The 57,671-nt window shown below is 53.6% G+C and carries 46 protein-coding genes and 2 pseudogenes; 17 read left to right on the plus strand and 31 right to left on the minus strand.

The genetic code is table 11. The features are described 5' to 3' along the window. Window positions 1-142: 142 nt before the first annotated feature. Window positions 143-1,231, minus strand: coding sequence for a polysaccharide lyase (locus MK323_09195; protein ID MCH2482335.1), 1,089 nt, complete (start codon window positions 1,229-1,231; stop codon window positions 143-145). A 241-nt stretch (window positions 1,232-1,472) separates the two neighbouring features. On the opposite strand from MK323_09195, the gene MK323_09200 reads away from it, so the two are divergent. Both MK323_09200 and MK323_09205 read left to right on the plus strand, forming a co-directional pair. Then, complete coding sequence (locus MK323_09200; GenBank protein MCH2482336.1) at window positions 1,473-2,246, plus strand: glutathione S-transferase N-terminal domain-containing protein; 774 nt, start codon at window positions 1,473-1,475, stop codon at window positions 2,244-2,246. 146 nt (window positions 2,247-2,392) lie between these two features. Further along, window positions 2,393-3,388 carry a pyridoxal-phosphate dependent enzyme gene (locus MK323_09205; protein MCH2482337.1) on the plus strand — a complete coding sequence of 332 codons (996 nt, stop codon included), beginning with the start codon at window positions 2,393-2,395 and terminating at the stop codon, window positions 3,386-3,388. Between the two features lie 108 nt (window positions 3,389-3,496). On the opposite strand, the gene MK323_09210 is transcribed toward MK323_09205, so the two are convergent. From MK323_09210 to MK323_09220, 3 genes are all read right to left on the minus strand, one after another. Further along, the gene (locus MK323_09210; protein ID MCH2482338.1) at window positions 3,497-4,108 is read right to left on the minus strand and encodes an aspartyl/asparaginyl beta-hydroxylase domain-containing protein; all 612 of its coding nucleotides are present in this window, start codon (window positions 4,106-4,108) and stop codon (window positions 3,497-3,499) included. Window positions 4,109-4,294: 186 nt separating this feature from the next. Next, a complete protein-coding gene (locus MK323_09215) occupies window positions 4,295-4,675 on the minus strand; it encodes a hypothetical protein (protein ID MCH2482339.1) in 381 nt (126 codons plus the stop codon). A gap of 216 nt (window positions 4,676-4,891) precedes the next feature. Then, window positions 4,892-5,737, minus strand: a complete 846-nt coding sequence (locus tag MK323_09220; protein MCH2482340.1) for a class A beta-lactamase-related serine hydrolase — start codon at window positions 5,735-5,737, stop codon at window positions 4,892-4,894. Window positions 5,738-5,824: 87 nt separating this feature from the next. Between MK323_09220 and MK323_09225 the strand changes: the two are divergent. Together MK323_09225 and MK323_09230 are read left to right on the plus strand one after the other, a co-directional pair. Next, window positions 5,825-6,643 (plus strand): annotated as a pseudogene (locus tag MK323_09225) (phytanoyl-CoA dioxygenase family protein). A 46-nt stretch (window positions 6,644-6,689) separates the two neighbouring features. Further along, window positions 6,690-7,475, plus strand: coding sequence for a methyltransferase domain-containing protein (locus tag MK323_09230; GenBank protein ID MCH2482341.1), 786 nt, complete (start codon window positions 6,690-6,692; stop codon window positions 7,473-7,475). A 78-nt stretch (window positions 7,476-7,553) separates the two neighbouring features. On the opposite strand, the gene MK323_09235 is transcribed toward MK323_09230, so the two are convergent. From MK323_09235 to MK323_09250, 4 genes are read right to left on the minus strand one after another with little or no spacing between them, the layout of a single operon-like run. Then, window positions 7,554-8,855, minus strand: coding sequence for an FAD-binding oxidoreductase (locus MK323_09235; GenBank protein MCH2482342.1), 1,302 nt, complete (start codon window positions 8,853-8,855; stop codon window positions 7,554-7,556). A 58-nt stretch (window positions 8,856-8,913) separates the two neighbouring features. Then, complete coding sequence (locus MK323_09240) at window positions 8,914-9,834, minus strand: phytanoyl-CoA dioxygenase family protein (GenBank protein MCH2482343.1); 921 nt, start codon at window positions 9,832-9,834, stop codon at window positions 8,914-8,916. A gap of 40 nt (window positions 9,835-9,874) precedes the next feature. Next, window positions 9,875-10,303: a cupin domain-containing protein gene (locus tag MK323_09245; protein MCH2482344.1), complete on the minus strand. Its 429-nt coding sequence runs from the start codon at window positions 10,301-10,303 to the stop codon at window positions 9,875-9,877. Window positions 10,304-10,319: 16 nt separating this feature from the next. Beyond that, the gene (locus MK323_09250; GenBank protein MCH2482345.1) at window positions 10,320-10,748 is read right to left on the minus strand and encodes a heme-binding protein; all 429 of its coding nucleotides are present in this window, start codon (window positions 10,746-10,748) and stop codon (window positions 10,320-10,322) included. A 136-nt stretch (window positions 10,749-10,884) separates the two neighbouring features. On the opposite strand from MK323_09250, the gene MK323_09255 reads away from it, so the two are divergent. Then, window positions 10,885-15,354 (plus strand): DEAD/DEAH box helicase, encoded by a 4,470-nt coding sequence (locus tag MK323_09255; GenBank protein ID MCH2482346.1) that lies wholly within the window; start codon window positions 10,885-10,887, stop codon window positions 15,352-15,354. Here MK323_09255 and MK323_09260 read toward each other — a convergent pair. The 7 genes from MK323_09260 to MK323_09290 all read right to left on the minus strand — a co-directional run bounded on the left by MK323_09260 (window position 15,351) and on the right by MK323_09290 (window position 24,121). Beyond that, window positions 15,351-15,917: a 2'-5' RNA ligase family protein gene (locus MK323_09260; GenBank protein MCH2482347.1), complete on the minus strand. Its 567-nt coding sequence runs from the start codon at window positions 15,915-15,917 to the stop codon at window positions 15,351-15,353. The two genes, MK323_09255 and MK323_09260, sit on opposite strands and share 4 nt — an antisense overlap. 90 nt (window positions 15,918-16,007) lie before the next feature. After that, window positions 16,008-17,900, minus strand: a complete 1,893-nt coding sequence (locus tag MK323_09265) for a hydantoinase B/oxoprolinase family protein (GenBank protein MCH2482348.1) — start codon at window positions 17,898-17,900, stop codon at window positions 16,008-16,010. Window positions 17,901-17,925: 25 nt separating this feature from the next. Next, window positions 17,926-20,310, minus strand: coding sequence for a hydantoinase/oxoprolinase family protein (locus MK323_09270; protein ID MCH2482349.1), 2,385 nt, complete (start codon window positions 20,308-20,310; stop codon window positions 17,926-17,928). A gap of 45 nt (window positions 20,311-20,355) precedes the next feature. Beyond that, on the minus strand, window positions 20,356-20,997 hold the full coding sequence (locus MK323_09275) for an isochorismatase family protein (GenBank protein ID MCH2482350.1): 642 nt from the start codon (window positions 20,995-20,997) through the stop codon (window positions 20,356-20,358). 50 nt (window positions 20,998-21,047) lie between these two features. Next, entirely contained in the window at window positions 21,048-22,004 is a 957-nt protein-coding gene (locus MK323_09280; GenBank protein ID MCH2482351.1) for a hydroxymethylglutaryl-CoA lyase, read from the minus strand. Next, on the minus strand, window positions 21,988-23,220 hold the full coding sequence (locus MK323_09285) for a CoA transferase (GenBank protein ID MCH2482352.1): 1,233 nt from the start codon (window positions 23,218-23,220) through the stop codon (window positions 21,988-21,990). The genes MK323_09280 and MK323_09285 overlap by 17 nt, the downstream gene beginning before the upstream one ends. Before the next feature lie 97 nt (window positions 23,221-23,317). After that, entirely contained in the window at window positions 23,318-24,121 is an 804-nt protein-coding gene (locus tag MK323_09290; GenBank protein MCH2482353.1) for an alpha/beta hydrolase, read from the minus strand. 232 nt (window positions 24,122-24,353) lie between these two features. On the opposite strand from MK323_09290, the gene MK323_09295 reads away from it, so the two are divergent. Beyond that, entirely contained in the window at window positions 24,354-25,751 is a 1,398-nt protein-coding gene (locus tag MK323_09295) for an amidase (protein ID MCH2482354.1), read from the plus strand. Between the two features lie 43 nt (window positions 25,752-25,794). On the opposite strand, the gene MK323_09300 is transcribed toward MK323_09295, so the two are convergent. The 4 genes from MK323_09300 to MK323_09315 form a co-directional block, all read right to left on the minus strand. Then, complete coding sequence (locus MK323_09300) at window positions 25,795-26,673, minus strand: redoxin family protein (protein MCH2482355.1); 879 nt, start codon at window positions 26,671-26,673, stop codon at window positions 25,795-25,797. A gap of 61 nt (window positions 26,674-26,734) precedes the next feature. Next, a complete protein-coding gene (locus MK323_09305) occupies window positions 26,735-27,181 on the minus strand; it encodes a hypothetical protein (GenBank protein ID MCH2482356.1) in 447 nt (148 codons plus the stop codon). Window positions 27,182-27,208: 27 nt separating this feature from the next. Then, window positions 27,209-27,928: an isochorismatase family protein gene (locus MK323_09310; protein MCH2482357.1), complete on the minus strand. Its 720-nt coding sequence runs from the start codon at window positions 27,926-27,928 to the stop codon at window positions 27,209-27,211. A gap of 37 nt (window positions 27,929-27,965) precedes the next feature. Continuing rightward, the gene (locus MK323_09315; protein ID MCH2482358.1) at window positions 27,966-28,478 is read right to left on the minus strand and encodes a hypothetical protein; all 513 of its coding nucleotides are present in this window, start codon (window positions 28,476-28,478) and stop codon (window positions 27,966-27,968) included. Window positions 28,479-28,792: 314 nt separating this feature from the next. On the opposite strand from MK323_09315, the gene MK323_09320 reads away from it, so the two are divergent. The 4 genes from MK323_09320 (at window position 28,793) to MK323_09335 (ending at window position 36,934) form a co-directional block, all read left to right on the plus strand. Next, window positions 28,793-30,859 carry a hydantoinase/oxoprolinase family protein gene (locus tag MK323_09320; protein MCH2482359.1) on the plus strand — a complete coding sequence of 689 codons (2,067 nt, stop codon included), beginning with the start codon at window positions 28,793-28,795 and terminating at the stop codon, window positions 30,857-30,859. Window positions 30,860-30,873: 14 nt separating this feature from the next. Beyond that, complete coding sequence (locus MK323_09325; GenBank protein ID MCH2482360.1) at window positions 30,874-33,174, plus strand: hydantoinase B/oxoprolinase family protein; 2,301 nt, start codon at window positions 30,874-30,876, stop codon at window positions 33,172-33,174. Between the two features lie 82 nt (window positions 33,175-33,256). Beyond that, window positions 33,257-35,821, plus strand: a complete 2,565-nt coding sequence (locus MK323_09330) for a hypothetical protein (GenBank protein MCH2482361.1) — start codon at window positions 33,257-33,259, stop codon at window positions 35,819-35,821. 24 nt (window positions 35,822-35,845) lie between these two features. Then, entirely contained in the window at window positions 35,846-36,934 is a 1,089-nt protein-coding gene (locus tag MK323_09335; GenBank protein ID MCH2482362.1) for an ABC transporter ATP-binding protein, read from the plus strand. Window positions 36,935-37,022: 88 nt separating this feature from the next. Here MK323_09335 and MK323_09340 read toward each other — a convergent pair whose 3' ends face one another. The 9 genes and pseudogenes from MK323_09340 to MK323_09380 all read right to left on the minus strand — a co-directional run bounded on the left by MK323_09340 (window position 37,023) and on the right by MK323_09380 (window position 48,541). After that, window positions 37,023-37,850, minus strand: coding sequence for an ABC transporter permease (locus tag MK323_09340; GenBank protein ID MCH2482363.1), 828 nt, complete (start codon window positions 37,848-37,850; stop codon window positions 37,023-37,025). Between the two features lie 2 nt (window positions 37,851-37,852). Further along, window positions 37,853-38,839 carry an ABC transporter permease gene (locus tag MK323_09345; GenBank protein ID MCH2482364.1) on the minus strand — a complete coding sequence of 329 codons (987 nt, stop codon included), beginning with the start codon at window positions 38,837-38,839 and terminating at the stop codon, window positions 37,853-37,855. A gap of 301 nt (window positions 38,840-39,140) precedes the next feature. Further along, the gene (locus MK323_09350; GenBank protein MCH2482365.1) at window positions 39,141-40,430 is read right to left on the minus strand and encodes an extracellular solute-binding protein; all 1,290 of its coding nucleotides are present in this window, start codon (window positions 40,428-40,430) and stop codon (window positions 39,141-39,143) included. Window positions 40,431-40,567: 137 nt separating this feature from the next. Then, window positions 40,568-41,029 (minus strand): hypothetical protein, encoded by a 462-nt coding sequence (locus MK323_09355; protein MCH2482366.1) that lies wholly within the window; start codon window positions 41,027-41,029, stop codon window positions 40,568-40,570. A 169-nt stretch (window positions 41,030-41,198) separates the two neighbouring features. Next, window positions 41,199-42,254: a hypothetical protein gene (locus MK323_09360; protein MCH2482367.1), complete on the minus strand. Its 1,056-nt coding sequence runs from the start codon at window positions 42,252-42,254 to the stop codon at window positions 41,199-41,201. A 453-nt stretch (window positions 42,255-42,707) separates the two neighbouring features. Beyond that, window positions 42,708-44,468, minus strand: a pseudogene (locus tag MK323_09365) (hydantoinase B/oxoprolinase family protein). Between the two features lie 24 nt (window positions 44,469-44,492). Continuing rightward, the gene (locus tag MK323_09370) at window positions 44,493-46,571 is read right to left on the minus strand and encodes a hydantoinase/oxoprolinase family protein (protein MCH2482368.1); all 2,079 of its coding nucleotides are present in this window, start codon (window positions 46,569-46,571) and stop codon (window positions 44,493-44,495) included. A 79-nt stretch (window positions 46,572-46,650) separates the two neighbouring features. Then, a complete protein-coding gene (locus MK323_09375; protein ID MCH2482369.1) occupies window positions 46,651-47,331 on the minus strand; it encodes an isochorismatase family protein in 681 nt (226 codons plus the stop codon). Window positions 47,332-47,560: 229 nt separating this feature from the next. Continuing rightward, window positions 47,561-48,541 (minus strand): TIGR03619 family F420-dependent LLM class oxidoreductase, encoded by a 981-nt coding sequence (locus tag MK323_09380; GenBank protein ID MCH2482370.1) that lies wholly within the window; start codon window positions 48,539-48,541, stop codon window positions 47,561-47,563. A 184-nt stretch (window positions 48,542-48,725) separates the two neighbouring features. Between MK323_09380 and MK323_09385 the strand changes: the two genes are divergently transcribed. Genes MK323_09385 through MK323_09405 form a run of 5 tightly spaced genes read left to right on the plus strand, consistent with a single transcriptional unit; the run spans window position 48,726 to window position 52,082 of the window. Beyond that, the gene (locus tag MK323_09385) at window positions 48,726-49,931 is read left to right on the plus strand and encodes an amidase (GenBank protein ID MCH2482371.1); all 1,206 of its coding nucleotides are present in this window, start codon (window positions 48,726-48,728) and stop codon (window positions 49,929-49,931) included. Next, window positions 49,924-50,331, plus strand: a complete 408-nt coding sequence (locus MK323_09390; protein ID MCH2482372.1) for a nuclear transport factor 2 family protein — start codon at window positions 49,924-49,926, stop codon at window positions 50,329-50,331. The genes MK323_09385 and MK323_09390 overlap by 8 nt, the downstream gene beginning before the upstream one ends. A 46-nt stretch (window positions 50,332-50,377) precedes the next feature. Further along, window positions 50,378-51,082, plus strand: a complete 705-nt coding sequence (locus MK323_09395) for a nitroreductase (GenBank protein ID MCH2482373.1) — start codon at window positions 50,378-50,380, stop codon at window positions 51,080-51,082. A gap of 26 nt (window positions 51,083-51,108) precedes the next feature. Then, entirely contained in the window at window positions 51,109-51,399 is a 291-nt protein-coding gene (locus tag MK323_09400; GenBank protein ID MCH2482374.1) for a cupin domain-containing protein, read from the plus strand. Window positions 51,400-51,431: 32 nt separating this feature from the next. Continuing rightward, window positions 51,432-52,082, plus strand: a complete 651-nt coding sequence (locus MK323_09405) for a pyridoxamine 5'-phosphate oxidase family protein (GenBank protein ID MCH2482375.1) — start codon at window positions 51,432-51,434, stop codon at window positions 52,080-52,082. Window positions 52,083-52,127: 45 nt separating this feature from the next. Here MK323_09405 and MK323_09410 read toward each other — a convergent pair whose 3' ends face one another. After that, window positions 52,128-52,574 carry an acyl-CoA thioesterase gene (locus tag MK323_09410; GenBank protein ID MCH2482376.1) on the minus strand — a complete coding sequence of 149 codons (447 nt, stop codon included), beginning with the start codon at window positions 52,572-52,574 and terminating at the stop codon, window positions 52,128-52,130. Between the two features lie 50 nt (window positions 52,575-52,624). Beyond that, window positions 52,625-53,587: a Gfo/Idh/MocA family oxidoreductase gene (locus MK323_09415; GenBank protein MCH2482377.1), complete on the minus strand. Its 963-nt coding sequence runs from the start codon at window positions 53,585-53,587 to the stop codon at window positions 52,625-52,627. Between the two features lie 246 nt (window positions 53,588-53,833). Here MK323_09415 and MK323_09420 point away from each other — a divergent pair, with 246 nt between their 5' ends. Further along, a complete protein-coding gene (locus MK323_09420) occupies window positions 53,834-54,622 on the plus strand; it encodes a phytanoyl-CoA dioxygenase family protein (protein MCH2482378.1) in 789 nt (262 codons plus the stop codon). A 110-nt stretch (window positions 54,623-54,732) separates the two neighbouring features. Further along, window positions 54,733-55,941 (plus strand): hydantoinase/carbamoylase family amidase, encoded by a 1,209-nt coding sequence (locus MK323_09425; protein ID MCH2482379.1) that lies wholly within the window; start codon window positions 54,733-54,735, stop codon window positions 55,939-55,941. On the opposite strand, the gene MK323_09430 is transcribed toward MK323_09425, so the two are convergent. Continuing rightward, a complete protein-coding gene (locus MK323_09430) occupies window positions 55,931-57,664 on the minus strand; it encodes an AMP-binding protein (GenBank protein ID MCH2482380.1) in 1,734 nt (577 codons plus the stop codon). The genes MK323_09425 and MK323_09430 overlap by 11 nt on opposite strands. Window positions 57,665-57,671: the final 7 nt, after the last annotated feature.

Genomic DNA, 57,671 nt, shown 5'->3' on the forward strand with positions numbered 1-57,671 from the left:
TTGAATACGGCAATCTTTGAGAATGCTCCAACGCCCTGGGTGATCTCAGCACTGAAGCGGTTACCCCGCCCCAGGACATCCTCAACCGAGACTTTGATCGTGGGTGAGGTGGTATTAAGCGTCGTGGCACACATCGATGACGTCAGTCAGAACTGGTACGGCCTTCACCGTGACCATAATCACAGTAATGCCGCTTACCCCAGGTGGCTTTCGACTGACCACCTGGATTGGCATTATAGGCCGCTAATAAATCACCGTATTTGTCAACATAGGTTTCTAGACTAGTATTTTCTGGGTCAGTTGCGCCCGGACCAGGACCTGTTGTTTGCGTACCATTTCCACTAGCACCGCCAGTGTATGGTTTTACACCATTGGTATTACCATCACACGCCATAAACTGACTGACGCTCTGACAACTATTACCGCGCATCAATTCATCGTAATAAACTACTTGAGTTGGCCTGCCAGCGCCTGCTCTATTTACCTGTGGTGCGTAGATACCAAAACGAAACATAACTGGATCGCTATTCACCATATTACGACCTCTGCGATCTACTTTAAGCACTCCGTTTACCCAAATACGAAATATGCCATCAGCACCCGTACTCCATTTGGCATAGACGCGAATGTCATTCCATTTATTTGAAATTTGACTTTTTGGAATAATAACTTTTGAACCGCGCCAGCCTTCAAACTCATCAAAGTTGACTACCATACCTCGATTTGCATCCATATTAAAAAACGCAAGTTGGTGGCCATCATTCCAAGTTTTAAACTGGCCATGGACAGGCGCAACGGATCCGCCTAACCATTGATAGTTCTGATGATACACACTCCATGCGTACCACCGGCTATTACCGGGGCGATCACCTACTTCAGACCCTAACTCGACACGCTCGCTATTCCAGGCGCAATCAGCACCACCGCAATATCCTGTCCTTCTTTCGAACCGAATACTTTGTGCACCTGCCCTACGAGGATGACCGCCACCTACTACTCCAACATGCCATGGAGTCCTTGGATTATTGGAATGTGTCCAAAACTCCCCCCAAGAACCTGATCCATTATCTTCTGACCATCGTGGTGAGTGGGTTTCCCAATCCGATTCCCACCAGTTTCCTGCCTGCGAGGTATTCACTGCTGCCAGAATAATCAGACCGACCAGCGCCGCTATCGCGACTCGTCCGGTGGTTCTGAACAGGCGTCGTGTTGTCCTGGTTGCGTCCGGCATTCCTAAGCCCTGGCCTTAAAATCCATGAAGTCTGTGCACTTGTCAGATTATTTCTGAGTTTCAACGGCCCGTCCAGAGATTGCCATTGCCTCAGTGAATAATGGCTTATTTGCTCGTAATTTGGGTGCTCTGACTCGCAACACACTGCCACTGATCGCGCCTAAGATATTCCACAACCAAGCTGCCTATAATTATCGACAACAGGACAACCCTTTAAACAAACAGCCAGATTGGGACCACCATGCCAGTACAGAAGCCATTGCAATTGATCTATCACCCGGCCAGCAGTGCCTCGATGCGGGTGACGCTGTACCTACGGTGCCGCGGCATAGCACCCGGTACGGTTGAACTTGTCAGTACCGGACTCAAAACGGATCACCGCGGAATACTCGTGTTTACGCTGCCCGATAACCATCCGGAAACACTGCGGCTGGGCACCAACGACCTTATCGCCTTAAACCCTGAAGGTCGGGTGCCCATCTTGCTGCTGCCAGGCGGACGCAAGATGACACAGTCCGGGCCGATTATCGACCTGATCGAGTCAACTCTCGCACCTGATGACGACATGGCTTTGCTGCCGACCGATCCCTGGCTTCGCGCAGAGGTCCAGCGCATCATGTGGATCATCGCTGCCGACACACAGCCCTATCAGAACATTCCGTTTATCATCCAGGCCATGGGTGAATGGGGAATGGTCAAGGCGGACCCCACCCGCCACCCATTGCGACTGCATTTCATCCGCCGCGAGTTCGGTGCGATCGAGAATCTCCTGACGCGGTGTGCCGGCAAGTTTGCGGTAGGCGATTCAGTTACACTGGCTGACTGCTTCCTGGTGCCTCAGATACGAAATGCCCTGCTGGCTGAAATCGATCTCCCTTCTGAATTTCCGATTCTCTCAACTGTCTGGAACAATCTGCTCGACGTCCCCGAGGTACAGGCAGTACTAGACGATGCTGGCGGCATTGTTCAACCCCTGGTTTATGACGCTGAACAATTCGAGGTGTACAACGCATGAAAACCATTGATTGGTTTAAAACATCATTTCTGTTTTCCGATAAATACCGTGCGGCGTGGACCTGGGCGGGCTGCATTCTTCTGGCCAGCTGCCTTGCACTGACAATCTATTTTTCGTTCTAAGCGAGAAGACAGCTTTTCTGCCCGATGAATCCCCATGCACCCCTGACGCTGGAAGAATTCCAGCACGCTCAGAACAATATTCGCGGTGCCGCGGTACGCACACCGTTGGTTCAGTTGAATGTCGACCTTGCGGATACCAAGATCTATCTCAAGCTTGAGAATCTGCAGCCGATCGGTTCATTCAAACTGCGCGGTGCAATCAACGCGATGCGCAGCACTGACCCTGAAAGGCTTAAAGCGGGTGTGTGGACTGCAAGCATGGGCAACATGGCTCAAGGTGTCGCCTGGGCAGCACGTGAGATGGGCATCAAAGCAACTGTGGTCGTGCCCGAAGATGCGACCAGATCAAAACTTGCCGCAATGGAAGAACTGGGCGCATCCATCCGGACAATTCCCCGGGACGCCTGGTTCGACCTGATCTTACACAGTCACGACTACCCTGGCATGGTAGGGCTTTTCATTCACCCAGCGAGTAACCGTGATGTCATGGCGGGCCAGGGCACCATCGGTCTTGAAATCCTGGAAGATCTTCCAGACGTCAATGCTGTCATTACTCCGTTTGGGGGCGGTGGGCTCACCGCCGGCGTCGCCTCGGCGATCCAACTGCTTAAACCGTCCACCCGGCGCTATGCGTGTGAACTGGACACCGGGGCACCCCTGGCGCCATCACTCGCGGCTGGCGAACCCGTAACCATCACCCCCAAACCCGCACCACGCTATGCCTCGGGCTTCAGCGGCGCACCGTCTGTTGCGGAAGAAATGTGGCCCATCCTGAGTAGCGTCGTCGACGGTTCACTATTGATGTCGGTTAACGAACTGGCCACCACCATCAAACTGCTGGTTGAACGCAATCACATCGTCGCCGAGGGCGCGGGGGCAGCAGCGGTTGCCACCGCCCTGGCTGGCCGTGCCGGTACCGGCAAGATCGCCTGCGTGGTCTCAGGCGGGCACATCGATCTTGATGAACTCAACCAGATTCTGAGTCCCTTTGACCTTACGTCACCTCAGACCTGTTACTAAAACAAAAAATATCAAAGGGATGTATCTCCTAACTCAGTGGGAATCTAGCTCGAGTCGATGGCCCTAGCCAGTACACCACACATTACTTGCAGTTGCACACCCTCGTGCTCAACACACCAGTGTGGTGCCATCTGCGTCGATAATTTTCTCGCCTGCCAGTACATAGTCAACAATCAGGTGGATACGATCCTCGCTGCCGCCATTGACAACGCCGTGTTCCCGTCGATTGTTGATCTCCCAGAGTTCACCAGGTTTCATATGCACCTCGGTATCACCCACTGAAAACAGGTTCTGTTCATTGGTAATGATCGGCAGATGCATGCGGTGTGATTTTGATAGCGTCTCACCCTGGTCAACATGGTGCGGTATGCTGCCATTGGTTAGAAGTTTGACCAGGATCATACGGATGAAATAACCCCGACCATGCTTCTTCCGCAGGCGCTTGGCTTTTAGGGACTGCTCGAACTGTCGCCGGATGAAGGTTTCAATTGGCTCCAGCAGCTCTTTGTAGGTCTGATATGACGAATGGTAGGTGGGATCACGATGACGGCCGTCTTCGTCCATGATCAGCCGAATGGTTTGCGTCTGCTTGTGCACCTCATAAGTTTTCTGGCGAAAGGCATCAGCGGTCCAATCCGCGTCGGTAATTTTCGCCGCGTGCTGTGCAAACCGAGTGACGTCTATGTCTCCGATTTTCCTCAGATCGCCGTCAAAGTTCATCGCTTCCCCTCACAACAACCAATTACTTCATTCTACGAAACCCAACGATCAGCCTACCGACAGATATCTTAAAACTCCACAATCGTTTCAAGTAGCAGTATACCTGGTTCGTTCATTTTGATTACCCACTGTGCGCTGATTACAACGCGTAACTTGATGACGGGGGATATTTCTGATTAGAAGAACCTAAAGCGCACTCTCCCATTTCCCTTCCGTATAAGTACCCGCCACGGTCCCCCACTGGCTATAAACCGTGCCAGTCCACTTTCGGTTGTTCTGCCAAGCACCCTCAAAGCGAAGTCCGCCAGCCCACGTATAGACACCGTGCCCGTGGAACTTGCCACCCCTGAACTCGCCCTCGTAGCGCTCTCCACTGGCAAACTTAAATACCCCCTGGCCATGGTATTTTCCCTCGTGAAACGCCCCTTCATATTCATTGCCGTTTGAAAAGAAGTACGCACCCTGTCCATGGAACTGGCCATTCTGAATCTCTCCCACATAACGATCCGCATTGGCAAAGGTCTGTGTAATCGTCTCAGCAGCGGCTATCGGTTTAAGGGCACTCAATAACACACATCCTACGCATAGGCTAAGGAATACAATCGATTGAATGCTCCGGATGGCCATACTGCTATTGTTTATCGGTTGTCGCAATTGTCAATTCTGTTGGCCTGTCATCGCTAAGGCGAAACGCCTTTATCGCTGTACTCGACAAACATCTCCGCCAAACCTGTTGGATCGATCAACATCGGCTTGCATGTTCCTCATTAATCCATTTTGTGCTTACAACAAAAATTCATCCCAACACAGACGCGACAACCGGGCTGTCAGATCATAAGCCACGGTATGGCCCGGCTCGCCGGTCGGTAGTTCAGCGGGTACGTTGTCGGTATAGGCGCTGATCAGAAACAGCGGCCTATCCCCGGCATAGACAATACCGGCATCGTTATAATTCTTAGCTGTAGTTCCGGTCTTATGCGCCACCTTGGTTCCTAAAGGCAAGCGGGCGGGTATCCGGTTACGCAGTCGCTGCCAGCTCAGAATATCGATTGCCAACTGGCATAAGTCCGGTGTACATCCCAGTCGACCAGCGCTGGCCTCATCAACTACACCCTGCAATATGATTTCGAGCAGGAGAGCGACATCTGCCGGTGTGGTCGAATTGGTCTTGTCGGCCGGTAGATAGCCGGCCATACCGGCAGGCGGTATACCGTATCGATGTACCGTATCCACCATACCGATAGACTGGCACAACACATTGATCAATTCGAGACCTACCAGGTCCGCAACTGCGCCGGTGCATGTGTTGTCACTCACGATGATCATCATCACCAGAGCGTCCTGAAGCTGAATCACAAAATCACTCTGTAAATGTTGAAAACACCCGGAATCGTTGTTCTTAAATCGAGATGCCATGGTCACCGGCTGGGACAGCGAGAGCTCGCCCTCATTCACCGCCTTGAGCGCTGCCATCATGATCGCAATCTTGCGGGTACTGGCCGATGGCACCACAGCGTTACCATGACGTTCCAGTACAGCACCTGTTCGCAGGTTCTTGACGTACCAACCCGTGTGAAACGGCTGTTCATCACATAACTGGTTAAGTTCATTTTCTAGGGTGACTGACATGAATTCCAAACCTCTTGTTCTTTATCTGATCTATGACCTCAGTTATCCTAACCCAAACCATAAGCAAAATAACTTAGGTAGTCGAGAATGACTGCATCACAACAATCAGCGCAAACGCCCCTGCGCCGCCTGACCGAAGCCCAGGTCGAGCAGTATCAACGGTGCGGCTATATAAAGAATCTGTCGGTTATTGATGCTTCTAAGATTTCGACGCTCCAGGCGTCATTTGAGGAACTGGCCGCACGACTACCCGATAGCACCGATATCAATCAGGTCAATTTGTGGCACAAGTACAGCCGCACGTTCTACGATCTTTCCCGCCACCCAGCCATTCTGGATTATGTTGAAGACCTGATCGGGCCAGATTTTTTCCAGTGGGCCGGTCAGTTTTTCGTGAAGTACCCGGGAGATGGATCCGAAGTGCCCTGGCATCAGGATGCACAGTACTGGCCACTTTCCCCGCAGCAGACAGTTTCGGTCTGGCTCGCGGTTTACGATACGGACACCAACAATGCAGCCATGCAGGTGGTATCCGGCAGTCACCGCCGAGGACAGTTTGCCCACCATACAAACAATAACCCCCATCTTGTGCTGAATCGGGGAGCCGATATCTCAAATTGACAACCCGAAGACATCGTTACTATCGACCTCAAAGCCGGAGAAATTTCGCTCCATGATTCTGGTCTTTTGCATGGTTCAGGTCCAAACCAGTCGCAGCATATGCGCTGTGGTATGACGATGCGATTCTCCCCGACCCGCGTGCAGGCTGATCTTTCTGAATGGCCGACGTTCGAGGCCTATATGGCACGCGGCGTCGACCGCCTGCACTTGAATCCGCGGGGGCCCGTCCCGACGGGCGAAGATTATCCAGTGCGAAAATTTCAACACTCATCAGAGTTTGGGTAAGACTCACCTGGCCACTGCCGACAACACGGTAAGTCATAAATCCACGATGGGCAGTTCAGTTAACCGTTATGACCCTAGAAATATCGAGACCATGGAACTGGTCTATGGCAAGGGATACATGTCGGCCGGCGGTGACGCTGAGGTCGCACGAATAGTGACGGGCATCAAAATTCGTAACCGCCAACTGCTGGACATCGGCTGCGGACTGGGCGGCGCTGCTATCTCGCTGGTCAAAGACCATCATGCGCGTCATGTGGATGCCCTGGATATCGATGACGATATCATCAGACGCGCAGGTGAACTGATTGAAGCAACAGACATGGACGATCGTATCACCCTGACACGGTTTGACGGCGGTGCACTGCCTTATCATTCTGACCAATTCGACGTGATCTATCTCACAGCGACCAGCTGTCATCTAGAGGATTTGTACGGCTTTTTTTCCGAGATCCACAGGGTATTACGCTGCGGGGGCTGGGTGGTCGGCGGCGAATGGTTCAAGGCAGCAGACAATTCTGCTTACAGAGATTGGGACTCCCTGCTAAGGGAAAGAGGCCTTAACTTCTATTTTGTCTGCCGGTCGCATTTCGAAACAACCCTGTCGAAGAGTGGCTTTGGGTCAGTGTCTGTCGTCGACCGAACCCAGGCAACTACAGACCTTGCCCGAGGCTACCTGGACCGTGTGAAAACAGAACTCAAAGACACGCTACGGGCAAAACTTGGGAACAAGGACCTTGAGGCTTTTCTCAACTGGACCCGCGGGCGTTACGAATGCTTTGCCAATGGTGGTATGGCTTACGGACATTTTCGAGCGTTCAAAGTTGAAACCTGACCTGGGGTTCGGGTATACCGGTGCACTTCAGCACCAGCCACTAGAGAAACGTTCCCTTAAGCGTGGTGGCAAAAGCGGTTACGAATAGGCTGCATCCTGCCGGTCGTACCAACGCATCGCGAGCGGGACAAACCACGGATTTCCCGTGTACAGAGGGTGACTGCGAAACGTACGATCCGCAAATACAGTTGAAGCTTCTTGCAAACCCAGTACCTGTTTCGCTGCCTTGTCACCGAGGTAAGTGCCCATCGGCAGTCCGGCAAAACAGTACCCCAGCGCATAGTGCAGCCCATTGTGCATGCCCACATGCGGCCACAAATCAAATGTACCCGCACATTGTCCACTCCAGATACGCGAGAGTTTTACGTCACTCAATTCGGGGAAGATAACATCCAGACGGCTCTTCAGTTTTTCGGCTTTCGTGGATAATCGGTCAACCGGGCCACCGGTATAAGCGCCCATGAGCAGACGAGGTTGATCCGGCGCCTGGCGTATATACACCAGGTTGTTGTTGTAATCATGAAAAGTTCGGTTGTTGGGCAGAATCTGGGTAATCACATCTTCGGACAGAACATCGGTCGCGATCATATAACCGTGAAAAGGGATGACCCGGCGCCGCAACCAGGGTACGGCACTGTCGGTATACCCATTGGTGGCAACAATCACATCTCTAGCCATCAAAACACCCCGTGGCGTATCAACTTGAAAACCGGTCCCATCAGGACGAACAGCAGTCACCGGTGTATGACCGATTATCTGCACACTGGCCGACCGTGCAGTGTTCAGCAACCCCAGATGGTAGAGCCCGGGATGAATACTCCCGAGGTCTGGAATCAGCGCTCCCCCGACATAACGACCGGCCCCAATCTCTTCACTTTGCTCAGATTCAGAGATCATCTGAAACGGGTGACCGAGATGTTTGCGTCGCAACTCGAGTTCATCGGTCATCAATACCCGCTGCTCGGCATTCAGGGCGCCCATGAACCGGCCACAGCGCGTCAGGTAACAGTGTATGTTCTCCCGCGCTACCAGTTCGAACACAAAATAAAACGCGGCATCGAGTTCCCGGTACACCTGCACTGCGTAGCCAAGACCATAGGCTTGTAGCAGCGAACCAAAACTGTGCTTGAGCGTTCGCCCGACAAAGCCCGCATTGCGGGAACTCGCACCATGACCCAGTGCTTTTGCTTCCAACACCACGACGTCGCGTCCTGCCCGGGCGAGTGTCAGCGCGGCAGACAGGCCGGTAAACCCGGAACCCACCACGACGACATCGGCCCTGTCCGGAAAATTGTCCATCGTGGACTGCGCTGGCCGCGGTGCAGCATGCCACCACCATGGTTCCTCTATATAGTCGTCCGCTAAGAGATGATCATCCATCACAACTCAGTCTTCAGCGTCTACGCCAGAACGTAAACAAACACCGAAACCTACCACACTAATCGGTATCCACGTCGTAGTAGCTCGGAGGCCCCTTTGCACTATGACTCACATGAAAACGGGATAACGCCGCAACCTGTTTGACCAGTTCCGGAGGACCGAGATCACTTTGCGCCGGATCACGAACCCCATGCAGATAGTCCTTGGGATCCATATGGTCCACAACGCCCAGACTGCTCGAACCCAACGAATAACCGATCAGTTCCTGAATCTGGTCCGGCAACTGCCGAGCCAGTTCCGGCGGCACAGCCATATACTGGTTCTCTTCCTGCCGCAACCAACCCAGGTTGTAATGCAAGGCTACACCGCTACGCGGACTCTCCGCGCGGTTCGCACCGCCGCCATGAATCGTATTTCCAGTGTAAATCAGTACTGAACCCGCAGGCATTTCAGTGGCCACGACCTCCTCAGGTTCTGGCACCCGGTCGTTGGACCAACGATGGGACCCCGGGACCAGGCGCGTGCCACCATTCTCCCGGGTGAAATCACTGAGCGCCCACATCGTCGCCACGGTCAACGGAGGACACGGACTCGCAATCGGGTAGACCCCAATATCACGATGCAACACCTGCCGGGTTTCGCCCGGCTCAAGGTGCATCACGCCGGTATAGTGCACACGATAGCGGACACAATGAGGCAACAAGGCGTCGTCCGCGACCGCCAGTATCGTGGGGTGAACCAACAGAGTCTGAACCGCAGTCGACTTCGCAAGCAGCGCCCCAAACCGCTTGGTGAGCTTGCCATAAAACTCTTCGTGCCCGTCATGCGCTTGCGCAAAATAGGGTGCCAGATCGGCTTTTACGGCAGCAACCGTATCGGCATCGACCGCATCACGCACGACAGCATACCCATCCTCAGCAACCGCCGCAGCAACCGTTTCCGGCCGCGCATCTCCTGCAAAAGTGTTCTTCAGTTCCATCGCAGTCGTTCCTTTTAGAGGTGTCTTTTTAAACAGCTTACTAGTCCACCGATCCGACGGGGGGCAATTTTTTCCCACCGGCCAATATATCGAGTATCCAATGTGTCGCTGGCGAATACACATCGATAAACACAGCCGTTTCATCACCGATGATTTGACCGCCGTGGGGCACATTGCCGGCTGCATACCAGCCGTCGCCAGGGCCGATTTCCCGGGTCTCATCGCCCACCGTCAAAAGAATCCGTCCGGTCAGCAGCAGGCTGAACTGCTCATGCGGATGGGAATGCATGGGGTAGATCGATCCAGGCTCATAAACCGCGCGGATCAGATGCATATGTTCACCGCTGATGATCTGACATTCACTGCCATCCTCATCAAACTGGTAGCGATCGATATCCTCCCAGCTGAAAATTTGCCCGGCAAAGATTTCAGCACCATACGAGTTTGTTCGATTTATCTCGTTGTTCATTTCCAAAAGCCTTCGGCTAACCCGTGTCGCTGACCAGATCCGCTGCGGCAATACCGTAGACAGCGGCTGCTTCGTCGTTATCCGACGTATCACCCGAGATACCCACCGCGCCCAAGAGGGCTCCAGCCTCGTCGTGGATCAGCACCCCACCGGGTACGGGCACAAAATTACCCTCAGCCAGGCCGTTGATCGCCTGAATAAAGTAGGCCTGCTGTTCGGCGCGCGCCATCAGCGCCCGCGTGCCCATACCCATCGCAATGGCCGCATTGGCTTTCCCCTGGGCAATCCGGGCCCGCAACGTACTGACACCATCTTCAGACAACACCACAACCAGGGTGGCTCTTGGATCCAACACCACCACACTGACGGGTTTTAAAGCCAACTCCCTCGCTTTGGCCAGACTGGCCGTAGCAATGGTCTGGGCCTGTTCAAGCGATACGGACATCCTCAACCCCTCAATTTTGATTTAGTTCGGCACGATGATAACCGAATCTATCGTGCCCCAAGAACCGGGTGTTCCGCACTCTACGCGGCAGTTTGAATACTCATCCAGTGAGCCTCATAGGCACTACAATGCCTTGATGCCTCTTTCCCATTTTCATCCGGCCGTTGCACGCTGGTTCAACAGCCAGTTTGATCAGCCCACCGAAGTACAGGCACAGGCCTGGCCCGCCATCCAGAGTGGTTCACACACTTTGATGGCCGCGCCCACTGGATCCGGCAAGACCCTGGCTGCCTTTCTCGCTGTCATTGACGAACTGGTGCGCGACGGTGAACTGTTCGGCCTGCCCGATGAAACCCGCATTTTGTATGTGTCTCCACTCAAAGCCCTGTCTAACGATATCAATCGAAACCTTGAAGCGCCACTGCTAGGTATCACACAGGAATTGCCCTTACCCAGTCCACTGTCGATCCGATCGGCCGTACGCACCGGCGATACACCTCAGGCTGAACGCGCCAAGATGCGCCGGCAACCACCGCACATCCTGGTCACGACCCCGGAATCGCTCTTTATTTTTCTGACCTCCGAGTCCGGTCGTCGGATACTGCAGACAGTGCGCACTGTCATTATTGACGAACTGCACGCGGTGGCTGGTAACAAGCGCGGAGCGCACCTGTCTCTATCGCTGGAACGCCTGGACGCCCTGTGTGTCAAACCTCCTGTTCGTATCGGGGTCTCCGCGACCCAGAAGCCGATCGACCACATGGCGGCTTTCCTGGTCGGCAACCGTCCCGGCAATGATGAGTGTCGGATCATCGACACCGGTTTCGTGCGTGACCGGGACCTTGCCATTGAACTGCCGCCATCACCCCTTCAGCCTGTCATGCCTGCCGAAGTCTGGGGCGAGATCTACGACCGCCTGGCTGATCTCATTGCCGAACACCACTCCACCTTGATTTTTGTCAACACCCGCCGCCTGGCGGAACGGGTCTCCCGGCACCTGGCGGAACGCATGCAGGAACGCGGACTCCCTGCCAGTGGCGTCACGGCACACCATGGCAGTCTTGCCCGAGACCACCGTCTTGATGCCGAGCGGCGTCTTAAGAATGGTGAACTGAATGCACTGGTAGCCACAGCTTCACTCGAACTCGGCATCGATATCGGCGCTATTGACCTGACCTGTCTGCTCGGCTCGCCCCGGGGCATTGCCACCTTCCTTCAGCGCGTAGGTCGCTCTGGCCATGGCGTTAAGGCCCTCCCCAAAGGTCGCCTGTTTCCACTATCGCGCGATGATCTAATGGAATGTACCGCCCTGCTGGATGCTGTGCAACGCCAGGAACTCGATGCTATTCAACCGGTTAGACCCGCCTGGGATGTTCTCGCCCAGCAGATTGTCGCCGAGGTCGCAGCCGAGGAATGGCATGTCGATGAGTTGTATACCGTACTGTGCCGTGCCTGGCCCTACCGGGAAACAACCCGCGAGCGGTTTAACGAAATTATCCAGATGCTGGCCGACGGGTATACCACCCGACGGGGTCGGCGTGGGGCTCACCTGCATCTGGACGCGGTTAACGGCCGCGTGCGCGGCAGGCGCGGTGCGCGTCTCACTGCCATAACGAACGGCGGCGCAATACCCGACCAGTTCGATTATGACGTTGTACTGCTGCCCGAGGAGTTCCCCGTTGGGTCGCTGAATGAGGATTTTGCATTCGAGAGCCTCCCCGGTGATATCTTCCAACTGGGCAACACGGCATACCGCATCATCCGAATCGAACTGGGTAAGGTCTATGTCGAAGATGCGAAAGGACAGTCCCCCAGCATTCCATTCTGGTTCGGCGAAGCCCCGGGCCGCAGTGATGAATTGTCGCTTGCGGTGTCGAGACTTCGAGCACAGCTGGATCACCAGCTCAGCGCAACGAAAGACGGCATAGACCGAACTAGAGATTGGCTGCAGCGCACGATCGGCCTGACTGCGAGCGCTGCAGAACAGCTCGCGGAATATGCTGCCCTGGCCAAAGCCGCACTGGGCTCCCTGCCGACTCAGCGGCACATCGTTCTTGAACGATTCTTTGATGAGATCGGTGATACGCATCTTGTCATTCATTCGCCGTTTGGTTCTCGGCTGAATCGTGCCTGGGGTCTTGCGATCCGGAAAAAATTCTGCCAACGATTCAACTTTGAACTGCAGGCCGCAGCATTGGAAGACAGCATCATCCTTTCACTGGGTCCGACCCACAGTTTTCCGCTGATTGAAGTGGTTGACTATCTGCGGCCACACAGCGTACGAGAGGTGCTGATTCAGGCTTTGCTCAATGCGCCCATGTTCCCAGCCCGCTGGCGCTGGGTCGCGACCACAGCACTTGCAGTCCGTCGGAATCGAAACGGCAAGAAAGTGCCTCCACAGTTCCAGCGCAGCGATGCTGAGGATTTACTGGCTGTGGTCTTTCCAGACCAACTCGCCTGTGCCGAAAACATCACCGGCCAACGCGAGATTCCTGATCATCCGCTGGTGGCCCAAGTGCTGTCCGACTGCCTGACCGAACTGATGGATGTCGACGGCCTGGAACGACTCATAGGTCAGCTCACTGATAAAGACGATTCCACTGACCCGATAGAAATAACCGTCCGTGAACTCGCCAGCCCATCACCACTGGCGGAAGAAGTGATCACTGCCCGGCCTTATGCCTTCCTCGATGATGCACCGGCCGAGGAACGCCGGACACAGGCGATACGCAACCGCCACCTGTTTAATATTGAAGACGCTGCCCAGCTCGCCGAGCTCGATCCAGTTGCAATTGAGGCTGTACGTACTGAGGCCTGGCCCGATCCAAGAAACGCCGATGAACTCCACGATGCACTGGTGCTATCCGGGTTTCTTGAAACGGGCGAGATCCGTGAGTCACTGCCTGACTGGTCCAAGTTTTTCCTGCAACTGGTACTCGACAAACGGGCAACCGCAGTGTTGCTCGAGTCGGGAACCGTACTCTGGGTCAGTGCAGAACGCCTGTCACAGCTGACCCGGTGTTTGACCGGAGGCTACTCGCTGCAACCTGTAATCACGCCTGTGGGCACCGGGACTGAACAGCAGGAAGATCCGGAGACTGCTGCGGCACAGGGACTGGTTGAAATTATCAGAAGCCGGCTCGAAACGTTGGGGCCCGTTACCGCCACAGCACTGGCCAAACCCCTGGATATAGATAAAGGACTTGTCAGTCGAGCGCTGCTGACGCTTGAGATCGAAGGATTCGCCATGCGAGGACTGTTTCGCGTCAACTCCATCAGTGCCTGTGAAACCCGCTTTGGCGACAGCGAAGAATGGTGTGAACGTCGTCTGCTGGCACGCATCGGCCGCTACACCATCAGAACCCTACGCAAGGAGATCGAGCCGGTATCCCCTGCCGCGTTCATGCGCTTTGTACTGCATTGGCAGGGTCTTTCCGGTGAACGACAACGCGGGCCTGAGGCACTGCGCGACGCACTCTATCGATTACAAGGTTTTGCGGCCCCGGCCGTGGCCTGGGAATCATCCCTGTTGCCACACCGAATTTCGGCATACAGTCAGAACCAGCTTGATCAGTTGCTCACCGCCGGTGAGTTTATGTGGTTGCGCCCCTTTACACCGGTCAAAAGTACACGCCGTGTTGGACCGGTGCGTAATACGCCGATCATGTTTTTCGAGCGCAGTCAGATCCAGAACTGGTTGCCCTGGATCACACACCCTGACCTGACGGCCGGCAAGCTGACGGATTGGGCCTCGCTGTCGAGTCAGGCCAACTGCCTGCGGGATGTGCTGTTGTCAAACGGTGCATCATTTTTTGTCGATTTGATGTCGATGACCGGCCTGTTAAGAAGTCAGCTTGAAGAGGCCCTGGCGGAACTTGTCGCCTGGGGCATCGTCACGTCGGACAGCTTTGCCGGTCTGCGCGTACTGATTACACCCTCGTCTAAACGGCCCGGAGCCGGGCGCGGCCGTCGAAACCGCAGCAGAACGGTCGAAACGGCCGGCCGCTGGTCTCTGGTTGAACTGACACTCTCCCATCAGACCGCACTCCCCGACGGATCCCAGGATAGCGACCCAATAGCACCTGTTCAGAATGTCGCCATCGAACCCGAACAGATCGCCGTGGCTTTGCTCGACCGTTACGGGGTCGTGTTCCGGGCACTGCTGATTCGTGAACACCGATCACTGCCGCACTGGCGGGAATTGACCCGTGTCTTCCGCCGGCTCGAAGCCAGAGGTGAGGTTCGCGGCGGTCGTTTCGTCAACGGATTCAGCGGCGAACAGTTTGCGTGGCCGGAAGCAGTAGAACGCTTGCGCGAGTTCCGGGATCCGAACAATCAAACTGGCACGGCACGGCCCGTGATCGTGTCTGCTGCAGACCCATTGAATCTTCATGGCATCACCACACCGGGAAACAGGATTGCCGCGGTGTCTGGCAATCGTCTGCTCTACAAAGAAGGTGTCAGTATCGCTCAGCTGGTTGCGGGTGAATTCCACTGGCAGTTGACACCCGATCCCCCGGCTGAATGGTCCGCCCGACAGTTGTTGATTCGAAACGACCCAACCACAGCGGTTGTCACCAACCTGCCTCGAACCGTTTCGAGTTAGGCGCGAACGTCGGCGTCTTCTTGCCTGAACGGAAAGTCGGTCTCTGCTGACCAGCCTTTCCCATTGTGCTGCAGTAAGGTAATACCGTCGGCTGTGAACTGGTCGGCAAAGGATTTGTGTTCAACCTCATCCCACAGCGACTTGAAGTGACACCGAATCAGATCGCGAAATGCGATGGTGACGTGCGGATGAAAAGTACGCAACGGCTGTTCGTCAGGGCCAACGATCTGATTTTGGATCAGTGTTCTGATCAGGTCATGTCGAACTGTGGACAGCATCTGGTTTTCAACAACACTGACAAATACCGCCCGGGGTAAAAAACAGCCAAAACCATTCAGTCCCACGGGGAAAGGCAGGTACACCGACGCAAACTCAGCCAGCACCTGCTTGAGATTCGCGACCTGATCCAGCGGCTGTCGAAACGGTGGCTGCAACGTGATGTGCGGCGGTGATCGGAGGGCTGCACGGCTATGGTAGGCCGTATGTGCCCTATGCTGCAGAGTCCTTACCGCATCCGCTACCGGCGATGGCAGTACCACAGCAATGTAGTAGAGCGCCTTCAAACCCGATACGACCAAGAATACCCTTTAGGCGGCAAGGTCAACACCAACTGCAGGGGATGACTCTTGACAACTGATAACCGTCCGTTAATTTTAGCCGGCAGCGTCACCTGCCGATCGCGTGACCCACTTCTGAAACACCGGTGTCCTGGGTGGCTCTAACGTGGTGTCCGCCTTGCAACGCGCTTTGAGTTCCTCAACGGTTCCGCCAAAATTGAATAAATCTACCTTGCCCCGTTCTGACGCCATCTGGCGGCGGAGATTCGCCGTCGCAGACTCATCCACAGACAGGTCGGACTGCAGCACCACGCCATAGCGTCGGCTACCTTCCACGCTCACCAGACCCCGTTGCACATCGAGGGAGACTTTTCCAGCGTCACGTTCAAGCGGATCACCCCATCCACCACCACCCCAAGTATTGAAATAAAGCGTATCACCTACCGATACCTTTATCCGATCACATTTGGATTTCATCCATTCGTTTTTGCCATCCGCCCGAACCATGAGCTTGTTGCTGCGCTGGCCCGGCAGACCGCCTTTCACACCCCAGGGATGGGTCAACCAGCGATCATCATGGATCGAGATTTCACCGGGTTCCAGGAACTGGTAACCCATCGATAAGCCATTGCCCCCGCGATGCAGTCCGGGACCGCCACTGTCGGGTATGGTTTCATAAGTGACGATCCGAAGCGGAAAGTACGCTTCCAGAAACTCATTGGGGACGTTGGTAAAGGCCGGCCAAAGCGAATGGCCATCGGGGCCGTCACCTGCCGGGCGGCCCGGTATGCCGCCGAAACCGATCTGATAAAGCTGGTACCACTCCCCATTACTGTCGTAGCCGGAATACATGAAATGTGGGCTATCCGAGAAACCAGCCGCACAGAGCGCATCCGGCGATCCCTGGCCCAGCAGGCCACTCATGATGTCAAAGATACGGCCCAGCATATGGGTGCGCGAACTCAGTGCCGCTGGACGAATGGGTTTAAGAATAGATCCGCGCGGTATTCGTACATCAACCAGATCATAAAACCCATCGTTGAACAGAATTTGTGGATCGAACAGATTGATAAAAAATGCACCCAGAAACATCTTGAACATTTCTTCATTGAGCAGAAAATTGACCGAGCTGATGGATTGCGGGTCGGTACCTTCGAAGTCGAAGATGACTTTTTCACCTTCCCGCCACATCGTACAGCTGACTTTATAAGGCCCCATCCCCATGCCGTCGTCATCGATGTAGTCCTCGAAATGCTGCTTTTTCTCGGGGATGACCATATTCAGGATCGCACCCATGGCTCGCTTGTTCCGGTCGAGCATTTCCACCATGGCAACCACCAACTCGTCGACCCCGAAGCGGTTCGCCATCTCGAGCACCCGGCGTTCAGCCAGTCTCAGTGCGGCTACAAGGGCATTGAAATCAGAACGGTTCCAATCAGGCAAGCGGCAGTTTCTAAGAATAAGTTCGAGTATCTCGGTATTCAACTCGCCATTTCGAATGATCTTGACCGGGGGTACCTGTATACCTTCCTCAAACACCTGTGCCGCATCTGTCGGCAGACTGCCCGGCACCTTGCCCCCGATATCGGTCATGTGGCCGAACATCGCTGCCCAAGCCACCAGGCGTCCGTCGATATAAATTGGCATCATCATCAACCAGTCATTGAGGTGACTGACCGCCCCATTACAGGAGTAGGGATCGTTGGTCAGGAAAACATCTCCCTCTTCGATAGTGCCGTCATAACCCTGCTGGAACCCCCAGAAAAACGAGCCAAACTGACCAACCACCATCTTGCCCTCATGATTGGCAATCATGGGGAACGCATCATGCTGTTCTCTAATACCGGGTGACATCGCGGTACGAAACAGCACAGCATCCATCTCACTGCGTGCGTTTCTGAGGGCGTTCTCGATAATATCGAGCGTGACCGGATCAACTGTTATGCTTTGAAACGGGGTCGTATTACTCTGTATGACTTGTGCAGGCATTAGTTGTTCTCTCAGGGCCCGAACATTAATCCGGCCGGATCAGCAGATTACCCACCGGGTCGACTTCGCCGGTACATCCCGGAAGTACCAATGTGGTTGAATCCATTTCGGTAACAATCGCAGGACCACGCACACGATCACCCGCTTTCAGAAGCGCCCGGTCGAAAATTGTTGCATCGTGGTGCTGGCCTTCGTAGTACACCTTAGACTGCGCGTACTTGGCCACGGACGGATCACCGTTACCGCTCACTAGCATCTGTGCTTCCGCTGCACTTTCACTACCTTGGACCAGGGCACGCAGAGTGTAGAGTTCGCGCTCAGCGTCGAGCGCAAATGTAAACAGCTGTTCGTGCATCGAATCGAACCGTTTCCCCAGTTCGTCAAGACCGCCGGACTCAAAATCCTCTGGCGAGATCTCGACTGTGAGCCGCATCCCCTGTCCCGAATAGCGGAGGTCAATCTGGTACACCGTTGACTGATCTGACCTGGCCACGCCCTCGGCGTCCAGGGTTGCCGCAGCAGAACCCGCGAGTTCCTGAAGAATGCCCAGTGTTTCGGCGTCACTCGTCTCTGAAAACCGTCGAACAAAGGTGCGCGATGCTTCATCACGGACGCGGGTTGTCGCATCACCGTAAGCGCAGAGCACACCGGGTCCTGGTGGGATGATCACTGGCCACGAATTCATCAGTTTTCCCAGTGCGTTGGCATGCAGTGGCCCAGCCCCGCCAAAGGCGACCAGCGCAAAATCCCGCGGATCAAAGCCCTGCTCGACAGATACGAGCCGCAAGGCACCAAACATGTTTTCGTTGACAATGTTAACGATACCTTCGGCAGAATCATGCAGCGACAAACCCATTGCCTTGCCAATGGTCTCAACGGCAGCCTCGGCCTTGCCAGCGTCCATATCCATTTCACCGCCGAGTTTCGCACTCTCAGGCAGATAGCCCAACACCACGTTGGCATCCGTAACAGTGGGTTCGGTACCCCCTTGACCATACGCTGCAGGACCGGGTTCCGCACCCGCACTCTGAGGACCAACACGCAGCGCTTTGGTGAGTTCCGGCACATAGGCAATCGATCCGCCCCCGGCGCCGACGCTGCGCACATCGATCGATGACGACCGCACCGTCACATCAGCCACCCGGGTTTCACGCCGGGCACTGGCAACACCGTTCTGGATCAGTGCAACATCCGTAGAAGTTCCCCCCATATCAAAACTTAAAAGGTCGGTGTATCCGGCCTGCCGGGCAATCCAGATCGCGCCCGAGACGCCGCCAGCCGGCCCGCTCATCAGAAGGTTCACTGGTGTTTCTTTCGCGGCTTGGGCGGATGCCAGACCACCGTCTGATCGAAGAATATGCAACTGCATGCCGCTCATCCTTCGATTGAGTTCTGCTTCGAGGTTCTCGATGTAGGTCGACACCACCGGTCTGATATAGGAGTTGACAACCGTGGTCTCGGTACGTTCGTATTCATACATCTCGGGCACAACTTCAGATGAAATAGAAATCGGAATGCCTGGAAATATGCCATCTGCGATCTGACGCACACGTTCTTCGTGCGCACCATTGGCATAAGAATTCATGAGCGAGATTGTCAGTGCTTCTATCCCTTGCTGTGAAAGAGCCGTTAACGACTGCTTGAGCGCTTCTTCGTCCAATGGCTGGACGATCTCGCCTTTGGCCCCGATTCGCTCGTTGGCCTCTATGGTCAGCTCGAGGGGCGCCAGTGGCTCGCTCTTGTTAAAGATCACCCAACCGCCCAAACCGCCCGGTACATATGAACGAGCAATCTGGAGGACTTGCTTGTAACCCTTGGTGGTGACCAGGCCGACACGCGCACCGCTGGCGGTCAGCACCGTATTCGTGGCCACCGTTGTACCGTGCATCACGTGACTGATGTCCGCTAAAGACACGCCGGCCTGATCACAGACCCGTTCTATACCGTTCAGCACACCGATTGAGGAATCCTTTGGCGTGGACGGTACTTTCGCGGTAAAACTGCGCCCACTGGCTTCTTCAATCAACAGGATATCCGTGAACGTACCACCGACATCTGCACCCAATCGATAACCCGACTGACCCGTGGCACGTGGACGCGAGACCTGTGAGCGCTCCGCTGCGACCGGTCTTTTCGATTCACGCGTACTCGGCTCGCCGCGGGCCGTAGTCGAATCCTGATGGCGGGCTTCCTCCGCCCGAGACGGGACAGCGGGAATGGTCTCCCGGGCTTGGGTCGTGTCTGTCTTCTTCGGAGACTCAAAGGACCTTGACTCTCTCTCAGTTGACTTCTTCGCTGGCTCACGTGAGCGTAAATCCTGTCTGCTCCGTGCCAGCTCAGCAAAATCATCTTTTGCTTTTCGCAACTGCGCATCAAACCACTCAGTGGACTTTCGGGAATCTTTACTCATGATCGGGTGGTGGTTAATGAATTGCTGTTCTTGTTGGCCACACAGTCACGCCTGGGAGGCGCTCCACGCTCTGATTCGATCGATTGCGTCGTCTGCTGTGGTCAGATCACAATAACGCCGTTCCACATCTCTCAGATTATCCCGGTGAGGACCTTCCGCCTGATCGCCAACACAATCTTCCGGTACCAGGGTTCTGAATCCCCACTGAAAACAGTCGACGATCGATGCCCGTACGCAACCGGACGTTGTGCATCCCACCACATACACCGTATCGACCGATTCTTTATTAAAAAACGCTGCGGCCGGTGTCTGAAAAAACATCGAAGCACCTGATTTCCGCATCGCCACGTCGTAATCAGGGACATAGGTTCGAGGATCAAGCTCTGTCGCTGCCCGCCCTTCGATCAGATCTTCCATCACTGCGGATATCTTCCAGTACGGCATATCTCGTTTCGAATTATAGCCCGTGTAACAGGTTGCAACGGGCACACCATTCTCGCGGGCAACAGCAAGTAATCGCGCTGAATTCTCCACAGCCCGCTGGACCAGTGGCGACCCACCGAGCGTATACGACGGGTCAGTAAATCCAAGCTGGAAATCAACCACAGCAATACCGGGTTTGCTACCGAAACCGATGGTCTCGCTGCCATAGGAGCGTTCGCTGTAGACATCCCGCTGATCAGTCATTCTACTTTACTTTTTCCTCAGATCGATTCAGATCAACACCAGCACATCGTTCAGGCTTGAACAGAAGAAGCCACCTGACGAGCGATCACGTCGTCCGGGAATAAACCGGCCTTCATGACCTGTCCCGGCAGTGGATCATCGAAGTAGCCTTCTACCCAAGTCGCCACATTGATCAGCTGCGGCAGATCAATACCCGTTTCATAACCCATGTTGCGTAGGATATAAACCAGATCTTCGGTCGAAATATTACCGGTCGCCCGGGGTGCGAACGGGCATCCACCGATACCGCCAACAGAAGCATCAAGAATACGCACGCCCGACTCCACTGCGGCGACCGCGTTTGCTATTCCTGTGTTGCGGGTGTTATGGAAATGACAGCCGACAGCGACGGAGTCGCCCAGCGCCGACTGCAGCGCCTCCACACGCTGTCGAACCTGACTGGGCACCGCACAACCGATCGTATCGGCCAGCAGAATCTCGTCTACACCCAGGGCCTGCAGGCGAATGCCGATATCAACCACCGCTGAAGTCGTGACCTCGCCTTCAAACGGACAGCCAAAGGATGCGCCAATTACTGCCGAAAACACTTTGCTGGATGCATTGACCCGGCCAGCGATCGACTCCAGGCCGGTCATCGTCTCAGCGATGCTTGCCCCCTGGTTTTTTTGGTTGAAAGTCTCACTGGCGACCACCACGTAGCGCACCTCGTCGACACCCGCATCGAGTGCCCGTTCTACACCTTTCATATTAAGTGCAAGCCCTGCAATCCGCACGTTCACCTTGCGCTCTATCTGCGCCATGACTTTTTCCGCATCCGCCATTTGCGGCACCCGCTTTGGATTGACAAAACTGACCGCCTCGATCCGCTGGATACCGGTATTCGCGAGACGATTGATAAGGTTAACTCGCTCAGCCACGCTCCAAATACGTTTTTCGCTCTGTAGCCCGTCACGCGCAGCGACATCACACACAGAAATACGGTTCTTACCGCTAGATGATGCCGTCATTTTTCAGCTCCTGTAATTCAGCCTGGGTCATACCCAGCAGGCCGCAGTAGATCGCTTCATTGTGGGCGCCGACTTCAGATGAACCCAGCCACGCGGTCTCGCTCTTGGTTTCGCTCAGCACCGGAACAAAACCTGGCACCGCAATATCGCCAAGCTCATCATCCTGGTAACGCTGGATCATATCGCGGGCCTGATAGTGCGGGTCATTGGCGATGTCTTCTATCGTATAAATCGGACCGGATACCACGCCATACTGATCCAGTCGTGTATCCAGTTCGGTCGCTGTCAGTTCACGTGTCCAGTCGGCAATCCGGGCATCGAGTTCATCACAGTTCTCTCCGCGCGCCTGATGCGTATTGTATCGAGGGTCATCCGCCAGCTCCGGCTGCTCCATCGCATCACACAATCGTTTGAACATCGTATCCAGATTTGCCGCGATAACCACCCATTTTTCATCTTTGGTCGGAAATATATTCGACGGTGAGACATTGGCAAGGCCGGTGCCACTGGGCTGCCGGATAAAACCGACCTTGTCGTACTCCAGCAGTGCACTTTCCATCATTGCAAAGCACGACTCGGTGATGGAGGCATCAACAACCTGACCCTTGCCCTGGCCAATGGTATCGCGCCAGTACAATGCCATTAGCACTCCCTGGGTCGCGAACAAGCCAGCCAGAGAATCACCCAGGGATATACCGGTTCGTGGGGGGGGTTGATTCGGAAACCCATTGATATATCGAAGTCCACCCATCGCTTCACCGACACTGGCGAAGCCCGGTCGGTTCGAATAGGGACCTGTCTGCCCGAAACCGGATACACGCGCAATTACGAGCCCGGGGTTGATGGCATGCAGCGCCTCAGGCGCGAATCCCCACTTTTCCAGCGTTCCCGGCTTGAAATTCTCGACCAGCACATCTGCTGTTTCTATCAGCCGGCGCACCAGATCCTGACCCCGTTTTTCCCGAAGATTAGCCGAGACGGTTTTCTTGTTCCGCGCAAGAATTGGCCACCAGAGACTTCGACCCTTGTAACGATGATGGCCCCAGTGCCGCATGGCATCACCCCGACCCGGGCTCTCGACTTTGATCACCTCGGCACCAAAATCGGCCATACGAGATCCGACGAAAGGCCCGGCCACAAGCTGTCCCATTTCGATCACCCGGACGCCGGATAGTGGCCCCTTCAACCGGTCATCAGCAGACGTGTGTTCAGCCATCAGCGCATCCTTACAGCGTGTCGTGGATCGTGTGATTGTATAGAAAGCAGCGGTTCTATTCCCATTGCATTGTTTCCGACCGTTACTGCCATCCTGCTCAATGCTTTTCGAGAAAAGAAAACAGAATATTGCAAAACTCAATCTTCTGGGCTTTGCCCGCAACCACATGTGCCGTGTTTTCCATCGTCACACCTTCAGCGCCAGAAATACCCTGTTCAATCGGCAACGTGGTTCGTGGGCTGGTGACCATGTCCTTCGCTGCATGGATCACCAGCGTCGGTGTAGTGATATCTTTAAGTCTATTGGTCGTATCGTGTGTAAGGCAGGCATCAACCAACCGTTCGTGGGTCACATAGTTGTCTCTCAGTTCGCCCCACTCGCCGTCCGGACCAAGCAACCGATGCTTGTTCTGGTTGTAGAACTCCGGCAGAAAGGAGTAGATACAGACGAACTGCTGAAAAGCATAGAAACCGACTTCCCGATGCACTGTTCTGAACAGTTTCAGCTGATCACGAAGGTAGTCATCAACCGACGACCATGCCCCCATATTCACCATGCTTCTCACCAGTTCAGGTCGACTCAGTGCAACCTCCTGTGCCACACCACAACCCATACCGACCAGGCCGATGAGATGTACCTGTTGCCAACCCAGTTGATCAAGCAGACCGATAAGATCAGCCGCGTAAAGTTTCATCGAGGCGGGAATATGCAGATCATCTCTGGATTGAGCGATACCGCGATAATCAAAAACCAGTACTTGATATCTGTCGGTCAGTCCCCGGGCCAGGCCGCGACCATCTTTGTGACAATAAGTCCCCCAGCCTCCCATACAGACTGCGGGTTCACCTTCACCGTGTATCTCGTAGTACACCTGAATGTTATTGACTGTGGCAATAGGCAACTTAATTCTACTTTTGTTTTCTGTATCGCCTCTGTAGAGTTGGCATCGCCAGCCATCGCGTCCGTAGCGCGCATCGGGCCCTGAATGCCAAATCCAACCGACAGCTCGGCATCTTAAAAGGTAAGGGTCACCCAATTCAACCAAAGAGGTACGGCAACGCACTTGGCACGGGGCCACCTGTGTTATGGTGACTGACTCTGGCTGAATACTACAAACGTCGAGGTCTAGCGGCGTGGATACCTCTGTCTTTTCTCGGACCATCCAGGAACAACGAAAAGCCCTGGTTGAGGATCGCCTGTCGTCTGTCGAATTGGTGGCGCTCTATCTGGCCCGTATAGATCGATTTAACACCAAGTTAAATGCTTTTGCGGCAGTTTTTGCCGAAGAAGCGCTGCGAGCAGCGGCAGAAGCGGACGAAGCCAGGGCACTTGGTAAATCGACTGGCGTATTGGAGGGGATACCCTTTGGTCTTAAAGACATCATTGAATACCAAGACCACCCTGCGAGCTGGGGCAGCCGTGCGCTGGAGGGTCGGCGGTCACCCATGTCCGCCACAGTGGTGCAAAAGCTGCAGGACGCCGGTGCCATTATCATTGGCAAAACCCAGTCAGTTGAGTTTGCCTTGGGCGGCTGGGGCACCAATCAATATTTGGGTGCCCCCTGGAATCCATGGGATCTCGAAACCCATCGCGTGCCCGGTGGGTCCAGCAGTGGATCTGGGGTTGCCGTCGCGGCCGGATTGATCTCGGCTGCCCTGGGAACAGACACGGGCGGATCGGTACGACTGCCGTCCGCTTTCTGCGGTCTGGTTGGACTGAAACCCACTTTCGGACGAATCTCCAACCATGGTGTCATGCCGCTGTCACACACACTGGACACGGTCGGTCCGCTGGCACGCAGCGTGGCCGATGCGGCCCTGATTTATGACGTTCTCCAAGGTCCGGATCCCAACCACACCGATACCCTTTATCAACCGCCCGATAATTCGCCTCTTGAACTGAAAGAGGACCTTGCTGGTTTTTGTCTTGCCGCTTTGCCTGACGAGGAAAGGCGAGTCTGTTCCGATGATGTGAATCACGCTTACGATCGCACGTTGAAACACGCCGAAGATCTAGGTGCAACAATTATCATCCAGGGGCTACCCCACTCGTTTGAAACCTACCGCAATCTCTCTAATGTTGTGATCAGTGCGGAAGGCTATGCCCATGCCGCTGAACTGGTTGACCAGACTGACCTGCCGATTGGCGATGCAACACTTCAAAGGATCCTACCGGGAAAAACCTGTTCAGCCAGGGATTACCTGAATGCCATGATGCAGTTCCAGCACTGGCGGGCAGAATTCAAAGCGCAGATGGCAGGGATCGATGCCCTGCTGACACCAACCACCACCGGGCCTGCTATACCCGTCGTCGACGTCGATGAACAACTGCTGCCCGCTCACTACACACGGGCTACAAACGTTTTGGGACTGTGCGCTCTGGCCATTCCCAATGGCCTGTCGAAAGAAGGACTCCCTCTATCGCTGTGCGTACATGGTCATCCATATACGGAATCCACAATACTCAGAATCGGCTGGTCACTGGAACAACAGTTCAAGGCACTGGTACCGTCACCCCCTGGTCTGGGCTGAATCTATTTGACGAATCAACGACCGGACCGAGCCGGAAACAGCGCTAGAGCAACGCCAGCATATTAGCGGCACTGCTGCTGCCCACAATCGGGCCGGCCTCAACATTGAAATGCCTGATGACCCCATCATCCAGGATCATGGCATAACGCTTGGAACGCTTACCCAGACCAAAATCAGCGAGATCCAAGGCCAGACCCATTGCCCGAGTAAAGCTGCCGTCACCATCAGCCACCATACGGATGCGCCCCTTCACCTCATGCGCCTGTCCCCAAGCATCCATCACAAAGGGATCGTTGACTGCAATACAGACAACACTGTCTGCGCCCCGACTACGTAAGTCGGCGTAGTTGTTTAGGAACCCGGGCAGATGTTCAGCTGAACAGGTCGGTGTGTATGCCCCGGGCACGCCGAACAACACCACCTGCTGACTGGAGAAAAGTGTTTCGCTGCGTATGATTTCTGGCGCCTGTTCAACCAGCTCAAATACATTGGCATCGGGTACCTGATCACCGATCAAACGTCTTGAATCGAGATAGCTCAGCAGGTCTTCCAATTCAGTCTTCAGAGGCCGGCCAAGTGACCACTTCACCACCCTACCAGCTGGATTGATCAGACAGAACTCGGGTTTTCCTGTCCCAACCAGCTTAGGCTTAAGTTCAGCGATAAGTTGACCGTCTGGATCACTCAGCACGTCAAAGAACAATTCAAAACGATCTGCAAACTGTCGATTCGCAGCCGTGTTTTGCCGGGTTACGGTGATGATCTTAGTATTACGAGCTGTAAATTCGGTGTAGTCCTCGCCCAACCAGTTCCAGACCTCTGAATCACCTGGCGCAGGAAATCCATCCAACCATAGCACCAACACGTGATGCCCTGCGTTATCTGCAAGTGCCGTCGGTATTCCGTACTGATTTGTAGGCATATGTTTCGAGGCCGCTCGCATCGATGGAAACCAAACCTTCCGATGTCCTGGGAATTGATGCTCAGAGATACTCGATACACTGCCTCAAGGCATCGTCTACAGCAGACTCGTAGGCGGCGGACTCCGCCTCTCGCTCGTTTCGATATTCACCGTTCTCAGTCGTGGGAATCATCGCTGAACCGAACTGCGCTTTATGGATTTTATGGCTGAGCAGTTCGAGACGGCACAACACAATCACTTCGTTGTCCTGTCGACGACGATCTCGAATCTCATAACGCCAGGCATCGGGAAAATGCTGATTAAGCCACACGGCGGATTGCCCTTCGCCAATACTCTGTCTATCCAGACCTTCTGACCAGGTTGATTCTTCCTCAATCTCGGCCACCTGGTTGACCGACCGGGGCGGTGTTGCACCTGACTGGCCGTATAACTCATTCAGTTGCTGTCGGTTACCTTCGATCAGCGCATCGAATGAGTCGAGTAAATCGCGAGTTGAACCGGGGCTCACTGTTTTTCCTTTTCTAACTGGCTAACTTCAACTGCTGATAGACGTTGGCGGTGCAGCCTGCCACCAGCCGCGAAAATCATTATCCGCTTCTGCCGCGTCACCACCTTCTTCTACGAGTGAGCAAAGATACGACAACACGTCCTGTTCGGATTCAACATCGCAGTATTTGGCATCCATATCAAACAGGTTCGCGTGGTGGGGCCCATCGGCCCGATCACCAACGCCCTCACGCACGACAATAGTCTGAAATCCATATTGCAGAGAATCGACGGCTGATGCCCGAACACAGCCGCTGGTCGTACAGCCGGTAATGATCACGGTGTCCACACCCATTCCACGAAAATACACATCCAGCTCAGTCCCGAAAAACGAGCTGGCAAATTTCTTGACGATCACATGTTCACCTTCTTGCGGTGCAATTCGATCATCGATCTCAACCAGGTCTGACCCTTCCACCAGTATCGACAACGAGGGTACTTTTTTTATAAACACACCGGCATCACGGTAGTCCGGCTGATAGGCAACCGTCGTGTAGACGACAGGCAACCGGCCTCGGCGGAATTCAGTCAGTAGCCTGGCCGTCGTCGCCAACTGCTGGTCAAAGTTCCCACCCAGAGGGGACTTGGGGTCGGTGAATCCATTGCTGAAATCGATAATGAGCAGTGCCGGCTTGCTGCCATAACCAGACCGACCTGCAAGCCCTTTGCTCAAGTAGTCCTCACGAGTGCTGTCCTGCCAGTCGTTCATTACTGCTATCCAAGTTCCTCAGAAAATACGATCAGGCTTACCTTGAAGCCCTGGGTGGTGTCCATCGGTGACGCCAACCGAGTCTGAATGCCCTTACGACCCGATGCAATAGATAAAAGAGCACTGCCAAAACAACCAACAGGAAGATCGATAACAGGCGGCGGCCAAACTCCGCATCAATGACAGAACCGTCATTCATGAGGTGAACGCCCAGCATCTCCACCGCCTGAATAGTTGCACCTGCACACAGGATGACAGCCACCAGTACAGCGATCTGTAAAGTGTCAAAGACCAGATCCTGTGCATTCGATTCTGTTACACCTTGGAATATGCTCTTTCTGAAAGACTGCCAGTGAGACACCGCAAAACTGACTACCGCCACAAGAGAGGCAAACCAGAACAAAATATTCGAAAAGTGTATGCGGGGAATGTTGTCGAGCAGATACTGCTCGAATGGTCTATAAAAAAGCAGGAACATGATCAATATGACAATTACAACCAACCCGATCCACGAACGCGGCTCCTGCCACCGGCTTTTAGCTTCTTCCATCAGTGTACTGACCCCCTCGTTGTGAAATACCGGGATTGATGTCTGTCCAGGCCCAGCCTAGCTCATATGCCAGTCACCAATGATAATTCAAGGACAGAACAAAGCCAAATTCTTGCCCAAGCCTGGACCTGCGCTGAGTAAGCGCCCTGATCCAAGACCGATCAGAAAGATATCCCAGGCCCTTCTTTTCCTTGTTAGGCCTTCCAGCAAGTACCATTCTGTTGTAGATTTGTTTAGTTACAAACGGCAGTTAATAAATAACAGTAACTCGAAGGATGGGCCTCGGCCCGCACTTCAGGGAGACTTAATCCGGCATGTCTATTCGCCTGGGCATTGATGTTGGCGGTACGTTTACAGATTTACTTCTTTTCGACGAGGGGAAGGAAACGTTCCACCTGCATAAAACCCTGTCAACACCGGAAGACCAGTCTGTCGGCATTCTGGACGGTATACGCTCGCTTCTCGATCAGGCAAACCTCTCACCGGACGATATCCAATCCATACTGCACGGGACGACGGTGGCAACCAACATCGTGCTGGAAGAAAAAGGTGCCCGAGTTGGACTGCTGGTCACAGAAAACTTCGAGCAAGTCCTGCATCTGGCACGTTCGCAGACACCTGGGCCGTTGGCCGGCTGGATCACAATGGAAAAGCCACAGCCCCTGGCGGATCTAGAACTGACACGAGGCGTACCGGAACGGATCAACGCACAAGGTGAGATCCTGCAGCCACTCGATGAAAGTCGTGCGCGAGAGATGACAGATGAACTTGTCCGCAATGGTGCGGATTCAATCACGATCTCACTTCTTCATGCGTATGCGAACCCCGTTCACGAACTAAGGCTCAGAGACGTTGTTGCGAGCGCCTATCCGGACCTGCCTATTTCTCTGTCATCAGAAATACTGCCGGAATTTCGGGAGTATGAACGCACGCTGGTGACCGTCATGAACGCTTATGTCAGACCCGGCATGCGGCGTTATCTTGATAATTTTCGTCATAAACTTGAAAACGAACGATTCAATTCCCGACTCCACATCGTGAGATCCGACAGCGGTCTGATGGGTGTAGAACGAGCGATGGAATTGCCCGTCTACACCTTGCTTTCCGGCCCTGCCGGTGGCGTTGCCGGCGCCGCACATGTGTCGGGGCTCGCCGGATTCCCCAATGCTCTGGGGTTCGACATGGGTGGCACTTCTACCGATGTTTCTCTTATTCAGGACGGTGAGCCCACCTCGTCCCGTCAAACCTCACTGGGTAGATACCCCGTTAAGATTCCGTCGATCGAAGTACACAGTGTGGGTGCGGGTGGCGGCTCGATCGCACACGTACCGATGACCGGCGCTATTCGCGTTGGCCCCGAAAGTGCCGGCGCTTTCCCGGGGCCAGCCTGTTATGGCAAAGGTGGTACTGCCGCCACGGTGACTGACGCCAACGTCGTGTTAGGACGACTCCCCGAATCTCTGCTGGGTGGCCGTATGCCACTGGACACCAAGGCAGCCGAGGATGTAGTTGGCGCCTTAGGACACCCGCTCAATCTTGACCTGTACGAAACCGCTCAGGGCATTATCGATATCGTCAATGAAAATATGTTTGGCGCTTTGCGGCTGACCACTGTTCAGCGGGGGCTGGACCTGCGCAACTTCAGTCTCGTGCCATTCGGTGGCGCCGGCCCTCTGCATGCGAATGCGCTGGCAATGCTTGGTCAATGCTACCCTATCATTGTGCCGCTGACACCCGGTGTATTGTCGGCGCTTGGTTTTCTCAATTCGAGTATCCGCCATGAAGCGTCTCGGACGTTGATCCGGAATCTCGATGATATAGAGCCGAACCGTATTGAACAGATCACATCACAACTCGAAAACAAAGTCGGGCAGTGGCTGAAAGAGGAAGGCATCGCCCTTACTGATCAGGCCATCCGATATGAGATCGACCTGCGCTACCTGCCTCAGGGCCATGAACTGTCGCTCATGTTTCAGGTACACGATCTAGAGAACAACCTACAGACGCTCAGAAGTCGCTTTGATACCCGGCATCAGGAACTCTACGGCTTTCAGGTTGAAAGCCCCGTCGAAATTGTCAACCTGCGGGTGATTGGAATCGGCCAGGTCGCGGACATCAAACCACCCAAGATGGTGGAGGAAAGCCCTGACGCGTCAGCGGCAATGACCGATGAACGACCGGTCTATTTTGACAAAAAATCCCATACAACTGCGGTCTACGAGCGGAATATTCTGAAAGCCGGCAACGAAATAGCCGGTCCCGCGCTGATCAGTCAAACGGACTCGACGACGCTGGTCCATCCGGACCATCTGGCCAGAATCGATGAATACCTCAATCTTGTTATCAGTCCGATAACCGAGTCAACGCAGGCGACACATTAGAGAGAAGACTGCCCGTGAGCAATAAATCTTTATCCCTCGATGAACTGGTCAGAGCCAATAAGGACCAGTTTGATCGGATATTCAGTCACCAGATGCAGCAGACGAACCTTCAGAGCGGCTTCGAAGCGATACGCAGTGAAACCGGCGTAGCGGGAGAAACACGACCGGTCGTCGCATCGGCTTCTGACAGCAATATCGTCAACATTCTAAATCAGCAATATGGCGACGACTGGTCGCACGAACTGATCGAACACACCACAACCGGTAATGAACTACGGGTCGTTTGCAGACTGCAGGCCGGCGGAATAACTCAGACACAGAGCGGCACTGCCCAGGTCAGCGGCAATATTGGCATTGCCGTACAACGCGCTACGAACAACGCTCTCGCGCAGTGTTACGCCCAAATCGACACCGCGAGCAGTAGCACCGCAAAGAAACAAGAGCCCCGATCTCCGGTCGGTGATGCCGCACCAGTGCGCGCGGCCGTTCCCACAGCCGCGATGCCTCTGCAGACAGGTCGTCGGGCCAGACCTGGCCAACCAATCGACGCCGTAACCCTGGATCTCATTGAAAACGCACTGAGAAATGCACGACATGAAATGGATGCTGTTCTTTTTCGCTCGGCGATGTCGCCGGTGATACGCGAACAGCATGACGAATTTTCCATGATTACAGACCCAAAAGGTCGAATGATCGTGGGTCAATTCGGGTCGTACGTGGCAGAAATGCTGCGGGAAAATCGGTTCGACCTGGCGCCTGGCGATATTATCCTGCAGAGCGATCCCTACCAGTGCGGCGGTGCAGTCAGTCATATCAACGACTGGCTCGTCCTCATCCCGATCTTCCACAATGATACTTTGGTCGGCTTCAGTTCAATGTTTGGCCACATGATGGACGTCGGTGGCCCCGCTGCAGGCAGCATGCCGACCACCGCGCAATCTATTTTCGGCGAAGGTATACGCATTCCGCCAATCAAGATCTATGACAGAGGTCAGCTGAATCAGGCCGCACTTGATCTTGTGCTGAACAATACCCGTACGCCTGACATGAACTACAGCGATCTGATGGCAATCATTGCGGGAAGTCGTACCGGTGAAAAGCGTGTGATCGAGATCTGTCAACGCTTCGGCACTGAAACATATTTCCAGGCTTGCGAGGAACTGCTATTGCGCACCAATCGGGCGATGCGCCAGCTGATTGTCCAGAACCTGTCGACTGAACCGAAATCGTTTGAGGACTACGTCGATGATGATGGGTGTGGGAATGGTCCATTTAAGCTCAAACTGACAGTCTGGCGCGAAGGTGAAGACGCCTACTTTGACTGGACCGGTACGTCGGATCAGGCACCCGGTCCAATCAATTTCTACCTGCACGAGGGGATGTTCAAGATGTTCATTGGCGTTTACATGATCATGGCGTTCGATCCTCAAATCCTGCTTAACGACGGGTTCTATGACCTGATCCATGTCAAGATGCCCAAAGGATCGGTACTGCAGCCTGAGTTCCCGGCTGCCCTGGGATGCAGGACCCACGCCCTGGCGCGCCAGTTCGATGTCCTCGGTGGCGCGCTGAGCCATAACGCACCGGAGATGGCGACCGCGGCCGGCTGCGGCTCGAGCCCGCATTTTCTATACTCTGGCGTCGCCAGCGACGGCGCTCCATTCCAGTTGATGGAGATCCTGTACGGCGGTATTCCCGGACGTCCGCTCGGAGACGGTATCGATGGGCACTCGTGGTGGCCTCTGTTTGAAAACATTCCCACAGAATACCTCGAGACCTACTTCCCGCTTGTGATCGAAAGTTACACCAGCATCTGTGACTCTGGTGGTGCGGGGAAGCACCGGGGTGGCAATGGTGTGGAAAAAATATACCGTATTCTCGAGCCGGGCGAGATCTCAATCCACGATGACCGCCACCAAAGTCACCCCTGGGGGATTCTCGGTGGAAAACCGGGCGCCTGTTCAGCAAAATGGCTCGTACAAGGCGATGGCGGCCGTAAGCCGCTACCCTCAAAGGTCGACCATGTCGGGGTTTACCCAGGTGATAAGATCATCTTCCAGACAGCAGGCGCCGGTGGCTGGGGTGACCCTTTAGAGCGAGATAGTGAGGCCGTCCAGAAAGATGTCGTCCGCCGACTCGTCACTATTGAAGTGGCACGGGAGGCCTACGGTGTCGTACTCGACCCTGCAACGCTACAGACCGAAACGAAGGAGACCGAGGCTTTACGCCAGAGAATCCGAAGCACACGAGGAGTGCCGACTGTCTTTGACTTCGGAAAGCAGGTTAAAGGAGAATTGGGATCAATGACGTCCTGACCCGAACAGCAGGTTAACAACCTACCAAGGCGTGAGAAATCAAGCGTAAAACATTAATGAATTCAAACCGGTAATACGACCCATGACAATAGAAACATTCATTACTCTGGTGATCCTGGCCGTTATCGCGGTCGCGATCTTCTACATCATCTCGGTCTGGGTGTACAAACGTGCCCCTGCAAACATGGGATTTATCCGCACAGGCTTTGGTGGCACCAAAGTCTGCTTTGGTCAAGGCGCTATGGTGTTTCCAGTATTCCACGAGATCACCTGGGTGTCGCTTGAGACCATAAAACTCATTGTCAGCCGTTCACGGGATCAAGCCATACTTACCGCCGACAAGATCCGCGTGGATGTGGTCGCCGAACTCTACACCCACGTTGGACATAGCGAGGATGACCTGCTGACTGCGAGCCGAAGCCTGGGAGAGAAAACCTTCGACGCCGACAATATCCGAAACCTGCTTGAAGCCAAGATTATCAGCGCCTTACGCAGCTATGCTGCCACGAAAACACTGACCGAGCTACATGAAAACCGGGATGTGTTTGCCAGGGACATCAAAGGCTACGTGCTGGAGAGCTTCAAGGTTAACGGACTTACTCTAGAAGAAGTCACCATCGTGACCATGGAACAAACAGGAAAAGAATACTTCAAGACCGACAATGTGTTTGATGCAGAGGGTCTGAAAATCATCACCGCCATCACGTCCAAAGCCAAGCGGGAAATCCACGAGACGGAAAAGAAAGTAAGTGTGGCTATCCGCCAGAAAGAACTTGATACGCAACTCGAACTACTCGAAATTGAACGCCAGGAAGCGTTTGCACGGGCTAATCAGGACAAGGCCGTCTCCAATGAACAAGCGCTCCGGGTCGGTGAGAAACAACGTTATGTGCTTGAACAGAAAATAGCAGTCGAGGAAAAGGAGATTCATAACGAGCAGATACTCGAACAGCTGCGCACAGAGCGCGATATTGCCCTTATCGAGGAGGCCCGCAAACGTGAAGTGGCGGAAATCGATAAGACGCGTATCACGGAACAGGAACGTCGTGACCGGGAGATACACCTGATCGGAAAAGCCAAGCAGGAAGAACTGGCCAATATCCAGCGGAATTTAGACCTCGAAAAGGCAGAAAAAGACCGACAGATCGAACTGCACGAGAAAGCCAAGGAGGAAGAACTGGCACAGATTCAGCGTGACCGTGCGCTAAATAGCGCGCTCAAAGACAAGGAAATCCAGTCGATCTCTAACGAACGTGAACGAGAGCAGGCTGAGATACAGCGACAAACAGCCCTTGCAGCCGAGGAGGAAAAAGCACGAGAACAACGGAATCAAGCCGCCGAAGCCGCTGAAGTAGCCATTCAGAAACAGAAGCTTGAGAGCCGCCTGGCCCTGCTTGAAGTGGATAAAGACGATGCGTTCGCATCAGCAGCTCAGGAAAAGGCTGTTGCGGAAGAACAGGCTCGTGTCCTCACTGAAAAGCAGCTTTTTCTCCTGGAGCAGCGCTGGCAGGTCGAGAAGGAAGAGATCCAAAAGGAACTTTCTGTGGAACAGGCACAGATCGACAAAGAATCTCAAGTACTGCTCGATTCTCAGAAGAAGGAAACTGCCGAGGTCCAGCGCTCACTGGCCCGCCAGCGAGAAGAACATGACCGTGAGATCGCCCTGGCCGCGAAACAGATGGAGCTAGAACAGGCTGAAGCCAAACGACTTGAGGCCACCGCAACAAGACAACGGGCCGAACACGAAGCCGAATCAGTTCGCCACGTGGCTGATGCAGAACGTCAGCGAATCATCGACCTGATCGAAGCAGAGAACAATGCTCGAACACGTCGAGTTGAGGAAGAAAACAAAGCGCAGATTTCAAAAATGCACATGCTGGCCCAGGCCGAAGCCAGAAATGAGGCCGCTCAGCGGGAAGCCGATGCCACACTAACCCGGGCGCGAGCTTCGAGTGAAGCCCAGCAGATCAACGCTTTAGGCATAGAAAAAGAAGCAGCCGCAAAAGGACGCGCAGAAATGGAGGTCGAACAACTGCGAGTTCAAAATACCCAGCGTATGTTAGAAGCAGAGGCCAGCGGTATTGAAGCCAAAGCTGACGCATTAAAGAAATACAACGACGCTACCATGTTTCTCGAGTTATCTAAAATGCATATCGAAGCTGAACGGCATGTGCGCAGCGACCAAGCCAAGGCCATGGGCAATGCCTTGCAGGGCGCTCAGATCCGCATGTACGGTGGTAGCGATGATGGCACCATCGACAGCATCCGCAGCCTGTTCACCTCCGGCTTCGGCATCGGTGAGGCCCTTGAGGGTCTTGCTCAGTCAATGCCTGAGGGTTTGCGGCAGCGATTTGCAGAAAACGGTATCCGCGGGCTCTTCGGTGCCCCGAACGGCTCCGGACGTTTCCAGCACGCAGTGTCCGAAATTGGAGAACTACTGGCCCAGACACTAAAAACAAAGAAAAGCAGGGAGACTGCCGGCTTCAACGATGCCATGTCGCAACTCAAAGAGGCAGCCGGGTCCGACAAATCTAAAGCAGAGGCGGTTTCGTTGCTGTCCGATTTCAACCAGGCTGGTGTATTTGATGATGTACCGTTCGAGACCGTCTGGAGTTTGTTGTTGGCCACCTCAAAAAGCGTCGGCTAACCCGCCGAGCGCGGTTACGCCGTCATGCCCGAGTACGACGTCGCCCTGACCGACGTCTGTAAGACTTTTCCCGGGGACACCCGGGCCGTGATCAATTTCACTGCTGAAATAGAGCATGGTGAATTCGTGGCCCTGCTCGGCCCAAGCGGCTGCGGTAAGACAACAATCCTACGGATGATCGGCGGCATCGAAGAAGTCACCTCAGGCACGATTTATCTCTCTGGTACGGACGTTACGGATCTACCGCCGTCGCAGCGGGACACTGCAATGATGTTCCAGAGTTTCGCTTTATTTCCGCACCGTACCGTTTTCCAAAACGTTGAATTTAGTCTCAAAATGCGAGGGCAATCCTCATCCGAAAGAGTAAAACCGGTCTGGGACATTCTCGACATGATCGGTATGTCCGACCTTGGGACCCGCTTTCCCCGCGATCTCAGTGGTGGACAACAACAGCGTGTTGCATTGGCAAGAGCGCTGATCAGTCGGCCTACCGTCTTGCTTCTTGATGAGCCGCTTGGATCGCTCGATTTCAGCCTGCGTCAGGCCATGATGGTAGAACTCAAAAAGATCCAGCAAAACTTCGGGATGACATTTGTAATGGTTACGCACTCACAACAGGAAGCGTTATCGATGGCCGACAAAGTCATCGTCATGAGTGATGCCGTAATCCAGCAGATCGGAACGTCTCGGGATGTTTATGAAAGACCTAAGACAAAATTTGTCGCTGAGTTCATCGGTAACAACAATCTTTTTTCAGGGACGGTACGATCACGAAGTGGATCAGTTGTCATCCTACAGCGGGATGATCAATTGTTCTATATCGCCGAGCATGGTTTTACTACCGACATAAGGATCGGCTCCGAAGGATTTTTTTCTGTCCGTGCCGATAAGATGAATACCAGTCAACATAAAGACATGGCTAATCAGATCACCGGCAAATACATTGCAACCGAATATATTGGTTCACTTGAAACCGATGTATTCGAAGTTTCCAACAATCACTTCGTGCATGTGGAACAACACAGGGATGCGGTCAGACGGAACTATTCTTTGGGTCAGCAAGTTGAGATCTTCTGGGCGGCCGGCGATGGGGTTCTTCTGACTAATATGTAGTTAAAAAGCACAATACTAGTTATCAATGTGCAGAGGATTGTTAGTACTTTTAGTAGCAAGTAGCAGTGCGGCTGGCCCAATAATTAATTTAGTGGGTCCTGCGATAAAGAATACTGTAAATCACCAAGAATAATCCGATCATCAGCAACGAAAATATGGTCGAGGCTGTACCTAACGCGAATAGGGTCGGGCGAATTCTCTGCGTCATTGAAGCATTGATATCCAACGGCAGCGTGTTGAACTCTCCAGCCAGCAATGTTGTTCTTGCAAATTCATCATAGGACAGGGTGAAGCCAAACAACCCGGCAGCAACTATTCCAGGAAGGATTATTGGGAAAGTGATCTCCTTAAATACCGTCCATTCATCGGCACCCATGTCACGAGCTGCTTCTTCCAGGCTGACATCGAATCGATTGAACACAGCCATCATCACCAAGAACCCAAATGGCAGTGTCCATACAACATGAACACCAAGGCCTGAAGACCACCACGCTGCCGGTATGCCGACCTCTCGCAGTAAGGTCGCTAGGCCGAGACTTAAAAGAATACCTGGCACCATCAAGCCTGACATCACTGTATAGAAAAGAACATTAGATCCGAAAAACCGTTTACGAAATGCCATTGCCAACATGGTCGAGAAAAGTGCTGTAATGACCATGACTATCAAAGCGAGAATTAGCGAACGCAATAATGCACCCTGCATATCGCCCACTACTGATGGTTCGACCAATTTCTGCCACCAGTAGAAACTCGAACCTCTCATCGGAAAACTTGTACCACCACGTCGACCCTGAAATGACAATATAAACATGGCTATCATCGGCCCATATATAAAAATCAAAAACAGTCCGTAATAACCACTGAAAAGTGTGGTGCCCAATGCCTGTTTTCGTTTTTGCTTGCTCCAGCGTGCCATGATTACAATTCCTTTCGAATATTCACCAAGCGAAGAATAATTACTACGCCGAGCATCATTGCGAGCATCAACATAATTGCGTTTACAGCGGCAAAAGGGTAATTCGCTATCGCATAATAATTCAATATGACGGTACCTACAGTACTGGTCTTGCCACCAAAAACTACCACAGCTGTCGCAAATTCGCCCATAAGCATTACAAAAATAAAAATCATTCCGATGGCGACACCAGGAAGAGACAGCGGCAGAATGATCTCCCGGAATATTTGAAACGCCGTTGCACCCATATCACGCGCAGCCTCGATAATATCTGTATCAATCTTAGCCAATGAAAAGAAGATGGGGCCAACAGACAAAACCACATAGAGCTGAGTCAAAGCAGTGGTGTAACCAAATTCCGAGTAAAGAAGAAAATCCACTGGTTTATCAACAAGGCCGAGAGAGAGTAATAATGAGTTGAGTAAACCTCGTCTGCCAAGCATTGGCAACCAAGCAACCGCACGGATCAGATAGCTGGTCCAAAAAGGCACCATGCACACCATAAACAGTGCCATCTGCCACTTGAAACTAGTTACTCGCCGGGCGAGAAAGTAAGCAATTGGATAGCCAGTCAACAGGCACAGCACCATAACTTCCAAGGTATAAGCAAAGGTGCTACCCAGAGTGCGAATAAACACACTGAGTTTCAAAAAGTTTCGGTGTTCTGGATCAAAAAATCCCTCCGAAGAAAAATATTCACCATAATTTCCGATATTAAAACCAGGCTCTAGCCCATAACCCGTTGAAGTCCACAAACTGAAAACAAAAATACTGATAAGTGGTATCACCAAGAAAATCAATAACCAGAGAACACTCGGAGCGACCAACCATGACACTGGAAAACCTTCCACACGCTGGCGACGTGAACTAGCATTTGGCAATGCCTGCTCGGTTGGCTCAGGTTGAACTCCAACTAGACCTGGGTGGTTTGATGAAGTTACCTGACCCATGACTCACCTAGCTCTACTTTCACGAGTAAATTGATCGACAATAGAAATGACACGGAAACAAGATGCTTAAACCTGTTCTTCATTATCTCTCTTAATCATTCTGTGATACCACATTCCACATTATTTTGAAAAGTCCGGTAGAAAAAAAGCGGCGCCTCAACAGCCCAGCTGAACAGGCCAAATTGAGTCGCCGCTTGCAATTTATCTCCGCTTGCGGACGTTAGTCGCGTGTCACCTCAAAATCAGTGCTACTGACTGTGTATAAATCACTTCAAGCGTTCATTGGTGCGGAGGAACAACATCAAGCGGTCAGGAATTCAGTCCAGCGCTTAACCAAATAGTCGTTCTCTTTCATCAACGAATTCCAGACACCGATGTTAGAAAAGCGGTCCAAGTAAGACCCACCGTCGCGTACTTCCCCCTTTGGCACCAATGGATTACCAAACGGATCCATAAGCTCTTTCGCTGCCGCCTTACCCATGTACCAGTAGTCCCACTCTTCAGGCTCGAGGTACTTTTTAACATTCTCAGTTGGAGACATGTAGTATCCCTGACGGGCAACGAATGCCCCTGCCCATCCCTCCAGCCACCAATTGATGTACTCATAAGCTTGATCGAGCTTCTTGCCGGATACTTTGTTCGAGATCGAAAGCCCACCATGCCAACCTCGGTAACCTTCTTTGAGATCTGCATAGACACAGGGGACACCTTCAGCACGGATCGCCGTCACCGCTGGCGACCACAAACTCTGAACAACAACTTCGCCCGATACCATGAGGTTGACTGACTGTCCAAACGTTTCCCAGAAGGCCCTAAAATGGCCTTCGCGTTTCTTCTCAATGAGAAAATCCATCAAAATATCGATTTCCCCGCGTGTCATATCACCTTTGTCTCCAAACTTGACCAGACCTATGGCCTCCGCTCCCATCGCTGCATCCATCACTCCGATTTGCGGCACGTTCAGCAGTGCAACGCGACCCCGGAACTTCTCGTCAAAGAGCGATCCCCAGCTCTCCAGCTTTCCACCGGTCTCTTCCGGGTTGTAGCCCAGGGTGTCCGCATTGTGCCAAGTTGGAACAGCCGATACCCAGCGTGTCGGACCCTCAACCAAGTCACCACTTTCGTTAAGCCACAACTTACGGAAAGGTGCATCACCGTCACCTTCCTTAGAATCAGGCGTCAACTTACCGGTCTTGCTCAGATCAGAGATCGAATCCCATTCTTTGACCCGCGTCGTATCTGTTGGATGCCAAACTTTTGCGGGAATAAACACGTCGAAGTCATTGTAGTAACCTTCAGCGATATCGTATTGATCGTTCTGGTTCAACATCTTCCCGAACATAGCGCCATAACCAAGCGCCTGACCACGAATCTCAAACCCCAGATCCTTCGACGCCTGACTTTGAATCTCGTTGATGATGCTGACACCAAGTCCAATGGTGCGCAAAGGTTCATTTCCCGTTGATATGTACGGGAAACTGGCTGCCACGGTGCCCGCAGCCACAGCTTTTGCCGTCGTCCCCATAAACTGCCGGCGGGTTACTGCGGAACCGCTTTTAATTGCAGTCCGCTTTTTAATATTATCTACCATCTTCACTGTCCTCCATAGTTTACTGCGTTGAGTCTGTTACATCGGCAATCAGAACTCTGTTCCGTACCGACACCCCCATCCTGCCGTCTATCCTACATCTCTTTACATCCATTCTGCCCAGCCTGCCCCGGTACTGATCAGGCGTGAGCCGGTCGTATCAACTTCAACAACCAGAAAATAACACAGAAAATGCCCGTTATGGTCACCAAGGCAATGGTTGCGGCAATTCTTTTGCCAAAATTTGAATCGAACGCGTAGCCGTTCTGGAGTAAATACACGCACAAGTTTTGAACAGCCTGCAGAGTTGCTCCGCCACTCAGCAAAATAACGATAAATGTTGAACCACGAAGAGAAGTTAAAACCATTGATTCAACACTGCGCTGCTGAACGATATGAACTTTGTAAGCATGCCAGTGGAACGTGCAAAACCCGATGATGCCGATGATGAGGGCAACCCAGAATATCGCATTACTGTAACTGACCCCGGTTAACACCAAGGTGAACAGATCTTCAAACGGCTGGAAGAAATACAAAAAAATCAATACCAGTATGAGCAGGAGAAATCCTACTAACGTCCAGAACCACTGCCATCCTGCCATCGCCACCTCACCTGCACGTCTAACTCAGTCTAAAGCCTCAGCCTTACCTGAGACCTGCTCTATTCTTGATTCCCCCCACAATTATTTCCCCGCGAGGGCCTTAGTAATCTGACTCAAATTGGACCCGATTACAAGCGACAGGGCAGTGCTTTGCCGGCATCGCCATCCCTTAGGGTGCGGCACCCAATAACAGGATACCGTAAAGAACGATAAAAACTGTGTCGCGAACCGCACCACCACCCTGCCTTTGCGACCCCCGGGTGGCGATCAAAGCAATGATCTCAATGACCATGAATAGGATTGCCAGAATGGCGAACGGCCAAACCGAAGACCACCAGGGTAGGGTCTCAACTACATCCTCGACTGCATGAACCCATTGCCAAATGTAGAGCAGAACGGGTGTCAAAGCAAAATAGCCGTAGGCAACGAGAAAGCGGTATCGAGTAACCTTCCGATCCACCAGCCAGAACACAAAAAAGAAAAGAACCAGGTTCAAAAGATCCCAAAACAAAGCATTGTAGGACTCGGCTGCAGCGAACTGGATCAGATTTAGGAAGCCAAGAAACACAAGAAAAACTGCTGCATCACAAAATACCCATTCTCTGAACGGTTCACCTTTAGCCTTGATCGACCAGGCTCGTGTTGCTTTGTCGAACAACAGAACCAGTGCCACACCCAGAACAGCCGGATAGATCAGACTGGCCATCAATCGATACTGGCCGACCGTGTCCACATACACCCAGTTCAGGACCAGAAACGCCAACACCAAAACGAGTAAGCCAAGTAAACGAGTACCAGCCGGTGTCTGGACAGGATCAGGCGCCGACGAAGCCGAACCCGACTCGGTTGCAGCCACTGGTTTGTCCGTCCGACGACGAGCAAACATACCGATCACAAACGCGACCAATGCCCCCAGGCCGACGACCATCATCGCCACCAGAAAGATCATCGATCGGGTCCCTCCCCGCCAGGCAGTCTCGTGTGCTATTCCTGAGGGGTACAGAAAAACAATCACCACGATCACTGCAACAACCAGTGCAACCAGTGCCAAAACTGCGAGTAGGTATTCAAACCAGCGTTGACCTGAGGAAGGCCCGCTTCCAGAGGTGGTGTCGACAGATAGCCCTTCTTTATTGCGTACCACAAGATAAATGACGAATACAACCACGCCAATCAGGGCGAGAGCGGTCATCACCAGGACAAACGTCAGCGGTTGTGTTTCCAACAGCGTAACTCCGAATTAGTAACGCAGCATCAGTCCAACAGTATTGGGCACCCACTCAAAATAGAATTATCAGTCGTTTTGCAGAAGTTTTTGTGCACATTTAACAAAGCTCTGTTCAGCCGCAGTCTGTAGCCGCTTCCCAGCAGAATAACCCGCCCCGGCATGTTCATGTGTGCCGGTCTCGCTGGCATAGGCCCCGTTGGCCCGCAATTCGCCTCGCACCTCGGTCAGGCTACGATTTGACGTATGGTAGACAATGTCGAAGCTCCAGTTGTCCCCGAACGTACCACGCAACTGGGAGATCGTCGACGCCACAGTCTGATCGGCTTCAAGAGACTTTGCGGGCTGCACAGGCTCGGATACCCGGGCACCAACACGGTCGCGCTGGGCGGGTGTCTCCCTGGCTACTTGTTGCACCTTGCGCTCTGGCGCTGAAGTGGTCGCCAGCGGTTGGCTGCGCATCTGCGTCCGTAGCGATTCTGTCGCAGACTCGTCCACGGTTTCCGTGGTGAGATCTACGACCACGCCGTACGCTTTTCTCGCGTGTTCAACCGTGCAGAAATCATCCAGAACGTCTTCGAGTACCTGACTTGCCGGGCGTTCGAGCGGATCGCCATAACCACCGCCGCAGGGTGCATAAAACGCATGCACATCGCCAGCATTGATTTTGATGCCCGAAAACTTGGCTGGCATATCCTGGATATTATCGGGATCTGACACATTGTAGATCTCGACTTTGCCGGTTGCACCTGGCCCACCACCAAAAATACCCCAGGGGACATCGTGGTGCCTTTCGTTCTCGTGGGTAATAAATGCGTCAGTCAGAACGCGCTGCGACTTCACGACACCGATCCCACCCCGGTAACGGCCCGCACCGGGCAATACGTCGTCACGCAATTCGTACCGATCACAGATCATTGGCAGGTGAATGGCCAGGTCTTCGAGGGGATTATTCCGGGTATTGGCCATCAGGTTATCAATACTGTCCGGACCGTCAGATCGCGGGCGTCCACCGTAAGCCCCTTCGTTTACCTCCAGGAAAACCCAATAATCACCAGACGGCCGGATACCGGAGTACGACACAAATGACAATGATGCCGAACTGCCAGCGATAATCTCATCCGGCAGGACAGGTGCCAGTGCCTTATAGATCAGATCGATCATGCGATTGCACTGCGTAAATCTGGCCTCAGCTGCCGCAGGAAACTTTGGATTGAAGATTGAGCCCTTGGGCGCGATCACTTTGATCGGTCTGAAAGACCCTTCATTTGAGGGTACCTCGATCTCGGACGTATGCGCATCAAGCAGCAGGGAGCGAATTGCGCAAAAACACGCCACTTTCGTCGATCCGTCAAAAGGCACATTAAAACCCGTTTCCACCTGGTCGGCCGATCCTGTGAGATCAATTTCTATGCCATCGCCCTGGATCCGGACGCACACCTTGATTGGCAGCCGGACACCTCTGTTTTTGCCATCATCGTCAAGAAAGCCTTCGGCACGGTACTCACCGTCCGGTATTGTTTCAATCTTCTGCCGCAGTATTCGCTCGGTGTAATCCATCAGCTGCTGCGTTGCTGACAGTATCTGGTCTTTGCCGTAGCGTTCCATCAGTTCAACAAACCGTCGCACGCCCAACTTCGCCGAGGCGATCTGGGCTTCGATATCGCTCTGTAGCTGTTTCGCCGCCCGGCTGTTTCGACCCAGGAACTCCCACATGGCCTCATTGCGAACACCTTTCTCGTACAGCTTGGTACCGGCAAATAACATGCCTTCGGCAAACACATCTGGAATGTCGATAATCAGACCCGGAGTTGCCGCCCCGATATCCAGGTGATGAGCCGTGTTCGCCGCGAACCCGACCAACTCTCCCTTATAAAAGCAGGGAATAACGATCGCGAGGTCTGGCGAATGGCTGGCACCATAGTAAGGATGGTTATGGAGAACGACATCGCCTTCGTTCCAGGTGCCCCCCTGCAGGGTTTCCTGAATGCCATATAAGTATCCCGGTAGAGATCCTATATGCAGTGGTGTTGATTCGGATTCACACAGGGTATTGAAATCGGTATCGAAAAGACCTGCCCCAAGGTCTTGCGACTCACGAATGATCGATGAGAACGACATCCGGTACAGAATATGGCCCATCTCCTCGGCGATGGTATCCAGCGCCCCGCTGATAACCTGCAGAGTGATCGGATCGAGTTCGTCTGACGGCATAGTGTACTGTCTCGCTAGCGGACTTTAATTGCTGCGCTCGATTGTCAGGTTTCCGAATTCCCCAGTCTGTGCGACGTACCCGGGAGGAATCAGAATGGTCGAGTTGTGCTGAATAATGATGGCTGGCCCCGAGACCGCATGACCGGCCAGGAGTTTGTTTCGATCGTAACGCGGCGTCTGAAGAGTTTGCTTGTCGTCGAAAACGGTCTCCGCATGATAAAGCAGCGCATCCTCGGGCGTGTTCGCCGTACCGGCCTGATCCAGAGGCGATACCTCCAGCGGCGTCACCCGCTCCATGCCAATGACACGGATTGTGATCAGCTCGACTTCACCATCTTCAAAGGTATAACCATAATCCAGGTGATGTTGAGCATGAAAACCCTCGACAATTTTAGAAATGTTCTCTGGCACGATATCGATATCTGGAATTGGCGCGCGCAACTCAAAACCTTGTCCGTGATAACGACATTCCGCGATACGCTGAAACTCCTGACGAGCCGTAGGTACGCCGTCCTTCTCGAGGTCCCGACGGCATTCAGATACCAGTTCTTTGACTAGACTGTTAATTCGGTCACTCGTCTCAGTCGAGGTATTAGAAAGTGATGTAATCAGCGAGCGGGCGTGCTCGTACTGCATATCGGTCTGTAAAAGCCCCATGGCGGCGGTGATGCCCGGTGCCACAGGGATAATGACATTTTTTGCAAATACGGCCTCTGCAAGGGCCACACCGTGCAGCGGTCCGGCCCCACCGAACGGCAGCAGTGAAAACTCACGGGGGTCCACACCCCGGGCAACTGAATTAGACCGAATCGCCAGTGCCATATTTGAATTAATCACCTTGATGATCCCCAGTGCTGCGTCAGTCACTGAGATATTAAGTGGCCGGGCGATCTTGGTCTCAATCGCGCGCTGTGCCAGGTCTCTATCCAGAGGCAGATCCCCGCCCAGCATCTTGTCCGTATCAAGTCGCCCCAGAACCACCTGGGCATCGGTTACCGTGGGTTCCTCTCCACCGCTGCCATAGCATGCAGGACCCGGGTCGGCCCCGGCAGAGCGTGGCCCGACATGGAAGCCACCGGCGGAGTCGACGTAAGCGACCGAACCGCCACCTGCGCCGATCGTAACTAGATCAATCATCGGGACCAGTATCGGATGGCCACTAACATAGGAATCGCGGGCATTCATGATCTTGATCTGACCGTCAGGAATCGTGCTGATGTCTGCGGAGGTGCCGCCGATGTCTACCGTGATCATGTTGCGGCTGCCGCACCACAGCCCCTCCGATTTCCCCCCAATCACTCCCCCCGCGGGGCCCGACATCAACATGGTCACCGCACGTTGCGAACAGGCCTCTACCGTGGAGATGCTTCCATTGGACTGCATCACCCGGAGATTGGCTCGGTATCCCTGGCCAATGAGTTTTTCCCGAAGATTGTTTAGGTAATAAGTAGTACTCGGCCCTACGAACGCGTTCATCGCTGCAGTGGAAAATCGCTCGTACTCACGCAGTACATTGGCGACATCCGAGGAGGTGCAGACGAAGGCTCCAGGCATTTCCTGCTCGACAATCACCTTTGCCTGCCGTTCATGGACGTCGTTTAGAAATGAAAACAGGAAACCGATGACCACGGATTCGATACCACGCTTTTTGAACAACGCAATCGCTTCGAGCACTTCATTCTCATTCAGAGGTTCCTCGATCTCGCCTGTAGGCGGCAAGATGCGTTCCGTGACCGCTATACGGTTGCGCCGCTTGACCAATGGACGGCTCTGCCAAGGGACATCGAAATGAAGAGAAAAATTGTGTGGTCTCTTGTGCCGGCCAATATGAAGGATGTCTCTGAAATTTCGGGTAGTGATCATTCCCACCTCTGCCCCATTGTGTTCAAGGGTGACGTTGGTAGCGACCGTGGTTCCATGAACGATCAGATCAATCTGATCTGAGTTGACGCCAGCCTGCTCGCAAAGTTCGGACAATCCTTTCAACACACCTTCGGACTGGTCATGAGGAGTGCTGCTGACCTTGTGGAAATAAACCCCGTGATCGGCCTCCAAAACCAGATCTGTGTTGGTCCCGCCCACGTCAACGCCAACTCTAGCCATGACGCACTACCCGGAAGCTCACGGTTAATAAAATGAGGTGGCATTTACTGTTCATGACGTACCCGACAACAATTCTCCTTCAGCTCGATTTATCAAGGTTTCCCAGATAACGCAACACATTCTCCAACGGCTCTACATCACCGAACTTGGCATCAATATCAAACAGGTTCCATTCGGTCACGGCAGGTACCCGGTCTCCGACCGCTTCACGCACAATGATCGGTCGAAATCCTTCGGCGATGGCATCTTCTGTAGTGTGCCGTACACAACCCGCCATGGTCACGCCAGTAATAATCACCGTATCAACATCATGCGCACGTAGAAATCCGGCCAAATAGGTTCCATGAAATCCACTTGCCCGTTTTTTTACGATCACTAGTTCATCGCCCCGAGGCGCAATCCGCTCGTCGATGGCACAGGTCTCGGTCCCAGCCTGCAACAACTCTACCGGAATTTTTTTGTGCCAGAGTCCCATGTCGGAAGGATGTCCGCTCGTGACATCATACGCAGTGGTCGTATAGACAATTGGTATACCGGCTCCACGAGCTGCCTTGAGTAGTGCTTGTGTCGACGGGATGATCACATCCATGTTGTCGCAATAAAACACGTTACCCGGTCGTGTCCAGGCATTGGCCAAATCAATATTGAGCAGCGCGGGCCGCTCTCCATACCCAATTCGGCGCTGAAAGCCCCGCTCCTGGTATAGCGCAGAATCAATCGCAAATATTTTGTCTAATGCGTCCTGAATTTCGTCTGACATCTGTCACTCCCAGAGAATAAATCAACTGACAATCACGAGCCCCTGTACCACAGCGTCAGGTGACCTGGTCAGTCTAACGCCGCAGGCTCGCGGCAACCCATCCTCTGAACAAGCCGCGCAGTGCATGATCAGTATACAACAGCGGCTTGAATATTAAGTCCTTACGGACCTACCTGACATCGCCAACGCCAACACAGGTGGTTGCGATATCTACGCGGTACAAAAGTCGTTAGGGCATCATCTCCCCAATCAGGGGTAAAACTTCATCTGCAAACGCAGCCAGGTGGTCAAGTCGTTCCTCGTAGGGTCCTACAAGATCCAAGATGATATAACGAGCCCCCGCCTCGTAAAATTTCTGGAGGCTCTGTGCAATCTGCTCCGCAGTGCCCAACGCACAGTAACGCTCAGCGGCCCGACGAAAATCCATGTTGTAACGAACACTCAGGCTTTTGACCGCAGCATTCAGTGCGGTCTCGTAATCCTTATCCAGGCGTGCAAACAGCAGATGGGCCGACACAAACTGTTCAATCGACCGTCCTGATCGATCGTACTCCACCTGAATCTTGTCCAATGATTCGCGGTACGTGTCTGGCGTCACCACATAGCTCATCCATCCATCCGCCATCCGTGCCGCACGTCGCAACGCCGGATCCGATCGACCACCCAGCCATATTGGCGGACCACTGAGCTGACATGGTGCCGGTTCCATCTGGATATTCTCAAATTGAAAATGTCGGCCGGAATGACTTACCCTTTGTCCGCTCCAGAGCTTACGCATGACTTCAATTGATTCACTTAAACGACTGCCGCGTTCAACTATGGGTACGCCGGCAACGCTAAAGTCACTTTCAAACTCCCCACCTACACCCAAGCCGAATATAAACCGACCATTGGAAAGTAAATCCAACGTAGCAATCTGTTTGGCTGTCGGTCCTGGATGCCGCAAGGGTTGAAGAAATACCGCAGTCCCGATCTTGAGACGGGTGCTGAAAACCGCGGCCTGTGCCAGTTGCACCACCGGATCGAGTATAGGCACAGCAAACGCCAGGTGATCTCCAACCCATATTGAGTCAAATCCTAGCTGGTCGACCAACTCAACGACGTCACGACCGTCGTCCAGTGTCGGTATCCACGGCTTGGTCGATGGTTCAGTGCGCCGATGAATCGTCTGGACGCCCAGTGTCAGGCCTTCCGCAAGTGGTAACGGCATGAATTTTTCTCCTTTTCCAACAATCCAGTTGATTTTAACAAAGCGAACCTCTCCATAAATAGCCGACTTGATCGACACGGCAAGATCATCTAGCTGTAAAGGCACTACTGCAAGGCTGTACATCACTTGACGCGAGGCCTCGGGCCTGCAAGGCTTTACCGACTTAAATAAAGGTACTTACTTCATGGCAACTACTGAGCTACACATTGAAGACCCCTACAACGCGATGATCCCCGGTAGTAACATTTGTATCGGTGGCAAACAGGACCAGCCCTTAAGTAATCTTCGTTTTGTTGTGAAGGACCTGTTTGACGTCGCTGATATGCCTACCGTAGCGGGTAGTCCAGACTGGCCAAGCACAAGGCCTGTGCCTGATGAACATGCCGCAATTGTCACCCAACTACTAGATGCAGGTGCCAAACTCATTGGCAAAACTATCACTGATGAGATTTCACTGGGGATTTTGGGCGAGAACAAATTCGATGGGACGCCCGAAAATCCGGCCTGCCCTGGTCGCGTTCCGGGTGGATCATCAGCTGGATCTGCGGCAGCGGTCGCAGGCGACTATTGTGATTTTGCTTTGGCCTCTGACACGGGAGGGTCCGTACGTGTGCCAGCCAGTTTTTGTGGAATCTACGGTATCCGACCAACCCACGGTCGCCTGAACTTGGATGGACTGATGCCGCAGGCTCCTTCATCCGACACCGCTGGTTGGTTTGCACGCAGTGCGGAGACCCTCTCTCGAGTTGGCCGCGTGCTTTACCAAGAAGATATTCCAGATCGTCTTAACCATCGACTGCTGATCGCACGTGATGCTTTCGCTTATAGCGGCAGCGAAACTCAAACAGCGTTGGCACCAGGACTAAACCGCCTCAGCAAACTATTTAGAGAAGTCACTGAAGTTGATATGGCGCTGAATGGACTTGATCAGTGGTCCGAAGCACAAAGAACAGTCCAGGCTGCCGAGTTCTGGCAGACCTTTTCGGATTGGATCGACCGCCACAACCCCAGAATGTCCTATTCTGTCGCACGAAATCTATTCATCGCATCCAAAATAGAATCGTCGGTGCTTGAATCAGCACAACTAGTGAAACAACAGGCGACCGAACGAATGAAATCACTGCTACCCCGTGGAACACTGCTGTGCCTGCCCACAACCCCATTCTGCGCCCCTCGCGTTAATCTACCAATTCATGAGACCGACGCACTTCGTCTACAGATTTCTGTATTGTGCTGCCATGGCGGCCTCACCGGTGTACCTCATGTCTCGATACCCGGTGCTACCACCGGACCAGATCATGCACCGATCGGCCTGTCTATCATCGCTGGACATAATTACGATACTGACCTTCTTGCAGCCAGCCTAGCACTGGAGGCACAACATGACTGAAGACCTTGAAGTCAACCGCCCGGAAGTCGTGGATGAGATAACCCTACTGTTCGAGGCCTACGAAGCGGCCCTAGTCGACAAAAATATTGAAGTCCTGGATAACACTTTCTGGGACAGCGAACACACAATCCGTTACGCCATGCACGAAAACGGCTACGGATTTGATGAGATCCATCGACACCGGGTTTCGAGAAAGAAGGGGCCCGGCATCAAAGAAGAGCGACGACGGTTGGAGATTCTGACGCTGGGCGATCGCTTTGCGACGGTCAACCTTGAGTTCAAGATCAGAGGGACAAAAGACATCGGTAGACAAAGCCAGACGTGGATCAAGTTCCCCACTATTGGCTGGAAAGTGGTCACAGCGCATGTCTCGACAATGGAGAAGCACCCCCGCTGGTAAGATCACGGGCTCTCTTAACAAGCAACCCTTCACAATTCCACCGAAAATGACAGAAAACGCATCAACCTGGGAACCGGCACACAACGTTTCCGCCGCAATCACCACACGCCACTCCATCCGGAACTTCCTGTCGACTCCTATCCCTCGGGAAGCTATCGAGGAAATCCTCTCAGTTGCCCGGCGCGCGCCGAGTGGCACCAATATGCAGCCCTGGTGGGTGTATGTCGTGACCGGTGATGGGAAAAACAAATTGTCTGCCGCACTGGCCAAGGCCCATGACGTCGGTGCTTCTGCCTGGACGCCGGAGTACCAGTACTATCCTAGCGATTTTCAGGAACCCTATAAGTCAAGACGGCGAAAAGTAGGCTGGGATTTGTATGGTCTGCTGGGCATTGAGCGTGGCCAAAAAGAAAAAATGCATCAACAGCATGGCCGAAACTTTCGATTCTTCGACGCTCCGGTAGGCCTGATGTTTACGGTCGACCGGGAGCTGAAAATCGGCAGCTGGCTGGACTACGGCATGTTTATTCAAAACGTGATGCTGGCAGCCAGAGAAAAAGGGCTTCACACCTGCCCTCAGGCAGCATTTACCGGTCATCACCAGGTCATCCGTGACTGTCTTCCGATGCCGGATGAACAATCCCTGGTGTGCGGGATGTCACTGGGCTATGCTGACCCTGATGCCATCGAGAACAGCCTTATCACTGAGCGGGAACCCGTTGATTCATTTACCCGCTTCATCGATAGTTAAGCTTATTCTGTCGCCGGAGGTTGCCTATGCCTGACAAAAGACCCGCCGCCACTCCGACGGTGCAAATCGACAATGACAACACCATTGTCACGGAATGGCGCTTTCCACCGCACGGAGAAACCGGCTGGCATGTGCACCAGTACGACTATGTTGTTGTTCCTCTAGTCACTGGCGAACTGCAGCTTGAAACACCGGATGGGGAGCACCTGGCTGAACTGGTCACCGGTCAAGCCTACGCACGCAAGGCCGGTGTCGAGCACAATGTGATCAACAACAACGATTTCGAATTCGTATTCATAGAAATTGAACGCAAATAACCCAGGTCATACAACTGAGCAAGGAATTCACCATGACGGATACCGTACCCACACAGACCTATTCTGAACTAAACGCCCTGCGCACGTTCATGGGAAAACCTTCCGAACTTGCGACCAAAAAAAGCATCACCCGGCTTGACAAACACTGTCGTGAATTCATCAGTCGATCACCATTCGTCTGCATCGGCACGACCGATGGCACCGGCAAAGCCGACGTGAGCCCCAAAGGTGACCCACCCGGGTTCGTACAGGTACTGGACGATAAAACACTCTTTATCCCGGACCGCCCGGGCAACAACAGAATCGATTCAATGTCGAACCTACTCAAAGATCCGGCCATCGCCTTACTATTTCTGATACCCGGCTTTGACGAAACACTCCGAGTTAATGGCAAAGGCACCGTAATTCGTGATGAAACTCTCAACGCAACCAGCACGGTTAAAGGCCGGTCACCCAAGATCGGTATCAAGGTGCAAGTTGATTCCGCATTTCTGCATTGCGCGAAAGCGCTCAAACGATCCCATTTGTGGGACCCCAAAAGTATTCAGAATCGGCAAGAAATGCCCAGTCTGGGTCGAATGATCATCGAACAGACCACACCGCCCGGCACAACGGCCGATCAGGCGGATATCTCAGATGCCGATGACCACGTCCAAGAGAGTATCCGTTCGCATTTGTATTGACGGTCTCTGCGGGTGCCCCCGCTGACAGTGAGGCAACAGACTCAATCAGGTCATACCTTCAAGCTTCTGGATCTTCTCGACCAGACCTGGCGGGAAATCACATTTTTTCTGCTTGCCGTAGTCGAAACCGACAATGACCGCCTTACTGTGGGCCGCAACCTTCTGATGATTACAGCTGAACACAACATGCTGTATGACAAAATAATCTTTTCCCAGCTCAATGACTTTTCCACCCACCAGGACTTTATCCGGCCAGGTCAGGGGTAGACGAAAGTTGCAATCTATAGACTTGAGTATGCCGGTTCTACCCGATTGCGCACCCATCGATTGCAGTTTCACTTTCTCGAAATACCCAAACCGGGCCGTCTCCATCCAGCGGACATAGACGGTGTTGTTAACGTGCTGCATCGAATCCATCTCGCCCCACACGACCGGCAGTTCTACCACCACCGGGAAAGTATCGTAAACCGCCTGTTCGCTGAATAATTCCACAACTAATAAGATTTAAGTTCGCACTCTGACTATTTCAAATGCAATCTGTACTATTGCGGACAAATCTCGCACAGCAGCTCGATATTGCGCCGGCCCTCTTCGCCGGACACCTCTGGGTCCCGACCGTCTTCGATCGCAGAAACAAAGTCTGCAATCTCACCGGCGTAGGGATTGACTTCGGTAAATGTAATCTGACCGCTGTCAGTATCAATCCGGCCCCCTCCTCCTCGGCCAATAGTTTCGGAACAGTAGGCATAACCTGTGGTGCCACAGATTTCACCGCGATTGGGTGCCGCAAACAGGGCCGATGACACAAACTGGGCCACAGCACCGGATTCGAACTGAAGACTGACCGCGGCGGATTCGTCGTGGGCACTGCCCAGCACATTTCGGGTGATGGTGCTCGCGACCTCTGTCACCTCACCGCACACCGGCACCAGCATCCAGCGCAACCAGTCTAGGCTGTGTGTTCCGACGCCAGCCAGGCTCCACCAGCGCCCAACTTCATCGTGGGCCCGCCAGTTGGCCGCGTTGGATGCTTGAAATGTCCATTGCGCACGCGCATGACGGATATCACCGAAGTCACCGGCATGTACGCGCGCAGCAAGTTCCCGGTGACCCAGGTGCCATCGTAAGTGGTAGGCAACGCCCAGTCGAACATCAGCGCTTCGGCATGCCTGGATCATGGCATCAGCATCTTCGACAGTAGTGGCCATGGGTTTTTCCACCAGAACGTGCTTACCCGCAGCTGCTGCTGCTATGGTTTGCTCGGCATGCAGCTTGTCTGGTGTAGCAATCACCACGGCATCGAGGTCTGGATCAGATAGAAAATGCTTCAGGTCATCGAAAGCCGGCGTCGGGGAAGCCGCGTCGTGCTCTTGTGCAAAGCGGGCGGCATTCGCCTTATCTCGGCTGAGCACGCTCCACAATGTGGCGCCATCAACTTCACCGATGGCTGGCGTCAGTGCATCACGACTGATGCTGCCTGTTCCAATTATTCCGAGTCTCAACATGGTTTACCCCAAAGTGCAAAACGTCGATTCTACCCTCGCGCAAACCATTTACAATACGATTACAACAAGCCGCCGGCCATCACTGCCCGCACGATTCCAGAGTGACTTGATTCCAGATCGGTGCCAAATTGTGTTCGATCGCTGTGGACCAATCTGTAGTCTACGCGGGTCGCAAAGCCCTTTCGCTCAACGCATAGACACCGTAATATTACAGTGACGTCTGATTCAGACCCCGGGAGTCACGTCATGAAACTTGATTGCGATCAGATAGAACAATTTAATTCCGAAGGGTATTTATTTATCCCAGGCTGTTTCTCGGCTACAGACGCATCCCGGCTGCTCCAGGAATCCAATAAGGTTTACGCCATGGCCCGGGAAGAAGTTGTTCGTGAAAAAAGTGGTGTTGCCCGTACTGCTTTTGCAGCACACACCTACAATGAGGGATTTCGCCTACTGGGCGCTCATCCGCGCCTGATTAAACCTGTCATGCAGCTACTCGACGAAGACGTCTACATGCACCAATACAAAGTCAATGCGAAAGCCGCATTTGACGGGGAAGTTTGGCAATGGCACCAGGATTTCGGGACCTGGCATCGTGATGACGAAATGCCAGAACCCCGTGCCATGAACATTGCTATCTATCTGGACGATGTCACCGCAGCCAATGGGCCACTACTGTTTATACCCAGAAGTCACAAGGATGGCACGCTGCCTGCTGGACATGACATCGAGACAACGTCGTACCCGCTATGGACTCTGGACAGGGAAACCGTGACCCGGTTGGCTGAACAGGGTGGCATCGCAGCACCGGTGGGCAAGGCCGGTTCCATGGTGATATTCCACTGCAATTTGGTCCACGCCAGCCCACCCAATATCAGCCCTTTCGGCCGCACGATCGTATACTTAAGTCTTTGTGCGGTATCGAACCATATCCGTCGTTATAAACGGGCCGAGTTTATCGCCCACCGGGATTTCACCCCGATCGTTCCACTGGCTGACAACTGTTTGAGTGATCTGGGAGCAGAGTCTGCTTAGGGCTGCCCACCCCCAAATAACCGGGTTGCGTCACGAGCAGTGCCTGCCAGGCCAGCTTGCACTCTGTAATCCAAAACCTAACGTCTTAATCTCTTCGAATTCAGTACAGCATGACCAACAGACTCAAAATTAACGGTACCCGTTTTCTCGAGGACCTCGATGCGCTGCGTGAATTCGGAAAACAAGGAATAGGCGTCGTCCGTCCCGCTTTCTCCGCACCGGATATCGCATCTCGGCGATGGCTGGCCAAAAAATTTGAAGCCTGTGGATTGATACCCCACTGGGACCCGGCTGCTAACCTGTTTGGTCTGCCACCCCAGTCGGGTCAGCCCATATTAATTGGCTCCCACTCCGACACCCAGCCCGAGGGGGGCTGGCTGGACGGTGCCTATGGCGTGATCCTTGCACTCGAAGTGGCCCGGTCCAGTCAGGAGTCCGGCGGTCCTCCAGTCGCTGTTGTTTCATTTCAGGATGAAGAGAGTGCATTCATGCCGCTGACCGGCAGTCGCTACTTCAGCAGGCATTTAAACCTTGATGCCTTATACGACCTGACCAATGCCGCGGGACAGCGTTATGGTGACGAGGCAACAGCGCTGCCGGAGCTCCAGGGGGTTGAGCCGCTGGAAACCAACTATTTCAGTCATTTTCTTGAGGCCCATATCGAACAAGGGCCCGTACTGGATCTCGCCAATGAGACTATCGGGGTCGTGGAGACAATCGTCGGCAGTCGCCAGTTCGAAGTCGTGATTGAAGGACAACAAAATCATGCCGGTACAACGCCGATGTCATTGCGGCGCGATGCCGTAACCGGATTTGCGGCCTTTGTTGCCGCTCTGGAGCAGCGCTATACAGCTGCCGCTACGCCTCGTTCGGTGTGGACCATTGGCCGGGTACAAGTCCATCCCAATGCGCCCTCTATCGTGCCGGGCAGTGTCAGCTGTTCTGTCCAGATGAGAGACGGCGCGTTGAGCCAGCTGGACTTGATGTGCGAGATCACACGGGATACAGCACAAGAAATTGCCGAGGCACGAAACCTGAAGATTTCATTAGCCCAAAACAAATCTGTTGAACCGGTCGACATGGATGAACGCGTGATCAGTGCTTTTTGTGAAGCGGCTAACCTGAACGCTCCTGGACGCTGGCGCCGTATGCCGTCGGGTGCTCTACACGACGCCATGAACCTCGCTGACCATATGCCAACCGGCATGCTGTTTGTGCCTTCGATCGGTGGTGTCAGTCATGCCTTCGAAGAGGATACCCGCAGGGACGATCTGGTTGCCGGGGTCCAGGTTGTGGCCGATACCGTAACTAAGCTGTAGTTGCCTCTTCCAAGCCGAGTTCTTCCGCCATCTTTGCCCGCATGATGAACTTTTGCGGCTTACCGGTCACTGTCATCGGGAACTCCTGGACCGTGTGGACATACCGGGGAATTTTGAAATGTGCGATTTGCCCGTTGCAATAGTTATAGACGTCATCAACCGACAACTCAATACCCTGGGCCGGAATGATCCAGGCACAGATCTCTTCACCGTATTTTTCGTCTGGAATTCCGAAAACCTGGACGTCCTGAATCCCGGGATGGCCGAGCAAATACTCCTCAATCTCCCGCGGATAGACATTCTCCCCACCTCGGATCAGCATGTCTTTCACCCGTCCGACAATGTTGCAGTACCCCTGCGAATCAATAGTGGCGAGATCACCCGTATGCATCCATCCATCAGCATCAATAGACTCGGACGTGCGCTCCGGGTCGTCCCAGTAACCCCCCATGACCAGATAACCGCGGGTGTGCAGTTCACCTTGTTCTCCGACCACAACCGTCTCGCCCGACTCATTCACAACTTTGGCTTCGACATGAGGATGAATCGTGCCAACCGTGGATACCCGCCTCTCAATCGGGTCGTCTACAGCACTCTGGAAGGAGACTGGGCTGGTCTCGGTCATACCATAGGCGATGGTCATTTCTTCGAGGTGCATCTCCGAAACGACGCGTTTCATCAGTTCAATTGGACAAGGTGCACCAGCCATAATGCCGGTCCGAAGGGTACGCAGGTCAAATTCACCGATATCCGGTCGATTCACCATCGCATTGAACATGGTCGGCACACCATGAACACCCGTACAGCGTTCTTGGTGCATGGTCTGAAGGGTCTGAAGCGGATCGAATCCCTCGCCGGGAAACACCATCGTGCTACCAGTCGAGACACAGGCGAGGTTGCCTAACACCATACCGAAACAATGATACAACGGCACGGGTATGCACAGCCGGTCCTTGTGATTCAACCGCATTGAGTTCGCAACAAAACGCGCATTATTGACCACGTTACGATGAGTCAGGGTCGCGGCCTTGGGCGAGCCCGTGGTGCCAGACGTAAACTGCAGGTTAATGGCGTCGACCGCAGACAGCATCCGCCCGATCGCGTCTAGCCGGGCCCGCTGGCCGGCATTGTCCTGCATAACGATGTCCTTGAAGCGGAACATGCCGTCGACTTCGTCATTGCCCATGTGAATGACGCTCTTAAGAGAGGGGAGCCGGGCAGCTGCGAGCTGTCCTGGACGGCAACTCGTGAGCTCTGGTGCGAGATCCTGGAGCATTTCAAGGTAATTACTGGTCTTGAACGTCTCGGCAGTAATCAACGCCTTAGCACCGGACTTGGCCAGCGCGTACTCCAGTTCCGTCCGCCGATAGGCCGGGTTGATGTTCACCAGTATGGCGCCGATACGCGCTGTGGCAAATTGAGTAAGCACCCATTCTGGCCGGTTGGGTGCCCATATACCGACCCGATCACCTTTGTAGATACCCAGAGCAAGAAGTCCTGCTGAAAGCTGATCGACCTTCTGCGCGAGCTGATCCCAGGTCCAGCGCTCGCCAAATTCAGAAAAGATACAGGCATCCCGGTTGCCATGCCTGGACACGGTCCGGGCAAGGAAACTTGAGATTGTGATGTCTTCCAGGGCGGGCTCTGCTGTCCCTTTAACATGCGCCAGATTCGATCCGGAAACAAACCCAGACTGCTCTGATCCTGATTCAACTTCGACCATAAGTGGG

It is taken from the genome of Gammaproteobacteria bacterium (genome assembly GCA_022450155.1).
In the GTDB taxonomy this organism is placed as follows: domain Bacteria; phylum Pseudomonadota; class Gammaproteobacteria; order Arenicellales; family UBA868; genus REDSEA-S09-B13.

Coding starts and splice junctions, on each gene's coding strand:
- MK323_09195 (MCH2482335.1), bottom strand. CDS start 1,231: ATGCCGGACGCAACCAGGACAACACGACGCCTGTTCAGAACCACCGGA.
- MK323_09200 (MCH2482336.1), top strand. CDS start 1,473: ATGCCAGTACAGAAGCCATTGCAATTGATCTATCACCCGGCCAGCAGT.
- MK323_09205 (MCH2482337.1), top strand. CDS start 2,393: ATGAATCCCCATGCACCCCTGACGCTGGAAGAATTCCAGCACGCTCAG.
- MK323_09210 (MCH2482338.1), bottom strand. CDS start 4,108: ATGAACTTTGACGGCGATCTGAGGAAAATCGGAGACATAGACGTCACT.
- MK323_09220 (MCH2482340.1), bottom strand. CDS start 5,737: ATGTCAGTCACCCTAGAAAATGAACTTAACCAGTTATGTGATGAACAG.
- MK323_09230 (MCH2482341.1), top strand. CDS start 6,690: ATGGGCAGTTCAGTTAACCGTTATGACCCTAGAAATATCGAGACCATG.
- MK323_09235 (MCH2482342.1), bottom strand. CDS start 8,855: ATGGATGATCATCTCTTAGCGGACGACTATATAGAGGAACCATGGTGG.
- MK323_09240 (MCH2482343.1), bottom strand. CDS start 9,834: ATGGAACTGAAGAACACTTTTGCAGGAGATGCGCGGCCGGAAACGGTT.
- MK323_09245 (MCH2482344.1), bottom strand. CDS start 10,303: ATGAACAACGAGATAAATCGAACAAACTCGTATGGTGCTGAAATCTTT.
- MK323_09250 (MCH2482345.1), bottom strand. CDS start 10,748: ATGTCCGTATCGCTTGAACAGGCCCAGACCATTGCTACGGCCAGTCTG.
- MK323_09255 (MCH2482346.1), top strand. CDS start 10,885: ATGCCTCTTTCCCATTTTCATCCGGCCGTTGCACGCTGGTTCAACAGC.
- MK323_09265 (MCH2482348.1), bottom strand. CDS start 17,900: ATGCCTGCACAAGTCATACAGAGTAATACGACCCCGTTTCAAAGCATA.
- MK323_09270 (MCH2482349.1), bottom strand. CDS start 20,310: ATGAGTAAAGATTCCCGAAAGTCCACTGAGTGGTTTGATGCGCAGTTG.
- MK323_09275 (MCH2482350.1), bottom strand. CDS start 20,997: ATGACTGATCAGCGGGATGTCTACAGCGAACGCTCCTATGGCAGCGAG.
- MK323_09280 (MCH2482351.1), bottom strand. CDS start 22,004: ATGACGGCATCATCTAGCGGTAAGAACCGTATTTCTGTGTGTGATGTC.
- MK323_09285 (MCH2482352.1), bottom strand. CDS start 23,220: ATGGCTGAACACACGTCTGCTGATGACCGGTTGAAGGGGCCACTATCC.
- MK323_09300 (MCH2482355.1), bottom strand. CDS start 26,673: ATGCCTACAAATCAGTACGGAATACCGACGGCACTTGCAGATAACGCA.
- MK323_09310 (MCH2482357.1), bottom strand. CDS start 27,928: ATGAACGACTGGCAGGACAGCACTCGTGAGGACTACTTGAGCAAAGGG.
- MK323_09315 (MCH2482358.1), bottom strand. CDS start 28,478: ATGGAAGAAGCTAAAAGCCGGTGGCAGGAGCCGCGTTCGTGGATCGGG.
- MK323_09320 (MCH2482359.1), top strand. CDS start 28,793: ATGTCTATTCGCCTGGGCATTGATGTTGGCGGTACGTTTACAGATTTA.
- MK323_09330 (MCH2482361.1), top strand. CDS start 33,257: ATGACAATAGAAACATTCATTACTCTGGTGATCCTGGCCGTTATCGCG.
- MK323_09335 (MCH2482362.1), top strand. CDS start 35,846: ATGCCCGAGTACGACGTCGCCCTGACCGACGTCTGTAAGACTTTTCCC.
- MK323_09340 (MCH2482363.1), bottom strand. CDS start 37,850: ATGGCACGCTGGAGCAAGCAAAAACGAAAACAGGCATTGGGCACCACA.
- MK323_09345 (MCH2482364.1), bottom strand. CDS start 38,839: ATGGGTCAGGTAACTTCATCAAACCACCCAGGTCTAGTTGGAGTTCAA.
- MK323_09350 (MCH2482365.1), bottom strand. CDS start 40,430: ATGGTAGATAATATTAAAAAGCGGACTGCAATTAAAAGCGGTTCCGCA.
- MK323_09355 (MCH2482366.1), bottom strand. CDS start 41,029: ATGGCAGGATGGCAGTGGTTCTGGACGTTAGTAGGATTTCTCCTGCTC.
- MK323_09370 (MCH2482368.1), bottom strand. CDS start 46,571: ATGGCTAGAGTTGGCGTTGACGTGGGCGGGACCAACACAGATCTGGTT.
- MK323_09375 (MCH2482369.1), bottom strand. CDS start 47,331: ATGTCAGACGAAATTCAGGACGCATTAGACAAAATATTTGCGATTGAT.
- MK323_09380 (MCH2482370.1), bottom strand. CDS start 48,541: ATGCCGTTACCACTTGCGGAAGGCCTGACACTGGGCGTCCAGACGATT.
- MK323_09385 (MCH2482371.1), top strand. CDS start 48,726: ATGGCAACTACTGAGCTACACATTGAAGACCCCTACAACGCGATGATC.
- MK323_09390 (MCH2482372.1), top strand. CDS start 49,924: ATGACTGAAGACCTTGAAGTCAACCGCCCGGAAGTCGTGGATGAGATA.
- MK323_09395 (MCH2482373.1), top strand. CDS start 50,378: ATGACAGAAAACGCATCAACCTGGGAACCGGCACACAACGTTTCCGCC.
- MK323_09400 (MCH2482374.1), top strand. CDS start 51,109: ATGCCTGACAAAAGACCCGCCGCCACTCCGACGGTGCAAATCGACAAT.
- MK323_09405 (MCH2482375.1), top strand. CDS start 51,432: ATGACGGATACCGTACCCACACAGACCTATTCTGAACTAAACGCCCTG.
- MK323_09415 (MCH2482377.1), bottom strand. CDS start 53,587: ATGTTGAGACTCGGAATAATTGGAACAGGCAGCATCAGTCGTGATGCA.
- MK323_09420 (MCH2482378.1), top strand. CDS start 53,834: ATGAAACTTGATTGCGATCAGATAGAACAATTTAATTCCGAAGGGTAT.
- MK323_09425 (MCH2482379.1), top strand. CDS start 54,733: ATGACCAACAGACTCAAAATTAACGGTACCCGTTTTCTCGAGGACCTC.
- MK323_09430 (MCH2482380.1), bottom strand. CDS start 57,664: ATGGTCGAAGTTGAATCAGGATCAGAGCAGTCTGGGTTTGTTTCCGGA.